Annotated in this window: 53 protein-coding genes (2 of these 53 only partly in view); 32 read left to right on the plus strand and 21 right to left on the minus strand. The window is 57.3% G+C overall.

From position 1 onward, the window contains the following. Positions 1-403: the 5' portion of a tetratricopeptide repeat protein gene (locus tag AC3DKS_RS09220; protein ID WP_015755531.1), read on the minus strand. The gene continues 365 nt to the left of window position 1, outside the view; the window shows 403 of its 768 coding nt (coding positions 1-403); the start codon lies at positions 401-403; its stop codon lies off the left edge, out of view. Between the two features lie 117 nt (positions 404-520). Between AC3DKS_RS09220 and recF the strand changes: the two genes are divergently transcribed. Genes recF through AC3DKS_RS09235 form a run of 3 tightly spaced genes read left to right on the plus strand, consistent with a single transcriptional unit; the run spans position 521 to position 2,394 of the window. Continuing rightward, entirely contained in the window at positions 521-1,600 is a 1,080-nt protein-coding gene (gene recF / locus AC3DKS_RS09225) for a DNA replication/repair protein RecF (protein ID WP_272607722.1), read from the plus strand. Next, positions 1,581-2,114 carry a hypothetical protein gene (locus AC3DKS_RS09230; protein WP_272607721.1) on the plus strand — a complete coding sequence of 178 codons (534 nt, stop codon included), beginning with the start codon at positions 1,581-1,583 and terminating at the stop codon, positions 2,112-2,114. Before recF ends, AC3DKS_RS09230 begins: the two co-directional genes overlap by 20 nt. After that, the gene (locus AC3DKS_RS09235; RefSeq protein ID WP_015755535.1) at positions 2,101-2,394 is read left to right on the plus strand and encodes a DciA family protein; all 294 of its coding nucleotides are present in this window, start codon (positions 2,101-2,103) and stop codon (positions 2,392-2,394) included. Before AC3DKS_RS09230 ends, AC3DKS_RS09235 begins: the two co-directional genes overlap by 14 nt. Before the next feature lie 359 nt (positions 2,395-2,753). On the opposite strand, the gene AC3DKS_RS09240 is transcribed toward AC3DKS_RS09235, so the two are convergent. Next, complete coding sequence (locus tag AC3DKS_RS09240; protein ID WP_041327298.1) at positions 2,754-3,176, minus strand: nucleoside-diphosphate kinase; 423 nt, start codon at positions 3,174-3,176, stop codon at positions 2,754-2,756. Between the two features lie 103 nt (positions 3,177-3,279). Between AC3DKS_RS09240 and AC3DKS_RS09245 the strand changes: the two genes are divergently transcribed. The 3 genes from AC3DKS_RS09245 to AC3DKS_RS09255 are packed head-to-tail and all read left to right on the plus strand — an operon-like array spanning position 3,280 to position 5,982. Further along, a complete protein-coding gene (locus AC3DKS_RS09245) occupies positions 3,280-4,299 on the plus strand; it encodes a DHH family phosphoesterase (protein WP_015755538.1) in 1,020 nt (339 codons plus the stop codon). Next, positions 4,296-4,856, plus strand: coding sequence for a gliding motility-associated peptidyl-prolyl isomerase GldI (gene gldI, locus AC3DKS_RS09250; RefSeq protein ID WP_272607720.1), 561 nt, complete (start codon positions 4,296-4,298; stop codon positions 4,854-4,856). The genes AC3DKS_RS09245 and gldI overlap by 4 nt, the downstream gene beginning before the upstream one ends. 4 nt (positions 4,857-4,860) lie before the next feature. Continuing rightward, entirely contained in the window at positions 4,861-5,982 is a 1,122-nt protein-coding gene (locus AC3DKS_RS09255; protein ID WP_272607719.1) for a peptidylprolyl isomerase, read from the plus strand. Positions 5,983-6,030: 48 nt separating this feature from the next. On the opposite strand, the gene AC3DKS_RS09260 is transcribed toward AC3DKS_RS09255, so the two are convergent. Then, complete coding sequence (locus AC3DKS_RS09260; protein WP_272607718.1) at positions 6,031-7,494, minus strand: aminoacyl-histidine dipeptidase; 1,464 nt, start codon at positions 7,492-7,494, stop codon at positions 6,031-6,033. A 32-nt stretch (positions 7,495-7,526) separates the two neighbouring features. On the opposite strand from AC3DKS_RS09260, the gene AC3DKS_RS09265 reads away from it, so the two are divergent. The 10 genes from AC3DKS_RS09265 to AC3DKS_RS09310 all read left to right on the plus strand — a co-directional run bounded on the left by AC3DKS_RS09265 (position 7,527) and on the right by AC3DKS_RS09310 (position 21,764). Next, positions 7,527-8,678, plus strand: a complete 1,152-nt coding sequence (locus tag AC3DKS_RS09265; RefSeq protein WP_272607717.1) for a DUF3810 domain-containing protein — start codon at positions 7,527-7,529, stop codon at positions 8,676-8,678. 140 nt (positions 8,679-8,818) lie between these two features. Next, positions 8,819-11,767, plus strand: a complete 2,949-nt coding sequence (locus AC3DKS_RS09270; RefSeq protein WP_272607716.1) for an amidohydrolase family protein — start codon at positions 8,819-8,821, stop codon at positions 11,765-11,767. A gap of 25 nt (positions 11,768-11,792) precedes the next feature. Further along, positions 11,793-13,079 (plus strand): amidohydrolase family protein, encoded by a 1,287-nt coding sequence (locus tag AC3DKS_RS09275; protein ID WP_272607715.1) that lies wholly within the window; start codon positions 11,793-11,795, stop codon positions 13,077-13,079. A 140-nt stretch (positions 13,080-13,219) separates the two neighbouring features. Continuing rightward, positions 13,220-14,041: a TrmH family RNA methyltransferase gene (locus tag AC3DKS_RS09280; protein WP_272607714.1), complete on the plus strand. Its 822-nt coding sequence runs from the start codon at positions 13,220-13,222 to the stop codon at positions 14,039-14,041. A 23-nt stretch (positions 14,042-14,064) separates the two neighbouring features. Then, positions 14,065-15,312 (plus strand): M48 family metallopeptidase, encoded by a 1,248-nt coding sequence (locus AC3DKS_RS09285; protein ID WP_272607713.1) that lies wholly within the window; start codon positions 14,065-14,067, stop codon positions 15,310-15,312. 255 nt (positions 15,313-15,567) lie between these two features. Further along, a complete protein-coding gene (locus AC3DKS_RS09290; protein ID WP_272607712.1) occupies positions 15,568-17,118 on the plus strand; it encodes a bifunctional GNAT family N-acetyltransferase/carbon-nitrogen hydrolase family protein in 1,551 nt (516 codons plus the stop codon). Positions 17,119-17,184: 66 nt separating this feature from the next. Beyond that, positions 17,185-17,667, plus strand: coding sequence for a (2Fe-2S)-binding protein (locus AC3DKS_RS09295; RefSeq protein WP_272607711.1), 483 nt, complete (start codon positions 17,185-17,187; stop codon positions 17,665-17,667). Then, a complete protein-coding gene (locus AC3DKS_RS09300) occupies positions 17,664-19,853 on the plus strand; it encodes a xanthine dehydrogenase family protein molybdopterin-binding subunit (protein WP_272607710.1) in 2,190 nt (729 codons plus the stop codon). Before AC3DKS_RS09295 ends, AC3DKS_RS09300 begins: the two co-directional genes overlap by 4 nt. A gap of 22 nt (positions 19,854-19,875) precedes the next feature. After that, positions 19,876-21,231, plus strand: coding sequence for an ADP-ribosylglycohydrolase family protein (locus AC3DKS_RS09305; protein ID WP_420593379.1), 1,356 nt, complete (start codon positions 19,876-19,878; stop codon positions 21,229-21,231). Then, positions 21,228-21,764 (plus strand): GyrI-like domain-containing protein, encoded by a 537-nt coding sequence (locus AC3DKS_RS09310; RefSeq protein ID WP_272607708.1) that lies wholly within the window; start codon positions 21,228-21,230, stop codon positions 21,762-21,764. Before AC3DKS_RS09305 ends, AC3DKS_RS09310 begins: the two co-directional genes overlap by 4 nt. Before the next feature lie 34 nt (positions 21,765-21,798). Here the strand turns inward: AC3DKS_RS09310 and AC3DKS_RS09315 are convergent, their stop codons facing one another. Genes AC3DKS_RS09315 through AC3DKS_RS09325 form a run of 3 tightly spaced genes read right to left on the minus strand, consistent with a single transcriptional unit; the run spans position 21,799 to position 24,746 of the window. Further along, complete coding sequence (locus AC3DKS_RS09315) at positions 21,799-22,098, minus strand: AtuA-related protein (RefSeq protein ID WP_272607707.1); 300 nt, start codon at positions 22,096-22,098, stop codon at positions 21,799-21,801. 4 nt (positions 22,099-22,102) lie between these two features. Beyond that, positions 22,103-23,449: an acyclic terpene utilization AtuA family protein gene (locus AC3DKS_RS09320; protein WP_272607706.1), complete on the minus strand. Its 1,347-nt coding sequence runs from the start codon at positions 23,447-23,449 to the stop codon at positions 22,103-22,105. 1 nt (position 23,450) lies between these two features. Beyond that, the gene (locus AC3DKS_RS09325; protein WP_272607705.1) at positions 23,451-24,746 is read right to left on the minus strand and encodes a CitMHS family transporter; all 1,296 of its coding nucleotides are present in this window, start codon (positions 24,744-24,746) and stop codon (positions 23,451-23,453) included. Positions 24,747-24,858: 112 nt separating this feature from the next. Between AC3DKS_RS09325 and AC3DKS_RS09330 the strand changes: the two genes are divergently transcribed. From AC3DKS_RS09330 to AC3DKS_RS09390, 13 genes are all read left to right on the plus strand, one after another. Then, positions 24,859-25,899: an alpha/beta hydrolase gene (locus AC3DKS_RS09330; protein WP_272607704.1), complete on the plus strand. Its 1,041-nt coding sequence runs from the start codon at positions 24,859-24,861 to the stop codon at positions 25,897-25,899. Positions 25,900-25,906: 7 nt separating this feature from the next. Next, a complete protein-coding gene (locus tag AC3DKS_RS09335) occupies positions 25,907-26,311 on the plus strand; it encodes a PH domain-containing protein (RefSeq protein WP_272607703.1) in 405 nt (134 codons plus the stop codon). A gap of 27 nt (positions 26,312-26,338) precedes the next feature. After that, positions 26,339-26,773: a hypothetical protein gene (locus tag AC3DKS_RS09340; protein WP_272607702.1), complete on the plus strand. Its 435-nt coding sequence runs from the start codon at positions 26,339-26,341 to the stop codon at positions 26,771-26,773. Between the two features lie 93 nt (positions 26,774-26,866). Beyond that, positions 26,867-29,074 carry a RelA/SpoT family protein gene (locus tag AC3DKS_RS09345; protein WP_272607701.1) on the plus strand — a complete coding sequence of 736 codons (2,208 nt, stop codon included), beginning with the start codon at positions 26,867-26,869 and terminating at the stop codon, positions 29,072-29,074. Between the two features lie 86 nt (positions 29,075-29,160). Next, on the plus strand, positions 29,161-29,619 hold the full coding sequence (locus AC3DKS_RS09350; RefSeq protein ID WP_015755552.1) for a Fur family transcriptional regulator: 459 nt from the start codon (positions 29,161-29,163) through the stop codon (positions 29,617-29,619). Between the two features lie 7 nt (positions 29,620-29,626). After that, complete coding sequence (locus AC3DKS_RS09355; protein WP_015755553.1) at positions 29,627-30,898, plus strand: adenylosuccinate synthase; 1,272 nt, start codon at positions 29,627-29,629, stop codon at positions 30,896-30,898. A 40-nt stretch (positions 30,899-30,938) separates the two neighbouring features. After that, the gene (locus AC3DKS_RS09360) at positions 30,939-32,630 is read left to right on the plus strand and encodes an OstA-like protein (protein ID WP_272607700.1); all 1,692 of its coding nucleotides are present in this window, start codon (positions 30,939-30,941) and stop codon (positions 32,628-32,630) included. A gap of 3 nt (positions 32,631-32,633) precedes the next feature. Further along, entirely contained in the window at positions 32,634-33,827 is a 1,194-nt protein-coding gene (locus AC3DKS_RS09365; RefSeq protein ID WP_272607699.1) for an aspartate aminotransferase family protein, read from the plus strand. 86 nt (positions 33,828-33,913) lie between these two features. Further along, positions 33,914-35,314 (plus strand): tetratricopeptide repeat protein, encoded by a 1,401-nt coding sequence (locus AC3DKS_RS09370; RefSeq protein ID WP_272607698.1) that lies wholly within the window; start codon positions 33,914-33,916, stop codon positions 35,312-35,314. A 27-nt stretch (positions 35,315-35,341) separates the two neighbouring features. Next, positions 35,342-36,271: a DUF368 domain-containing protein gene (locus tag AC3DKS_RS09375; protein ID WP_272607697.1), complete on the plus strand. Its 930-nt coding sequence runs from the start codon at positions 35,342-35,344 to the stop codon at positions 36,269-36,271. Next, positions 36,271-37,290: a DUF368 domain-containing protein gene (locus tag AC3DKS_RS09380; RefSeq protein ID WP_015755558.1), complete on the plus strand. Its 1,020-nt coding sequence runs from the start codon at positions 36,271-36,273 to the stop codon at positions 37,288-37,290. Before AC3DKS_RS09375 ends, AC3DKS_RS09380 begins: the two co-directional genes overlap by 1 nt. After that, positions 37,283-38,035 (plus strand): shikimate dehydrogenase family protein, encoded by a 753-nt coding sequence (locus AC3DKS_RS09385; protein ID WP_272607696.1) that lies wholly within the window; start codon positions 37,283-37,285, stop codon positions 38,033-38,035. The genes AC3DKS_RS09380 and AC3DKS_RS09385 overlap by 8 nt, the downstream gene beginning before the upstream one ends. Positions 38,036-38,123: 88 nt before the next feature. Further along, the gene (locus tag AC3DKS_RS09390; protein WP_272607695.1) at positions 38,124-40,280 is read left to right on the plus strand and encodes a DUF349 domain-containing protein; all 2,157 of its coding nucleotides are present in this window, start codon (positions 38,124-38,126) and stop codon (positions 40,278-40,280) included. Between the two features lie 20 nt (positions 40,281-40,300). Here the strand turns inward: AC3DKS_RS09390 and rimO are convergent, their stop codons facing one another. Beyond that, a complete protein-coding gene (gene rimO / locus AC3DKS_RS09395; protein WP_272607694.1) occupies positions 40,301-41,605 on the minus strand; it encodes a 30S ribosomal protein S12 methylthiotransferase RimO in 1,305 nt (434 codons plus the stop codon). Positions 41,606-41,697: 92 nt separating this feature from the next. Between rimO and AC3DKS_RS09400 the strand changes: the two genes are divergently transcribed. After that, entirely contained in the window at positions 41,698-42,813 is a 1,116-nt protein-coding gene (locus AC3DKS_RS09400; protein ID WP_272607693.1) for a serine hydrolase domain-containing protein, read from the plus strand. A 3-nt stretch (positions 42,814-42,816) separates the two neighbouring features. Here AC3DKS_RS09400 and AC3DKS_RS09405 read toward each other — a convergent pair whose 3' ends face one another. From AC3DKS_RS09405 to recR, 12 genes are all read right to left on the minus strand, one after another. Next, the gene (locus tag AC3DKS_RS09405; protein ID WP_272607692.1) at positions 42,817-44,550 is read right to left on the minus strand and encodes an amidase family protein; all 1,734 of its coding nucleotides are present in this window, start codon (positions 44,548-44,550) and stop codon (positions 42,817-42,819) included. Next, entirely contained in the window at positions 44,517-45,380 is an 864-nt protein-coding gene (locus AC3DKS_RS09410; RefSeq protein ID WP_272607691.1) for a DUF2911 domain-containing protein, read from the minus strand. The genes AC3DKS_RS09405 and AC3DKS_RS09410 overlap by 34 nt, the downstream gene beginning before the upstream one ends. Continuing rightward, positions 45,377-46,339, minus strand: coding sequence for a signal recognition particle-docking protein FtsY (ftsY, locus tag AC3DKS_RS09415; RefSeq protein WP_272607690.1), 963 nt, complete (start codon positions 46,337-46,339; stop codon positions 45,377-45,379). The genes AC3DKS_RS09410 and ftsY overlap by 4 nt, the downstream gene beginning before the upstream one ends. Positions 46,340-46,526: 187 nt before the next feature. Further along, entirely contained in the window at positions 46,527-46,679 is a 153-nt protein-coding gene (locus AC3DKS_RS09420; protein WP_083760737.1) for a DUF4295 domain-containing protein, read from the minus strand. 6 nt (positions 46,680-46,685) lie between these two features. Beyond that, positions 46,686-46,868, minus strand: a complete 183-nt coding sequence (gene rpmG / locus AC3DKS_RS09425) for a 50S ribosomal protein L33 (protein WP_015755566.1) — start codon at positions 46,866-46,868, stop codon at positions 46,686-46,688. A 27-nt stretch (positions 46,869-46,895) separates the two neighbouring features. Beyond that, positions 46,896-47,132 (minus strand): 50S ribosomal protein L28, encoded by a 237-nt coding sequence (rpmB, locus tag AC3DKS_RS09430; protein ID WP_015755567.1) that lies wholly within the window; start codon positions 47,130-47,132, stop codon positions 46,896-46,898. Between the two features lie 72 nt (positions 47,133-47,204). Continuing rightward, positions 47,205-48,452 carry a competence/damage-inducible protein A gene (locus tag AC3DKS_RS09435; RefSeq protein WP_272607689.1) on the minus strand — a complete coding sequence of 416 codons (1,248 nt, stop codon included), beginning with the start codon at positions 48,450-48,452 and terminating at the stop codon, positions 47,205-47,207. Continuing rightward, entirely contained in the window at positions 48,452-48,790 is a 339-nt protein-coding gene (locus tag AC3DKS_RS09440) for an Hpt domain-containing protein (RefSeq protein ID WP_015755569.1), read from the minus strand. The genes AC3DKS_RS09435 and AC3DKS_RS09440 overlap by 1 nt, the downstream gene beginning before the upstream one ends. Further along, a complete protein-coding gene (locus AC3DKS_RS09445) occupies positions 48,790-49,401 on the minus strand; it encodes a fumarylacetoacetate hydrolase family protein (protein WP_015755570.1) in 612 nt (203 codons plus the stop codon). Before AC3DKS_RS09445 ends, AC3DKS_RS09440 begins: the two co-directional genes overlap by 1 nt. Positions 49,402-49,461: 60 nt before the next feature. Further along, positions 49,462-50,238 (minus strand): 3'-5' exonuclease, encoded by a 777-nt coding sequence (locus AC3DKS_RS09450; RefSeq protein ID WP_272607688.1) that lies wholly within the window; start codon positions 50,236-50,238, stop codon positions 49,462-49,464. A gap of 122 nt (positions 50,239-50,360) precedes the next feature. Beyond that, positions 50,361-51,794, minus strand: a complete 1,434-nt coding sequence (locus AC3DKS_RS09455; protein WP_272607687.1) for a dihydrolipoamide acetyltransferase family protein — start codon at positions 51,792-51,794, stop codon at positions 50,361-50,363. Positions 51,795-51,868: 74 nt separating this feature from the next. Then, positions 51,869-52,495 (minus strand): recombination mediator RecR, encoded by a 627-nt coding sequence (recR, locus tag AC3DKS_RS09460; RefSeq protein ID WP_272607686.1) that lies wholly within the window; start codon positions 52,493-52,495, stop codon positions 51,869-51,871. Between the two features lie 139 nt (positions 52,496-52,634). Between recR and AC3DKS_RS09465 the strand changes: the two genes are divergently transcribed. Further along, a complete protein-coding gene (locus tag AC3DKS_RS09465; protein ID WP_272607685.1) occupies positions 52,635-54,101 on the plus strand; it encodes a sodium:solute symporter in 1,467 nt (488 codons plus the stop codon). 52 nt (positions 54,102-54,153) lie between these two features. Here AC3DKS_RS09465 and AC3DKS_RS09470 read toward each other — a convergent pair whose 3' ends face one another. Continuing rightward, the gene (locus AC3DKS_RS09470) at positions 54,154-54,513 is read right to left on the minus strand and encodes a CoA-binding protein (protein WP_272607684.1); all 360 of its coding nucleotides are present in this window, start codon (positions 54,511-54,513) and stop codon (positions 54,154-54,156) included. Between the two features lie 502 nt (positions 54,514-55,015). Beyond that, positions 55,016-56,023 carry a 3-oxoacyl-ACP synthase III family protein gene (locus AC3DKS_RS09475; RefSeq protein WP_272607683.1) on the minus strand — a complete coding sequence of 336 codons (1,008 nt, stop codon included), beginning with the start codon at positions 56,021-56,023 and terminating at the stop codon, positions 55,016-55,018. Positions 56,024-56,216: 193 nt separating this feature from the next. Here AC3DKS_RS09475 and AC3DKS_RS09480 point away from each other — a divergent pair, with 193 nt between their 5' ends. After that, a protein-coding gene (locus AC3DKS_RS09480) for a S9 family peptidase (RefSeq protein WP_272607682.1) crosses the window boundary here: on the plus strand, positions 56,217-57,671 show its 5' portion. It continues 981 nt past the right edge of the window; only the first 1,455 of its 2,436 coding nucleotides appear in the window; it begins with the start codon at positions 56,217-56,219; its stop codon lies beyond the right edge, outside the window.

The following is a 57,671-nucleotide window of genomic DNA, read 5'->3' on the forward strand; positions in this document are numbered from 1 at the left end:
CCAGGTTGGCGGCTTCCGTCCCGGAATATTCATCGATAATATCCACGAGCCCGTATTTGCCGTCGGCTCCGTTGAGAGCCAGCGTATACAGGGAATCCGCAGCCGTATCGGTTTGCTGAGCCTGGCGGAAATACTGCAGGGGGTAGAACAATTCATTGCTGGCGGCTTCTTCGCGCGGTTGCTGGATAAATTGCTGGTACCCGAGATACCCCAGCACACCCACGGCAATTACCCCGATAACCCCCAGGATATAATTCTGGTTCCGGGCCACCCATTGCTCGGTTCTCGAAGCGCTGCTGTCCAGCGTACTGAATACCTCAGCGGTGGTACTGTCGTGATGCTCCTGCCCGGCTTCCTCGCCCTTGTTTTTGGGCTTGTATCCGCGCTTTTTGTATGTCGCCATTTTTTGTATTATTGGTCGCGCAAAAATACGAGTTTTATCCAAAACCGAAAGGCAAATTATTCCTTATTTTTGAATAATTTCCCCTGAACCTCCCACCCGGGTACCGAGCCGAATACCATGCATTTAAACCGCTTGTCCTTATTGAATTACAAGAATTTCGAGTCCCGGGATTTCAGCTTCGACTCCAAGATCAACTGCCTGGTCGGGCCCAATGGCATCGGCAAGACCAATGTTCTGGATGCCATTTACCACCTGGCATTCGGCAAGAGCTACTTCAACCCGGTTACCACCCAGAACATCCGCCACGGGGAGGATTTTTTTGTGATCGACGGGGTATTCGACAAGGAAGGGGAAGCGGAGCACATCGTCTGCAGTTTTAAAAAAGGGGTTCGAAAAGTACTCAAGCGGAACGACAAGGCCTATGACCGGATTTCCGACCATATCGGGACTGTGCCCCTGGTCATCGTCTCCCCGGCCGACCGGGACCTGATCCTCGAGGGGAGCGAAACCCGCAGGAAGTTCCTGGACGGGGTGATTTCCCAATCGGACCGCGGCTACCTGCAGGATGTGCTGGATTACCAGAAGGTACTTTCCCAGCGAAACGCGCTGCTCAAATATTTTGCAGCCAACCACCGTTTCGACAGCGAAACCCTGGAAGTGTACAACATGCAAATGGCAGCCCTCGGTAGCAGGATCCATGGGAAACGCGCAAATTTTATGGAGGAATTCCAGCCGATATTCAGCGAGCAATACCAGGCGATTTCCGGGGGGGACGAAACCGTGGGCCTGGCCTATGAAAGCCAGTTGGCAGATGCTCCCCTGGAGGAACTGCTGAGGCGGAGCCTGGAAAAGGACCGCGTGCTCCAGTACACCACACAGGGCATCCACAAGGACGACCTCAGCATGACCATCGAAGGGCACCCGATCAAGAAGTTCGGCAGCCAGGGACAACAGAAATCCTTTCTGATCGGGCTGAAATTTGCCCAGTTCCAGTTTATGAAAGCCCGGCGCCCGGGCACCCCCATCCTGTTGCTGGACGATATCTTTGACAAGCTGGATGAAAACCGCGTGGCCCACATCATCAGCCTGGTGAACCGGGATCTTTTCGGTCAGATATTCATCAGCGACACCCATGCCGACCGCACCGAAGCGGTGGTTAAAAAAATCCACCAGAGCTATGCGTTTATCGAATTATAGAAAAATTGAGGCAACCCGCTCCGGGCCGGGGATGGCCTTCTCCGGGGAATGGTCGTTTCCAGGGAGACTCCCGGGGGGGACGGTACGCGCCCTGCTCGGGATAGGGTTACTACTTCTGGCATTTTCCTGTTCCGGCGTCTCAAAGGCAGACCTGCACCACCTGGAAGGTTATTGGGAAATCCGGGAGGTTGAATTTCCGGACGGCAACAACAAGGAGTTCCCGGCGAGTCCCATGGTGGATTACTTCTCGATGCAGGGACGCAGCGGGTACCGCAAAAAACTGCAACCCCGGATTGACGGCACCTTTGAAACCTCGGACGACGCCCTGCCCCTGGAAGTCCTGGAAAGGGAAGGGCTTTGGCTGCTGCGGTATACCGGGGAGGAAGGCGACTGGGAAGAAACCCTCGTCGATCTCGGCCCCCAAAACCTGGCGTTGCGCGATCCGGCAGGGGTGGTGTACCGGTATGTGAGATATCAACCCATAACAAACACCATTCCCGATGGCACGCAATGACGACAAACAGTCCCTGGGGGACGCCCTCCGGGATTTCCTCAAACAACGCGGCCTGCAAAAAGGCATCGACCAGGTAAACATCGCCGAGGCGTGGAACGAGGTCCTGGGGCCGGGAGTGGCCGGGTATACGCTCCGGGTACAACTGCGGGGCTCCACCCTGTATGTCTCCCTCGGTTCTTCCGTCCTCCGGGAAGAACTCAGCCTGGGAAGTTCCCGGATTATCGGTATGTTGAACGAGCGGATGGGCCGGGAGGTGGTTGAAAAACTCGTGCTCCGCTAATTTTTTCCTGCCGCCTCAGTTTCTCCTTATGCGGCAGCCATTTTTAACTGCTGCAATTCCGCTCTCCGTGGCGACTTGTTGTCCCTGCTGCCTGCGCGCGCAGCACCTGCCCCCATCCGGCATCACACTCCATAGAAGTGACAGCATGGAAAATTGAGTTGGCGGTGGGAAATATACAGGTCGCGGATGGGAAAATAGAGGTCGCGGAAGGGAAAATAGAGGTCGCGGAAGGGAAAATAGAGGTCGCGGAAGGGAAAATAGAGGTCGCGGAAGGGAAATAAAAAACCCCGGTCAGGGCCGGGGTTTTAGGCAAGGGCTATAGCCCCTCCCAATAGGGTTGTGCTGTTAGGGTTGTGCTGTCAGGAATAGATTTCCCTTCCTGAGAAGTGGAAAGCCCCTTCGATCTCCGCGTTGGCATCACTGTCCGAACCGTGGATGGCGTTCTCGGCTATATCGGAGGCAAAGAGTTTGCGGATGGTTCCCTCGGCAGCCTCGGCGGGGTTTGTGGCCCCGATCAGCGCCCGGAAGTCCTCTACGGCATTGTCCTTCTCCAGGATGGCCGAAACGATCGGTCCCCGGGTCATAAAATCCACGAGCTCGCCAAAAAATGGCCGCTCCTTATGGATGGCGTAGAACTCCTCGGCATCCCGGCGGCTCAGCTGCGTGTACTTCATGGCGACGATACGGAATCCCGCGGCGGTTATCTTTTCCAGGATCGGGCCAATATGCCCGTTTTCCACCGCATCCGGCTTAATCATCGTGAATGTTCTGTTTCCGGTCATTTTTAGAAATTTTGGGCAAAAGTACATTTTCTTGTTGCAACCACCAACATAAAAGCAACCGACCCGCCCGGTCTTCTCTTTATTTAATTATATCTTTGCACGCATGAATACCGAAGATGCCCGAACGCTGCGGCACTGGTTGTCTACCCCCCAGCGCATCCTGCTGATACCCCATAAAAACCCGGATGGCGACGCCATGGGCGCATGCCTCGGTTTGCAGCAATTTCTATTGGGATTCCAGGATGACGTGGTGGTTGCCTGCCCGAACGAATTCCCGGCATTCCTGAAATGGATGCCCGGTGCAGCGGACGTAATCCTGCATACCAAAGACCCCGAAGGCGTGGCGCGTCAAATCCGCGAAGCCGACCTGATATTCACCCTCGATTTCAACTCCCTGGACCGGACGGGTGCCATGGCGGAGGCGCTGGAAACCACCCGGGCCCGGCTGGTCATGATTGACCACCACCAGAGCCCGGGAGACTATGCACACCTGACGTATTCGGATCCAAAAATGAGCTCCACCTGCGAGATGGTGTACCGCACCATCCAGGCGCTGGAGGGTGAAGGGAAGCTGTCTGCGGACGGGGCATCCTGCCTCTATGCAGGGATCCTTACGGATACCGGGTCGTTTAAGTTTGCATCCACCACCCCGGAAACCCTCCGGGTGGCTGCCAGACTCATGGACTGCGGGGCAGACCATGTGGAGATCCACCGCCAGATCTTCGACACAAACCGTCCCGAGCGACTCCGCCTCCTGGGCATTGCCCTGAATAACCTGAAAATCCTCCCTTCCTTCCGTACGGCCTATATCACGCTGTCCCAGGAAGAGCTGGACCAATGCGATTTCCGAAAGGGGGATACCGAAGGCTTTGTCAATTACGGGCTGTCCGTAGACGGGGTTGTACTGGCGGCGATATTTATCGAGAACCGGGAGGAAGGGATCGTTAAGATATCCCTGCGCTCCCGGGGTGCATTCTCCGTCAATAAGATGGCGCGGGCCCATTTTGAAGGCGGGGGCCACATCAATGCCGCAGGGGGACGAAGCGCGGAAAGCCTGGAGGAAACCGCAGCCCGGTTTGAGTCCCTCCTGCCCGATTACAAACCCGAACTACTCGCTGTATGAAGACGCGGTTTGCCGTTATCGCCTTGCTGCTACTCGCCCTCGGTTGCGGAGAACCCGAAGTCCGTTGGCCCGTGTCCCGTCAGGGCGGCTCCTTCCTGAAGCTTTCGGCCGAGCGGAACAAACGGCTCCTGGAACAGGAGCAGGCACTCCTGGACCGGATCATCGAAGCGGACAGCCAGCATACCTACCTCACCAGCCAAAGCGGATCCCGGTACTACTACCTGCAACAGGCCCCGGGGGATGGGTACACCCCACAACCCGACGACCTGGTGACCCTTACCTACGATATCCGGACATGGGACAACGATACCATCTACCCGGAAACCGAAATCGGGTTGGTCCGGTATAAAGTGGACAAACAGGAATTGTTCCCGGGGCTGCGCAACAGCGTAAAACTTTTACAGGAAGGAGAAAGCGCCGTGTTCTTCTTTCCTTCCTCCCTGGCCTTCGGGTACCACGGGGACCAGGAACGAATCGGGCCGAACCTGCCCGTCCAGAGTACCCTAACAATTGTAAAAATCGAAAAACAATCGGATTCCGAATCATCCAATCCCTAATTCTATGAAACAGACATTCTCATTACTCCTGCTGATCGGCCTGCTGGCCACGGGCTGTAAATCCAATCAATATGCCGATCTGGGCGACGGGCTCTACGCCGAAATGCAGACCAACCAGGGGGAAATTATCCTCCGGCTGGAATACGAGCAGACTCCGGTTACCGTAGCGAACTTCGTGACCCTGGCCGAAGGGACCAGCCCGTTTGTCAGCGAGGAATTCAAGGGAAAGCCCTATTACGATGGGGTTACGTTTCACCGCGTGATGAAGGATTTTATGATCCAGGGGGGAGACCCCACGGGCACCGGCCGGGGTACGCCCGGGTACCGGTTTTCCAATGAAATCGTGGATTCCCTGGTCCACGACCGAAAAGGCATCCTCTCCATGGCCAATTCCGGGGGAACCAAAACAAACGGCAGCCAGTTTTTCATCACACATGCCCCGACGCCCTGGCTGGACGGCATCCACACGGTATTCGGGGAGGTGGTCCAGGGGATCGAAGTAGTGGATTCCATTGCAGCCGTCCCTGTAGACCCCGCCAGCAACAAACCCCTGGATTCCGTGGTGATGGAGACCGTTGAAATTGTACGCAAAGGCCGGGACGCGAAGGACTTCGACGCAGTGGAGGTGATGCGCAACTACTTTGCCCAGGAGGAGGCTGCCGAAGCGGCCCGCCGGGAAAGATTACAGGACTATGTAGCGGAATTCGCAGACCAGAAAGCCCGGGCCGAATCCCTGCCCTCCGGGCTGCAATACCTGGTCCTGAACGAAGGGGAAGGTCCCAAACCGTCCATCGGGCAACGGGTACTTGTCAATTATTCCGGCTGGCTCGAAGACGGGACGCTGATCGACAGTTCGGATGAATCGGTGGCACGGGAATTCGGGGAACTCGACCGTCTGATGCAGATGCACCGGGGCTCGCTGACCCCCTACCCGATGCCCTACAGCCCGGATACGCAACTGATCGCGGGCTTTAAGGAAGCCCTGCTGCTGATGGAAGTGGGCGACAAATGGCGGGTGTTTATCCCCTCCCACCTGGCGTATGGGGACCAGGGCAACGGCCCCGTGCCTCCTGGGGCCGACATGATTTTTGACCTGGAAATAATCGAAATCGAGGGTAGCGAATAACCGCAGAACGGACTGGGCTTTAATCCCTATCAGGGAGCGGACAGGGCGTTAGTTCCTTTCAGGAATATGCGCCAGTACGTCCGTGAGCAGCTTCCAGAATTTGGAGGTTGAAGGGATGCTGGCCCGCTCATCCGGGCTGTGGGCTCCCCGGATGGTCGGCCCAAAGCTGATCATGTCCAGGTCGGGATACTTGTCTTTGATAATTCCGCATTCCAGGCCGCCGTGCCCCGCCAGAATCCGAGGGGGTTCCCCGAAAAGATCCCGGTATCGCTTTGTCACGAGTTCCAGGATGGCTGAATCCGGAGCGGGTTCCCACCCGGGATATTCCCCGCTGGTTTCCGTCCGGAAACCCGCCAGAGTAAATACGGCCTCCAGCTGCCGCACCAGCGCCTCCTTGGCGCCTTCCCGGGAAGACCTGGCCAGGCAACCTATTTGGATTTCGCCCGATCCGGCGGCCACCCGGGCCACATTGTTGGACGTTTCCGTCTGACCGGGGAATTCCGCACTCATCGCGACCACCCCGTTGTGCAATCCCAACAGGCAGCGCAACAGGCGGCCGGCATCGTCTTCGGGCAGCAGGCCCCCGGTTACATCTGCCGGGGACATGGTAATCTCCAGCCCGGGTTCCAACTGCCGGTTTTCCTCCAACAGGGCGGTCCGTTCCCTCTCAAAAGCTTCGCGGAATGCACTTTCCCGGTCCGGGTTCAGGGAAAGGACTGCACGGGCTTCTCGGGGGATGGCGTTGCGCAGGGTCCCCCCGGTAAGGAAGTGCAGCCCGCAGGCCCCGGCATCATAGCAGGCGTACAAAAGCCGGGCCAGCAATTTGTTGGCGTTTCCAGGACCCTTGTGGATGTCCATGCCGCTGTGCCCGCCCTGCAGGCCCAGGAGTTGAATTTCATATCCCCTCCAACCTGCGGGAACCGCTGCTGCCTCATATCGGGAGGTCCCGGTGACGTCCACGCCCCCGGCACAGCCCACACTGAGCTCGTCGTCCTCCTCGGTATCCAGGTTCAGAAGGATTTTTCCCTTGAGCCATCCGGGTTGAAGGCCTTTGGCCCCGGTCATCCCGGTTTCCTCATCGATGGTGAACAGGGCTTCCAGGGGCGGGTGGGCCAGGTCGTCGGACTCCAGGACCGCCATGATGGCGGCAACCCCCAGGCCGTTGTCTGCCCCCAGGGTTGTTCCGCGTGCACGCACCCAGTCGCCATCCCGATACATCCGGATACCTTCATTATCAAAATCGAATTCCGTGGCGTCGTTCTTCTGGTGCACCATATCCAGGTGGGCCTGCAAGACCACGGGCATACGGCCTTCCATGCCCTTGCTGGCCGGTTTGCGGATCACCACGTTGCCCACGGCATCCCGCCGGGTCTCCAGCTCCAGGTTCGCCCCGAAATCGAGGATAAACCGGATCACCCGGTCTTCCTTCTTGGACGGGCGCGGGACGGCGCTCAGGGATTCAAAGTGTTTCCAAACCGTTCGGGGCTCCGCCCGAATAACCAACTCTTCCATAGGGTATCGTTTCAATCCGCCAAAAATACGGAATGCCCCACAGCCTCACGAGCGAATTGGCTATTTTTGCGGGCATGCGCAACCGGATCAAAAATATCCTGGCCCTATCCCTCCTCCTGCAATGGGTGCTGGTGCGCTGGGCAGCCAGCTCCCCCCAATGGGTGGAAAAGTGGTACAGCCGGGGGCTCTACCCCTACCTCTCCGGGTTCTTCCGCCGAATCTACGGGTGGATTCCCTTCTCCGTGGGCGACCTGGTCTACCTCGGATTACTGGCGTTCCTGCTCTGGTGGCTCTTTCGCAAGCTGAAAACTGTCCGCAGGCGTATCCCCGGATTTCTGCGGGACCTCCTTGCGGGGTTTGCCATCCTGCACGGCACTTTCTACCTGCTTTGGGGGCTGAATTATTTCCGGGAGCCCCTGGGGGCGGCCCTGGGGATGTCCGAGGAATACTCCCGGGAGGAACTCCTGCAGACAGCCGAGTGGCTTGCCGCCCGGTCGAATGCCCTGCAGGAGACGCTTGCCGGGGATACCCTCACCCCGGTACGCCTGCCCTATTCGCAAGGGGAAATACGGGAAATGACCGTGGCGGCTTACCAAAACATCTCCGGGGATTTCCCGGAATTTACCTACCGCCATCCCAGCCTGAAAAACTCCCTGATCAGCACCGCACTTACCTATATGGGATACGGGGGGTACCTGAACCCTTTTACCGGGGAGGCACAGGTCAACGGGCGCCTGCCGCTGTTTCGCTACCCGGTGGTCTGCGGGCATGAAGTGGGCCACCAACTGGGCTATTCAGCAGAAAACGAAACCAATTTTATCGGATACCTGGTCACCCAGAAGAATCCGGACCCGTACTTCCAGTATGCGGCGTCCGCCTACGGACTGGGGTACTGCCTGGCGGAAATCAACCGCGTGGACAGCCTGGAGCGCAAACGGATTACCCGCGGGCTCCATCCCGGGGTCCGCTCCAACTACGCCGAAATGCAGGAATTTTGGGGGGCGTACGAAAATCCGTTGGAGCCGGTCTTTAAAGCCGTGTTCAGCAAATACCTGGAGGCAAACCGTCAGGCCGACGGGATCGCCAGCTACAACCGCGTGGTTTCCCTGCTGGTGGCTTACCACAGGCGGGAGCTGGAGGTATTGCCGGGGCCGCCGCCATCGGCCCCGGCTCCTGAAGATTAAAGCCCGCTCTGCCTCGCACGGGCAGGCATTCCTTAACCCGGGCGGGTATTCCTTAAATAATTGTTAAAGTCCCGCGGGCATCCGGGGGGGCCGGCCGATTGTCCTATTTTTAGTCCGCTAATTCAAAACTACCGCACCACATGAAATGGAAATTAACCCTCCTGGCCTTTCTGGGGCTGGGGATGTTCGCTTTTGCCCAGGAATACTTCCCAAAAAACGACGGCGTTAAAGCGACCAATGACAACTACACGGCCCTGACCAATGCCCGGATTTATACGGCACCCGGTCAGGTAATCGAAAACGGCACCCTTTTGGTCCAAAACGGCAAGGTGGTCCAGGCCGGCACTTCCGTGCAAATTCCGGACAACAGCGTGGTAATCGACCTGAAAGGACATTCAATCTACCCCTCCTTTATAGACGTTTTTTCGGGCTTTGGGATGGAAAAGCCCAAACGGGCCCAGGGGTCCGGCCGGACCGCCCAGTACGACGCCAGCCGGGACGGCTTCTATTGGAACGACCATATCCGTCCGGAACAACAGGCCATTGCAGCCTATTCCTTTGACAAGGGCAAGGCCGCTTCCCTGCGCAAAGCCGGGTTCGGGGTGGTGAACAGCCATGTGCAGGACGGTATCGCCCGGGGTACGGGGGTACTGCTCACACTGAGCGAATCGGACGACGATGCACGCCGGGTCCTGGACGACGAATCGGGCCAGTATTTCTCCTTTGAGAAAAGCGTGACCTCCCGCCAGTCCTACCCGACGTCCCTGATGGGCGCCATGGCACTGCTGCGGCAGATGTACCACGATGCCGACTGGTATGCCCGGGGGAATACCTCGAATACAGACCGGTCTTTGGAAGCGTTAATAGCCAACAAAGGGCTTGTACAGTTCTTTGCGGCGGGCGACAAGGACAACGTCCTCAGGGCGGATGGGATCGGCGACGCCTTCGGGGTCTCCTATGTGCTGCTCGCCGGCGGACAGGAATACGAGAATATCGAACAGATCAAGGCCACCGGGGCTTCCCTGGTCGTGCCACTGGATTTCCCGGAAGCCTTTGACGTCTCCAACCCGTACGAAGCCCAACTGGTGAGCCTGGAAGATATGAAGCACTGGAACCAGGCCCCGACCAACCCGAGGGTACTCGCGGAGAACGGGGTTTCCTTTGCCTTCACCCTGCACGGGTTAAAAAACGAATCGGACATTTTCAAAAAAATCCGCAAGGCCATGGCCCACGGCCTTACCGAACAACAGGCCCTGGAAGCACTCACTACCGTGCCGGCGCGCCTGTTGGGTAAATCCGCCGAAATCGGGTCGCTGCAGCCGGGCAGGCTGGCAAATTTCCTGGTTACCTCCGGACCCGTTTTTGACGAAAATACTACCCTGTACGAAAACTGGGTGCGCGGGAAGCGCGAGGTGCTGGAGGATATGAGCCGGAAAGATATCCGGGGTACCTATTCCCTGGCCGCCGGGGGCAAAACGTATTCCCTTGAGATCTCCGGGAAGGCGGCTGCCCCGAAACTCAAAGTGATGCGGGACACGGCCCAACTCAAATCCAGCCTGAGCTACTCGGGCGACTGGGTGGACCTCAGTTTCAACGACTCGGGCGAACGCTACCGGATGACGGCCCGGGTGGCAGCAGGCTCCGACCATCTTCAGGGGAAAGGCGTTCTGCCCAACGGGAATTCCACCCGAATGACCGCCCGGATGACCCAGGCCTTTGAGCCGGAGGTAGCCGAAAAGTCCTCCGCAGAGGAGGATGCCCCGGAGGTACTTCCCCTGACCTATCCGAATGTCGGATATGGCTTCACCAGCCTCCCGACACAGGAAGATGTCCTCTTCCGGAATGCCACGGTATGGACGAGCGAGGATGCAGGCGTATTGGAAAATACGGACGTACTGATCCGCAAAGGGAAGATTGCCCGTATCGGCCAGGGCCTCAATGCCGGAAGCGCCCGCGTAATCGACGCCACCGGCAAACACCTGACAGCCGGGATCATTGACGAACACAGCCATATTGCCGGCGTGTCCATCAACGAAGCGGGCCACAATTCCTCGGCAGAAGTCCGTATGGCCGACGTTCTGGACCCGGAAGATGTGGATATCTACCGGAACCTGGCCGGAGGGGTTACCTCCATCCAACTCCTGCACGGATCGGCCAACCCCATCGGGGGCCAGTCGGCCATTTTCAAACTGAAGTGGGGCCGGCCTGCCGATGAGATGCTCTACGAGGACATGCCGAAATTTATCAAATTCGCCCTGGGTGAAAATGTCAAACAGAGCAACTGGCAGAGTTTTGACCGGTTCCCGCAAACGCGGATGGGCGTGGAGCAGGTCTTCCTGAATTACTTCCAGCGGGCCAAAGAATACCAGGCCAAAAAGGATTCCGGGGAGCCCTACCGGCACGATGAGGAAATGGAGACCCTGGCGGAAATCCTCCGGGGGGAGCGATTTATTTCCTGCCACTCCTACGTTCAGAGCGAAATCAACATGCTGATGAAGGTAGCCGAAAAAATGGGCTTCCGGGTCAATACCTTCACGCACATTCTGGAAGGATACAAGGTGGCCGACAAGATGGCCGAACACGGCGTGGGCGGTTCCACTTTCAGCGACTGGTGGGCCTATAAGTTCGAAGTAAACGACGCGATTCCCTACAACGCCGCCATCATGACCCGTGCCGGCGTAACCACCGCCATCAACAGCGACGATGCCGAGATGTCCCGCCGACTGAACCAGGAGGCCGCCAAGACGGTCAAATACGGTGGGATGAGCGAGGAGGAAGCCTGGAAGATGGTGACCATCAACCCGGCCAAACTGCTGCACCTGGACCACCGGACAGGCAGTATTGCCGAAGGCAAGGACGCCGATGTGGTCCTGTGGTCGGGACACCCGCTTTCGGTCTATTCCCGCGCGGAAAAGACCTACATCGAAGGGATCCCGTACTTTGACCTGGAACGGGACAAGCAAATCCGGCAACGCATCGACCGGGAGCGGAATACGCTCATCAACATGATGCTGCAGGAAAAGGACGGGGGTACCAAGCGGCCCCCCCGTCAAAACCGCAGGGAACGCTTCCACTGCGACAGCCTGTAATCCTCCAACTCAAAAAATGACACGTATGCAACGTATTCAATTCATAGTAAGTTTACTGCTACTGGCCACAGGGAGCCTGGTTGCCCAGCAAACCCCGGCCCCTGCCCAGAGCGAGACCATCAGTATTACCGGGGCTACCCTGCACCTGGGCGACGGCACCACCGTTGAAAATGGCACCGTCGTTTTCGAAGCGGGCGTTATCACAGCCATCGGGGCTGGAGTAACCCCCACGGGCCGGGTCATCGACGCCGCCGGGAAACACGTCTATCCCGGCATCATCGCCCCGGTGAAATCCCTGGGCCTCGTGGAAATCGACGCAGTGCGCCCCTCGGATGACGAGGATGAAATAGGGGGAATGATTCCCCATGTACGCAGCCTGATTGCCTACAACGCCGAATCCAAGGTGGTGGAGAGCATGCGGCCCAACGGGGTGCTGCTCGGCCAGGCGACGCCTCAGGGGGGGACCATCTCCGGCACCTCCTCCATTGTACAGTTCGATGCATGGAACTGGGAGGACGCCGTGGTACAGGCCGATGACGGTATTCATATGCACTGGCCGCGTTCCTTCCGCAGGGGCCGTTGGTGGCTCGGGGAACCCCGTGGCCTCCGACCGAACAAGGATTACGAAAGCGACCAGCAGGAAATCCTTGAATTTATCCGGAATGCCCACGCGTATGGCAAAGGGGGCTCCGCCCCGCTCAACCCGGCATTCGAGGCGATGCAAGGCCTTTTTGACGGTACCCAGCGCCTGTATGTCTACGCCAACGGGGAACGCGAAATCATTGACGGCGTGAGCGCCCTGAAGGAGGCCGGGGTGGCCAAAATAGTCCTGGTAGGGGGCTACCAGGCACACCAGGTAACCGAATTCCTCAAAGAGCACGACATCCCGGTCCTGGTCAACCAGCCCCACATGCTCCCGGAACTGGACGACGACGATTACGATTTGCCCTACAAACTCCCGAAGATCCTGGCCGATGCGGGGATACTGGTGGGCCTGCAAAATGAAGACATGGCCAATTTCCAAACCCGGAACCTGCCCTTTTACGCAGGACATGTGGCCGGATTTGGCCTGGACCGGGAAAAGGCCCTCCAGCTCATTACCGGGAATACCGCCAAAATCCTCGGGATCGACGACCGGTACGGGACCCTGGCAGAGGGCAAGAGTGCTACCCTGTTTATTTCCGAAGGGGATGCCCTGGACATGCGGACCAACCAGCTGACCCACGCCTTTATCGACGGGCGGGAAATCTCCCTGGAAACCCACCAGACGGAACTCTGGAAGCGGTATGCCGGGAAGTACGGGCAGCGGTAAGCTGGGCGGCCACCGTTACGGGACAACCTGAGGGACCCCGTCTCCGGCAGGAGCCCCGGCGACCCTCCGATGTCAGACGCCGAATTAACCCTATATTTGAAACGGAACACCCCAGGGTCGTTCCGTTTTTTTGTTCAGCTATGGACGCAATAAAACATATCAGCAGTATCCAGAACCCGGAAATCCGGCAACTGCAACACTGGAGCCAGAAGTCCAGGGACCGCCGTAAATCCGGGGTATTCGTCCTGGAAGGATACCGGGAACTCGGGCTGGCGCTGCAGGGCGGATACCGCATCCGGATGCTGTACTACTGCCCGGAAATCCTGGGCGATGAGCGGCGGCAGGCCCTGAGCGACCGGGCCGGCTGTTCGTGGGTGAGCCTGTCTCCGGAGGTATACAGCCACCTGGCCTACCGGGGCAAGACGGAAGGGGTAATCGGCCTGGTGGAAGCCCGGGAGCACCGTTTGCAGGACCTGGAACTCGAAGGGAAAAACCCGCTGATCCTGGTTGCCCAGGCCCCGGAAAAACCGGGTAACCTGGGGGCCCTGTTGCGGACGGCAGACGCTGCGTCCCTCGATGCCGTTATTGTGGCCGACCTGAAGGGGGACCTCTATAACCCGAATGTCATCCGGTCGAGCGTCGGTTGCCTGTTTACCGTCCCGGTGGCCCAGGCCTCCACAGAGGAAGCCCTGGCTTACCTGAAGGCCCGGGATATTGCCGTATACGCCGCCAGCCTCGGCGGTTCGGTGCGGTACGACCAGGCAGACTACCTGGGGGCGTCCGCTATCGCCGTAGGAACGGAAGCCACCGGCCTGACGGAGGCATGGACCCGGCAGGCGGAGGCCTGTGTGGAAATCCCGATGGCCGGGGCCATCGATTCCATGAATGTATCCGTGGCAGCCGCCGTTTTGCTGTTTGAGGCACGCCGGCAACGCGGATTTGAAAATATTACCAATCCCTGATTTCATTGCCAACCCCTGAATCTATGACCTCAGAAGCGCTGTATTACCTGATCATCGGCATACTCATCCTGGATTACCTGGCAGATACGCTCCTGGAGTATCTGAATGCCCGGCGGTTCGGGAACCCACCCCCGGAAGAAGTGGCCGACCTGTACAACCGGGAGGCCTATGAGAAAACCCAGTCTTACAACCGGGCGAATTACCGCTTCGGGTTCGCCGCTTCGACAGCTTCGCTCCTGGCTACCCTGGGATTCCTGGTATTTGGCGGTTTTGGCTGGCTGGATACCCTGGCGATATCCATAAGCCAGGACCCTATCGGACAGGCGCTCGTGTTTTTCGGGTTGCTGTTCCTGGGAGGGGAACTCATCGGGCTGCCTTTTTCCTGGTACCGGACCTTTGTCATCGAGGAGCGGTTTGGTTTCAACAAGCAAACGGTTGCCCTTTTCTGGGCGGACAAGCTCAAAGGCTGGGCGCTCGCGATGATACTGGGGGGCGGTTTGCTCGCCCTGGTCATGGTATTCTACCGGTGGGCCGGGCCGGGTTTCTGGATCTATGCCTGGCTGCTTATCGGGGTGTTCACGGTCCTGACAAACCTGTTGTACAGCCGGGTGTTCGTCCCGCTCTTCAACCGGCAGGAACCCCTGGAGGACGGGCCGCTGAAAGACCGGATTCACGAATATGCACGCCGGGTTGGGTTTGAACTGAAAAAGATCTTCGTCATCGACGGGTCGCGCCGCTCCACCAAGGCCAATGCCTATTTTTCGGGGTTCGGGACCCAAAAGCGGGTGACCCTGTACGATACGCTGATCGGGGACCTCGACGAAGAAGAGGTGGTGGCAGTCCTCGCACATGAGGTGGGGCACTACAAACGCAACCATATCCTGTTCAATCTGGCGGCCTCCCTCGCCCTGACGGGCCTTACCCTGTATATCCTGTCCCTCTTTATCAACCACCCGGGTCTGTCCCTGGCCATCGGGGTGGACCGGCCCAGTTTCCACGCCGCCTTGCTGAGTTTTGCTTTGCTGTACAGTCCGATATCTGAAATTACCGGCCTGGCGATGAATTTTATTTCCAGAAAATTCGAATTCCAGGCAGATGCCTTTGCCCGGGAAACCTACGCGGCAGAACCCCTGGTTACTTCCCTGAAAAAGCTCTCCGAAAACCACCTCAGCAACCTCACCCCCCACCCGGCCTATGTTTTTGTGCGCTATTCCCACCCACCCCTGGCCGAGCGGATCCGAAAGCTGCAGCAGGAGGATCGGAAGGAGTAACCGGACGCGACGAGCGGGACAGTATCGGGCGGGACGGTAAGGCGGGATGCGATGGGCTGGACGGTAAAGCGGAATGCGACGGGCCGGACAGTAAGGCGGGATTCGCCTGCAAGACCTGATCCTCGTGCGGGTGCGCCCTTCTTGTGCGGGTACGCCCTGTGAGATCCCTCTGCAAAGTCCGAACCAAGTATCCCGCGAACACCTTACCTTTGCGCAGGATTCCACGGCGAACGGCCCTAATAGATCCTCCCATATATGAAAACGAACATCGAGAACATCGAATTGCAATACCTGACCCTGAAGGACTATCAGGAGCTCAAAGAGGCGATGATCGAGGCCTACCCGAGCATGCAGGAAGATTACTGGCAAAAGGCCGACATCCGATCGCTCATCCGCAAATTCCCGGAAGGCCAGGTGGTGATCAAGATCAACAACTCCCTGGCGGGCTGCGCCCTGTCCATCATCGTCGACAGCGGCGTCCTCGACGGGGCCCACACTTACGAGGACATCACCGGCAACGATTCGTTCAACACGCATACGCCGGAAGGGGACGTGCTCTACGGCATCGATATCTTTATCAAACCCGAATTCCGGGGGCTGCGTCTGGGGCGACGCCTGTACGACTACCGGAAGGAACTCACGGAAAAGCTGAACCTCAAGGGAATTGCCTTCGGGGGCCGGATGCCCAACTACCACCTCCACAGCGGGGAACTTACCCCCAAGCAATACATCGACAAGGTCCGGAGGCGGGAACTCGACGACCCGGTGCTGAATTTCCAGATTGCCAACGACTTCCACCCGTCAAAAATCATGAAGGGGTACCTGAAAGGCGACAACGACAGCAACGGGTTTGCCGTGCTGATGGAGTGGGACAATATCTACTACGAAAAGCCCACCCGGAAGGCGGCGAGCAGGAAGAAAGTGGTCCGCCTCGGGCTGGTGCAGTGGCAGATGCGGCACTACAAGGATCTGGACGGGGTGATGCAGCAAGCCGAATACTTCCTGGATTCCGTATCGGAGTACCGGTCGGACTTTGCGCTTTTCCCGGAATTCTTCAACGCGCCACTAATGGCGGCCTACAACCACCTGCCGGAATCCGAGGCCATCCGGATGCTGGCCCAGCACACCCCGGAAGTGGTCCGTCGGTTTTCGGAGCTCGCCATCTCCTACAACATCAACGTGATTACCGGGAGCATGCCGGAAATCCGGGACGGGCTGCTCTTCAACGCCGGTTACCTGTGCCGTCGGGACGGTACCACAGAGCGCTACGACAAGCTGCACATGACCCCGGACGAAGCCCGTTTGTGGGGGATGCAGGGAGGCGATACGCTCCGGTCTTTTGACACGGACTGCGGAAAGGTGGGGGTATTGATCTGCTATGATGTGGAATTTCCCGAACTCAGCCGCCTGTTGGCGGACGAGGGCCTGGATATCCTGTTCGTCCCTTTCCTGACCGATACCCAGAACGGGTATTCCCGGGTGCGGAATTGCGCCCAGGCCCGTGCCATCGAGAACGAATGCTACGTGGCCATTGCCGGCAGCGTGGGGAACCTGCCCAAGGTCCACAACATGGACATCCAGTATGCCCAGTCTGCCGTGCTCACCCCGTGCGACTTTGCCTTTCCCTCAGACGGGGTTAAGGCCGAGGCGACACCGAATACGGAGATGATCCTCATTGCCGACCTGGACATGGACCTGCTGCTCGAACTCAACCAATTGGGAAGCGTCCGCAACCTGAAGGACCGGCGCCTGGACCTTTTTGAACTGAAAAGGAAACGGTCGCGCCGCCGGGAATCGGGCGAATAACTGCCCAATCAGGCAGATTCACATTCCGGGAACTTTTCCGTACCTTTTTGCTTCATTCTTGCAGGTATGGCAAAACTTACTTTCAATATCAATCGGGAACGACTGGAAACGGATGTCCCTGAGGGTTCAACCCTGCTCTGGGTCCTGAGGGAACACCTGGGGCTCACCGGCACCAAATACGGTTGCGGGATTGCCCAATGCGGGGCCTGTACGGTACATGTCGACAACCAACCGATGCGTGCCTGTATCCTCCGGGCCACGGATGTAGCCAGGGGACAGCAAATCACGACCATCGAAGGCCTGTCAGTCAGCGGCGACCATCCCCTCCAGCAGGCCTGGATCCGTGCACAGGTACCCCAGTGCGGTTACTGCCAGTCCGGTCAGATCATGCAGGCAGCTGCCCTGCTGGAGCAGAACCCGAATCCGACCCGCGATGAAATACGGAGCCATATGAACCCGATCCTTTGCCGGTGCGGTACCTACCTCCGCATTGAGGCAGCCATCGGGCTCGCTTCCGGGATGCGCAAACCCCTGGATCAAGAACCATGAAACAATATTCATCCATACAGGGCGCCCATGAGGGCCGTCGCAATTTCCTGAAAGTATCCGGTGGGTTTACGCTGTATATCGGCGTGTCCGGCATCCTCCCCGGGTTGATTTCCTGCGAAGACCGGAAGACCATTGAGAGGACCCTGGAAGAAAACCCGCTGACCGCCTGGGTCCGGCTCTCTCCCGAGGGTGACCTGACAATCCTGAACCCGGCGGCCGAAATGGGCCAGGGTTCCATGACGTCGCTTCCCCTGATATTTGCCGAGGAAATGGATGCCGACTGGAGCCGCGTGCGGGTGGCATTCTCCCCCCAGGAAACCGAAATTTACGGGTCCCCGGGCTGGGCCCCGGACACCAAGCTCATGTTTACCGTAGGCAGCCGCACCACCAACAGCTATTTTGACGTGATGCGACGAGCTGGCGCCGAAGCCCGGTATATCCTGATGTACACAGCAGCGTTGCATTGGGAGGTGCCTCTGGAGGAGTTAACCACGGAACCCGGTTACGTTTTGCACCCTGCATCGAACCGGCAGATGGCCTATGGCGAGGTGGTTGACAAACTGGAAATACCGGAATCCATTCCGGCAAACCTGGAACTCAAATCACCTGAATTCTACCGGTTAATCGGCCGGGACCTGCAGCGGAAGGAAATCCCTGAGAAAGTGGATGGCAGCGCCGTATTCGCAATCGATGTGCGCCTGCCTGACATGGTCTACGGGGTACTGGAACGCGGAAACCTGCATGGTGCGGCCCCAACACTGAAAAACGAAACGGACATAGCTGCCATGGACGGGGTCCTTAAAATTGTACATCTGGACTATGCCGTTGGCCTGGTTGCCACTACCCTGGAGACTGCCCTGGAAGCCAAAAAACGCCTGCAGATCGATTGGGGGGATGCCCAGGCAAGCGGTTTTGATTCCTCAGCTGCCTTCGGGGATTACGAGCAAATCGTCTCAGCCCCGGAAACCGGTGAGGTTATCGTGGAAACGGGGGACGTCAGCCAGGCATGGGAATCGGCCAACCGTCAGCTACAGGCCGATTTCAGGAACGACTTTATCTATCATGCGCAGCTGGAGCCACTCAATGCGGTGGTCCGTGTGGGGGCTGATGGCCAGGAGGCTGAAGCCTGGGTCGGCAGCCAGCAAGGACCGGACGCCAAACTGGGCCTCCCGGAATTGCTGGGGATCGCGCCTGAAAAAGTCCGGATCAACCTTCAGTACCTCGGCGGGGGTTTTGGTCGTCGCAGTATGAACGATTTTATCACAGAATGCGCCCTGCTGGCGAAGGAAGTCGCGCCGTCCCCCGTCAAGCTTATCTGGACGCGGGAAGACGACGTGCGGTACGGTGCCTTCCGCCCGATGAGCTTGCAGCGCCTTCGCATCTGTGCAGATCCCCGCGGGAGCATCACGGGGTTGTCCCATTGCGTGGTCGGCGACGGCGGTAACCTGGTTGCCAGCGGGATTCACAACGACCACTACAACATCCCGAACCAATTTGCCGAATGGCGGGAAACGCGGCATGGGGTGCGTATCAAACACTGGCGGTCCGTAGGCCATGGGCCGAACAAGTTCGCCATCGAAAGCACCCTGGATTTGATGGCTCGCGAACTGGGGCGGGACCCGCTGGAACTGAGGCGGGAATTGATGGCCGAATCCCCGCGTGCGCTGGCCACACTTGAAAAAGCAGCCGAAATGGCGGATTGGGAAGCCCCTTCACCAGAGGGACGGGCAAAGGGAGTGGCATTTGTAGAGCACGGTTCTCTCGGGACGGGTATATGTGAGATCTCCCTTAACCGGGATTCCGGGAAGATTACCGTCCATCGGTTCTGGTGCGCCGTGGATCCCGGTATTGCCATCCATCCGGACAACATTGTGGCCCAGATGGAGGGCGGGATCCTGATGGGCATGAGCAGTGTGCTCCACGAGCGAATTTCCATCCGGGACGGCCGCGTGGAACAGTCGAATTTCAACGATTACCAGCTATTGCGCATGGAGGATGCCCCGGAGCACATCGATACGGTCATCATCCCGGCACATGCGCATCCGGAAGGCGTAGGTGAAACCGGCACACCCCTGGTGGCGGGCGCCATTGCGAATGCATTTTTGAAGCTCACCGGGAAATCCCTGCGGCACTTACCGTTCACCCCGGAACGCGTGCTGCAGGTACTCAACAACAATAATGCTTAACTGGGTGAAACCACTTCGTAATATGTTATCATTAAAGCATTTATGCGTCCTGCTTCTGGTCCTGGCAATCGGCCTGGCCGGAAACGCCCAGCAGTGGGCTGCATCTTCCGCAACGGATACGCTGGTCATCAACCGGGCTGCCTATGCCGACCGCCTCGAGGGCTTCTGGCTCGGGGCCTGCATCGCCAATTGGACGGGGTTGGTCACCGAAATGGACAAAATCGGGAACATCGGGGAGATCCGAACCGGGGATTTTTATACGCGGGCGGATTGGGGCCAACCGGACCATCCCAGTATATTTAACCCCGACAGCCCGAGTGACCTTTCCCCAACCATCGACTTTGTATTCCGGGGTCCGGACAGTATTTGGGGGGCGGACGACGACACGGACATCGAGTATATGTACCAGTACCTGTTGGCGGAGAGCCCAACCCCGTTGCTCACCCCGGAACAAATCCGCAAAGGCTGGCTCCGTCATATTCGCACCGGGGAAGAGAATTACCTGTGGGTTTCCAACCAAAAGGCGCTGGACCTCATGCAGGAAGGCGTATTGCCGCCGCAAACAAGCGCCCCGAATCTCAACGAGCACTGGGAAATGATCGATGCGCAGTTAACAACCGAAATTTTCGGGTTGTTTGCCCCGGGACGCCCGGATGTGGCACTGCGACTGGCGCATTTACCTATCCGGACCACGGCCAGATCCCAGGCCGCACACATCGCTGAATTCTATGTGGTGATGCATGCACTTGCACCCCTGGCGGATACGAGTAGGCCGAAGGGGGAGGTGGTCTTCGGGATGGCGGAAGCCGCCAGGAGTCATTTGACGGATTCCGGCTATGCCGGGAAAATGTATGATTTTGTGAAGTCCAAATTTGACTCGGGCATTCCCTGGGAACAGACCCGGGATTCCATTTACCAGCGGTATCAGGTTGACGAACTGGATGGCTACCATATCACCTCCCAAAACCTGTACTGCAACGGATGCTTTGCGGCCGGAATCAACTTTGCGGCAAGCCTGGTCAGTCTGTTTTATGGAAAGGGAGATTTTAAAGAAACTATTAAAATCGGAACGCTTTGTGGGTGGGACTCCGACAACCCGACAGCTACCTGGGGGGGGTTGCTGGGCTTCCTGTCCGGAAAAAAGCAAATCGAAGCCCTCTTTGGCCGCAAATTTTCAGATCGTTTCAATATCCACCGCACCCGGCAAAATTTTCCCAGGGATGGCATCGACACATTCCCAAACATGGCGCAAACAGGTCTGGGTATCATCGACAGGGTGGTCCCGGAGTTGATGCAGGGTCACCAGGACGCTGGCGGCAACAACTGGCACATCCCATTGGGTGAATTTCCGGGGATGCCAAAACGAAAAACCGATTGACAATCAGAAAAAAGAACCATAGCGAAGCTATATTCCCGAGGATAGAAAAACTGCCGGAAACCCGCCTGGCAGGTCTCAATTGTAAAATGTCCCTGGTCGAAAACCGGACGCGGGAACTCTGGCAATCCTTTATGCCCCAATTGGGGCAGGTACCCAACCGGATGTCCGCCGAACTTTACGCCGTTGACATCTATCCCGACCTGGCATATTTCCGGGCTTTCGACCCGAACAGGAGGTTTATAAAATGGGCAGCGGTCCCTGTACAATCCTGGGAGGACATGCCCGGGAAATTCGACAAGCTGGTCTTGCCGGAAGGATTGTACGCCGTATTCAGATATAGGGGAACCCCCGCGGACGTGGCCCCATTCTACCGAAGGATCCTGGAGGAAAGGCTGATTTCGTCCACCTACCAGCTGGACAACCGGCCCCACCTGGCTGTGATGGGGGCGGCCTATAAAGGCAACCACCCGGAATCCGAGGAGGATCTCTGGATCCCCGTCCGCCCACATGGCGAGCAGGGTACGATTTCTTGAGGAATGAAATCCCGGTTTCTCATGTTGCCGGCTCCTATATTTCCATCTGCAGCAGATAGGAACTCAGCGTTTTGCCATGCTTATCCAGGGTAGTTGCGGAAGTGACGCCCCCGCTGAGGGCATCATAGAGCACAAAATTCAGGGCGCCGAGCTGGGGCAATTCATAGCGCAGCACGCGGGTGACGCCCCGGGAGGCGAAATGGGCAGCCACCCGGTCGGCTGTCAGTCGCTCCCGGAGCAGGTCATAATTTTCCAGGCGATAGGCTACCACGGAAATATTGGAAATATTTCCTTTATCGCCTGTCCGTGAATGTGCCAGTTCATGTAGTTTCATCATTTCAGATTTCGCGATAGGTTGCCTGGGTGCGGACTGCTGATTTCGGCAGGAGCACCGATGCCACCGACACGAGTTCTTCCACCCGTTTACTCGCGCCCCCTCCGGCAGCCGGTCCGTTGGTATACAATGCCTCAACCTCATTGGCAATCAATTGGGCTAACTGCCGGTCCGGGGTCCTTCCCGCCACCCGCAGCCGGATTTCCCGGGGTGCAGCCCCCTGTGCCGAATCGCCCGCAGGGCCCAGGGAATCCAACCCGATCAGATCGACCCGCAAATCTTCTATCTCCCCCGAATAGGGCCTGAGCCAGCGCCTTACCAGGTCCCCGGCCTGCCGGGCCCGCTCAAGGCAATTGGCTCCGCCGTAACTCATCTGCCCCTCGCCGAGGTATCCGTTGCGGTAGCCTACACTGACCTTGTAGGTATCCGTGGGAGGCATCCCTCCGGCATCGGAAAAAGCAACCCGGTCCTTCCCTGTCGCTTTGAGGCGGACCCTGGAAAAATCGGCGATACAGTCCGGGGTAAGGTAGGCGGAGGGGTCGTGGATTTCATAGAGCATCTGTTCTGTAACCGTTGCCGTACTCACCCGACCGCCGCTGCCGTCGAGCTTTCCGATAAAGCCATTGCCATCAGGGGTTACCTCGGCAAATGGGAAGCCCAGGTCCCAGAGGTTCGGGACGTCCTTTTTACCGGGATCGGCAAAATACCCGCCGCTTATCTGACCGGCACATTCCAGCAGGTGCCCGACCAGGGTCCCCCGGCCCAGCAAACCGTAATCCCGGGTATCCCAGCCGAATGCGTGCACCATGGGTGCCAGGAAAAGGGCCGGGTCGGCCACGCGCCCGGTAAGTATGACCTGCGCCCCGTTCCGAAGGGCTTCCAGGATCGGGCCAATGCCCAGGTAAGCGTTGGCCGATACGATCCGGTCCGACAGGCTTCCCAACGGCTCGCCGGTCTCCAGGATTTCCAGTTCGGGCTGCCTGCGGATCTGATCCAGGACATCGTCCCCGGTTACGGCAGCCAGCCGCATGCCCCGGAGCCTATGTTGTCGGGCGATTGATGCCGCCACGTCCAGGGCCCCGGCCGGGTTGGCAGCCCCCATATTGCTTACCACCCCGATGCGATTTTGGTGGGCCAGGGGCAGCACATGCTCCATCCGGTAGGCAAGCATCGGGTTATAGCCTGCCGTTGGGTTCCGGTCCTTTTCCCGCTGCGCCAGGGCAATGGTACGCTCGGCAAGGCATTCGAAGCCTATGTAATCCAGGTTGCCGTGCCGCATAAGCTCCAGGGCAGGTCCGAGCCGGTCTCCCGCATAGCCTGCACCGCTGCCGATTCGTAGTTTGTCAGCCATATTACAGGGATATTGCGCCGATAAGGAGTGATACAATCAGGATAATCAGGGAGGTCAGGAAGGCGTACGGTATTGTTTTGCGCTGGTGATCACCCAGGTCCACGCCCGTAAGGCCAACCAGTAAATAGGTCGCCCCGGTCAACGGGCTTACGGGAAAACCGGTGGTCATTTGCCCGGTAATGGCAGCCCGGCCAACTTCCAGCGCATCCCCGCCAAAGTATTCCGCGGTCGACCCCAACAGGGGCAGGATACCAAAGTAAAAGGAGTCCGGGTCGAACAGCAGGCTGGCCGGCATGGACAGGACCCCTGTAATTACAGCCAGGTGGTTCCCGACCCATGTCGGCAGGATTGCCACCGATCCCTGGGCCATTGCATCGATCATTCCGGAACCCTGGAGGATCCCGGTAAAACAGCCGGCGGCAAAGAGTATGCCCGCCATGAGCAGGGCGGCTTCCGCGTGTGCATTGACACGTTTGGCCTGCATCTCCAGCTTCGGGTAATTCAGGGTGACTGCCAGGGCAAAAGCGATGATAAAAACCACATGTGGCGGGGCAAAACCGGAAATCAGGAAGCCAACAGCTGCAAGGATCATCAGGATATTGATCCAAAACATCCGCGGGCGCTCCAGGCCGGGTTCCGGCTCGGGTAACTCCAGGGTGCTTGTGTCCGGGAATTCGGCTGCCTCCCTGGTGGTTGCGCCCGCCCGGCGCCCAAAGCGATAGGCCAGCACCAAAACAAACAACAGGCCGGCGAGCACCGGTACCAGCATCGGGTTAAACAGTTCGGTTACAGGTACCTCCAGGGCGGAAGCCGCCCGGATGGTCGGGCCGCCCCAGGGAAGGATATTCATGGTTCCCGCCGCCAGGGCTACGATTGTCGCCAGGGTGGTCCGGGGGAGTTTCATCGTGTCGTATAGCGGCAGGAATGCGGGGACGGTCACCAGGAAGGTCACCGCCCCGGACCCGTCCAGGTGGACCAACATGGCCAACAGGGCAGTCGCCACCGTAATCCGGGCCGGGTTGTTTCCGGCAGCGCGGATCAGCCGTTCAATGATGGGCCGGAAGGTGCCGGCATCCGTGAGGATTCCGAAAAATAAAATGGCGAAGATGAACATGACGCCCGTGGGGGCGATCGAACGGATACCATTAGTCATAAAACCGAAAAGTTCCGTGCCAAACCCTCCCGCAAGCCCCGTGGCCAGGGGAACAAGGATCAGGGCGACAACCGCGGAGGTTTTTTTGCTCATGATCAGGTAAAGGAGGATGACGATCGTAAGGACGCCCAGGAGTGCTAACATGGCCGGTTTAAATTGGCCCCTAAAATAAAGCTTTCCGCGGGTAATGGTGAAACGGCCTGGATTTTTCGCGATATTCCGTACTTTTCAGGACAAACTACGCCATTCGATATCTATGAAGATAAAAATGACCCTCCTGACCCTGTTCCTTATCGCTGCCTGTGTGCCCCTGAGCGCCCAGCCGGACAAGGGAACCGTTGTTGTGGATTCCCTCTATTCCACCCGCCTGGAAAACCCCATGGGCGAGGCAACCACCCGCGCCGTTTCCGTGTATCTGCCGCCTGGCTACAAAACGAGCGGCAAACGTTACCCGGTTATCTATTTCCTTCATGGTTTCATGGGCGACCACACGCTCTATCCGCAGGTAGTGGAAGTGCTCGATCATGCCATCGCCAGAAAAAAGATCAGGCCGTTTATCCTGGTGATCAGCGACCAGAAAACCTCCTACGACGGTAGTTTTTACAGTAACTCCAGGTTGTTCGGAAACTGGGAGGATTTTACCGCTTTTGATTTGGTGAACTACATGGATTCCAACTACCGGACGCTACCGGACAAGGATAGCCGGGGGATAACCGGCCACAGTATGGGAGGATACGGGGCGCTGAAACTCGCCATGCACCACCCGGAAATTTTCAGCAGCGTATACGCCCTGAGCCCGGGGGCACTCGCCATTGTGCGCGAATACGGCCCCAACAGCAGCACCTTCAGGGAACTTGCCCAAATCCGGACGGCGGAGGAGCTGAAAAATTCCTACTTCCCGAAGGTTATGGTGGCCTTCGGGCGCTCCTGGTCACCCAATCCGGACAACCCGCCCTTCTACTGCGATGTCCCCTTTGTCTACGAGGGGGATTCCCTGGTTACCCGGCCGGAAATTCTGGCCAAATGGCAGGAAAACATGCCGGTCCATATGATCGAGGACAACCTGGAAAACCTGCAGCAACTCCGCGCTATCGCCCTGGACTGGGGGCGGAATGCGGGAGAACGGTTTACCCAGCAGTGCGACATGTTCAGCCAACGGCTGGAAAATGCCAATATTGACCATTCGGCCGAAGAATACATCGGCACCCACGTCAGCGGGATTTATACCAAAGACGGCCGGATCCCGAATGATATGCTCCCGTTTTTTGACGACCACCTGGATTTTGGGACCGATTAATACTATCATGGAGAAAAAATTCGCCTCCCGCATCAGTCCCGTACTCGTACTTATACTTGGGGCGGTATTTGTACCCACAACGTATCTGATGATTCGGGACGGCACTTATTTGGGGGTTGCCATCAACCTCTTCGCCGCAATTTTTATCGTCGTGGTCCTGGCAGGCACACGGTACGCGATTACCGGTGATTCCCTGCATATCCACGTCATTTTCCTGGTAAATATCCACATACCCGTAGTTGATATACACCGTATTGAACGCTCCTACAACCCGATAGCCTCCCCGGCCGGGTCACTAAAGCGGCTGGCTGTGCACTATGGGGAACGCAGCACGCTGATTTCGCCCAAAAATGAGGCCGATTTTATCCGGACGCTAAAATCGCTGAATCCCCAAATCCAGGTGACCCTTTAAAACAAAGTAATTTAAAGGCCGGACTGAATGAAATTTAAAGCCGCGAAAAAATTCCTGACCCGACTGGCACTCGGTTCCGGCATCCTGCTAATCCCGGCCAGATCGAATGCCCAGGCCGATCCGGAAATACGAACCGAACGCATTGAATGGGCCCCAGGATCCGGAAGCACTGTGGTTACCGACAGTATTTCAGGCTACCAGATTGCCGATTACCTGTTCCAAATTACAGCCGGGCAGTATATGAATATCAGCATGGCCACCCGGAATGGCGCCAACTACTTCAATATCATGGAGCCCGGGGAAGAATATGAGGCTGTGTTTGTCGGTTCCACTTCCGGTAACCTGTTCGAAGGAGTCGCGGATAAATCCGGGGAGTACCGCATCCGTGTCTACCTGATGCGGAGTGCTGCAAGAAGGGACGAAACAGTCTGGTACCGTCTGGAGGTGATCCGGGGCGAGTAATACTCTGCTGACTTTTCGGTGAACGGCCTTTTCCTGCGGTCTTCAGGCATAGTTTTTGTTGGTATACCAACAGATTTGCACTATTTTTAGTCTATGGCAACGCAGACCCTGATACAGAAAGAAAACAAGGAGATCGCCAAGCAGTACAAGGAACTGCTTCGCATCAGCTACCAGACGCTCTCCGATGAGGACAAGCGCCTGATCCGGCAGGCCTTTGACGTGGCTGTGGACGCCCATAAGGACCAGCGGCGCAAATCCGGGGAGGCCTATGTGTTCCACCCCATCGCCGTGGCCAAGATCGTCGCCTCGGAAATTGGGTTGGATGCCGTGAGCATCGCTTCGGCCCTGCTGCACGACGTGGTGGAGGACACCCCGTACACGCTGAACGACATCGAGCGGATGTTCGGGGAAACCGTGGCGCGAATCGTAGACGGGCTCACCAAGATCGCCCACCTGAAAAAGGATACGAATATTTCCCAGCAGGCGGAGAATTTCCGCAAAATGTTGCTGACCCTGCACGACGACGTGCGCGTGATCATTATCAAGATTGCCGACCGCTACCACAACCTGCTGACCATGGATGCCATGCCGGAGCACAAGCAGGTCAAGATCGCCTCGGAAACCCTCTATATCTACGCCCCCCTGGCCCACCGTATCGGGCTGTACAACATCAAGACGGAACTCGAGGACCTCAGCCTGAAATACACCGAACCGGAGGTCTACAACGACATCCTCAGCAAGATTGAAGACACCAAGGAAGAACAGGGCAAGTACATTGAGGACTTTACCGCCATTATCCAGGATTCCCTGGACCGTGAGGGGTTGAATTACCATATCAAGGGACGGATGAAGTCCATCTATTCCATCCGGCGGAAAATGCAGGCCCAAAATGTGGGCTTCGACCAGATCTACGACAAGTTCGCCATCCGGATTATCTATAAATCGGACCGGAAGAACGAGAAATTCCTCGCCTGGAAGATCTACTCAATTGTCACGGACCACTTTACGCCCAATCCGGTGCGGCTGCGCGATTGGATTTCCTCCCCGAAAAGCACCGGGTACGAAGCGCTTCACATTACCGTGATGGGACCCAAGGGGCGCTGGGTGGAGGTGCAGATCCGTTCGGAGCGGATGCATGAGATTGCCGAAAAGGGCTACGCGGCTCACTTTAAATACAAGCACGGCGACCAGAAGGAACAGGGTATCGAAATCTGGCTGAACCGGCTGCAGGAAGCCCTGGAAAGCTCCAACGGGAATGCAGTGGATTTTGTGGAGGAGTTCAAGCTCAACCTGTATTCCAAGGAAATTTTCGTCTTTACCCCTACCGGCGATCTGAAATCCCTGCCGAAAGGGGCCACGCCCCTGGATTTTGCCTTCCACATCCATACGGAGGTGGGGTTGAAAACGCGGGGGGCCAAGGTGAACGGCAAACTGGTCCCGCTAAACACGGTTTTGAAAAGCGGGGACCAGGTGGAGATTATTACCTCGGAAAGCGCCAAGCCCAACCAGAACTGGCTGGATTACGCCACAACCGGCAGGGCCCGCTCCAAGATTCGTTCCTCCCTGCGCGAAGAGAAGAAAGAGCTCGCAATGGAGGGCAAGGAAATGCTGCGCCGGAAATTGAAATCCCAGAAAGTCACGCTGAACGAGGACGTGGTCAATAAAATGGTCACCTACTTTAAGTTGCAGACCAGCCTGGACCTGTTCTACCGGGTCGGGAACGGCGCCATCGACAATCAGCAAATCCGGGATTTTGCCGCCTCCTACAACAACGCCTTCATCAGCTTTTTCAAAAACAAGATCCGACGGAAGGAACCGCCCAAGGACATCGACCGGGAAGAGATCACCTCCAAATACGACATGCTCGTTTTCGGCAAGGAGGAGGAGAAGCTGGAATACACGCTGTCCAAGTGCTGCAACCCGATCCCGGGAGACGACGTCTTTGGTTTTGTCAGCGTCAACGAGGGGATCAAGGTGCACAAAAAGAATTGCCCGAATGCCATTTCGCTGCAGTCCAATTACGCCTACCGGATCATCTCGGCCAAATGGGTGGATTCCACCCAGCAGGAGTTCACCGCGCAGATCCGCATGAGCGGGATCGACAACATGGGGCTGATCAACGACATCACCGACCTCATATCCGACGAGATGCACGTAAACATGCGCAACATCAATTTCAGTACGGACGGGGGTACTTTTGAAGGGAAAATCACCGTGGTGGTGAAAAACAAGGCCATCCTGAAGAAACTCGTGTCCAACCTCAAGGAAATCAACGGGATCGACAAGGTGGTGCGCACCTGACGCCCCCCGGCCCTAAAATCAGTTGCATCGTGCGGCTATTCCTAATTTTAAGCGTATTTTTGTAGGCGGATGTAGCACCACTGCCCATGGCCGACAAGAATCAGGAAATCGTCAAAAATGTCTTCACTACCTTCCTGGAAGAGAACGGACACCGCAAGACCCCCGAGCGGTATGCCATCCTCCAGGAAATCTACGACAGCGACGACCATTTTGATATCGAATCGCTCTATATCAAGATGAAAAACAAGAACTACCGGGTTAGCCGGGCTACGCTCTACAATACGATCGAGCTGCTCCTGGAGTGCAAACTCGTGAGGAAGCACCAGTTCGGCAAAAACCAGGCGCAGTACGAGAAATCCTATTTTGACCGGCAGCACGACCACGTCATCCTGACCGATACGGGGGAAGTCGTGGAGTTCTGCGACCCGCGCATCCAATCCATCAAGAAGACCATCGAAGAGGTCTTTGACATTAAAATCAACAATCACTCGCTCTACTTCTACGGAACCCGTAACCCAAGCGAGGAAACCGCCAAAGATTCATAAACGACCCATGCCTGTAGATCTGCTGCTCGGCCTCCAGTGGGGGGACGAGGGAAAAGGAAAAATCGTCGATGTACTCACCGCCGATTACGATATTATCGCGCGCTTCCAGGGAGGGCCCAATGCCGGGCACACGCTGGAATTCGACGGTATCAAGCACGTGCTCCATACCATCCCCTCCGGGATATTCCACCCCAAAGCCGTCAACGTGGTGGGCAACGGGGTGGTGATCGACCCGGTCATCTTCCGGGGCGAGTTGGAAAAACTTGCCGATTTCCCTGTAGACCCGGTAAAAAGCCTGCTGATTTCGCGCAAAGCCCATCTGATCCTGCCGACGCACCGCCTGTTGGACGCCGCTTCCGAAGCGGCCAAGGGCAAGGCAAAAATTGGCAGCACCCTCAAGGGGATCGGGCCGGCCTATATGGATAAGACCGGCCGGAACGGCTTGCGGGTGGGCGACCTGGAATTACCCGACTGGCGGGACAAATACCGGGCGCTTGCCGATAAGCACGAGGCGATGATCCATTTTTACGACGTGGACATCCAGTACAACCTGCAGGAGCTCGAAGCCGACTTCCTCCAGGCGGTGGAATCGCTCAGAAAACTAACATTCATCGACAGCGAAGAGTACCTTTTCCAGGCGCTGGATAGCGGGAAACGCATCCTGGCCGAAGGAGCCCAGGGCTCCCTGCTGGACATCGATTTCGGCACCTATCCGTACGTCACCTCCTCCAACACAACAGCTGCAGGGGCCTGTACCGGACTGGGGATAGCCCCCGGGACCATCGGGGATGTATTCGGGATTTTCAAAGCCTATACCACCCGCGTGGGCAGCGGCCCCTTCCCTACCGAACTCTTTGACCAGGACGGGGAAACCATGGGCCGGGTGGGCAACGAATTCGGCGCAACCACGGGCCGGGCCCGCCGGTGCGGCTGGCTGGACCTGGTGGCCCTGAAGTACGCTGTCCGGATTAACGGGGTTACCCAGTTGATGATGATGAAGGCCGATGTACTGAGCGGGTTTGAAACCATCAAGGTATGTACGGCTTACAAATACAAAGGGGAAACCATCGACCACCTCCCCTATACGCTCGAGGCCGAACACCTGACGCCCGTCTACACGGAAATGCCCGGCTGGAAGGAAGACCTGACCGCCATGGGATCGGCCTCCGAACTGCCCGAAGCCCTGAACGATTACATCGCTTTTTTGGAGGATGCCCTGCAAACCCCGATAAAAATCGTTTCCGTAGGCCCGGACCGCGTCCAGACCATTCGCCGCTGAGGCGGTTGAAATTGTGCTATTTTTGGACAAATTAACCCCGATGCGAATTCTTGTTCTCATATTGGCCTGCCTGTTGTCCATCCCTATAGCCCGGGCCCAGGCCGATAGTACCCAAAACCGGAAGATCAACATCGTCTACGGGGGGAACTTTACCAAGGACGAATCCCTGCGGCCGGGAGCCTCTATATTCAGCCGGGATACCCGGCAGGTCCAGTTCGAACACCAGGGGGCCGACCTCTGGTGCGACTACGCCTTCCTCTACCAGAAGGACAACCGCCTGGAAGCCATCGGGAATGTCCGCCTGGAGCAGGGCGACTCGGTGCTGATGACCAGCGGGCGGGTGGAATACAACGGGAACCTCCGCCTGGCGAAGGCATACGAATCCGTCCGCCTCGAGAATCAGTCGATGACGCTGACCACGGATACGCTCTATTTTGATCGGGAGCGCCAGGAAGCTTATTACAGGGACTTCGGACGGATAGTGGACTCCGTTAATACGCTTACCAGCGAGGTGGGACGTTACTTTATGGTTCCCAAGAAATACCAGTTCCAGGACTCCGTGCTGATCAAGAACCCGGACTACACCCTGGAGTCTACCCGCCTGGACTACTACACGAATTCCAAGAACGCATATATGTACGGGCCGTCCACGATTACCGGGGAGGATTATACGCTCTATTGCGAGCGGGGTTTCTACGACACGCGTGTGGAACAGGGCTACGGGATCCGCAATACGGAGATTCATTACAACGACCGCATCATCGAAGGGGACAGCGTGTATTTCGACAAGGCCTCCGAATTCGCCTCGGCCACCAACAACATCGTCATCACGGATACCATCAACAAGGGCGTTATCCGGGCGCACTACGCCGAGGTGCACCGGGCCAGGGACTCCGTCTTCGCCACGCGGCGGGCCGTCTCCATCAGCCTGGTGGAGCAGGATTCACTCTATATGCACGGGGATACCCTGATGGTCACCGGAGCGCCTGACGCCCGGATCCTGCGGGCCTACCGGAACGCAAAATTCTTTAAAACCGACCTGAGCGGCAAGTGCGATTCCATCCATTTCGAGGAACGGACCGGGATTACCCAACTCATCCGGGAGCCGGTAATCTGGAATCTGGAAAACCAGATGACCGGCGACAGCATCTACCTGCTCAGCGATCTGGAAACCCAGAAACCCGATTCCCTGAAAGTCCTCGGCAATGCCTTCCTTATTTCGGAAGACACCATCGGGCACCGGGGGTACAACCAGGCCAAGGGCAAGGATCTGTTCGGCAAATTCATCGAGGACCAGCTAAAGATCGTCGACCTGGTAGGCAATACTGAAGTGGTCTATTTCATGTATGACGACGACAACGAGCTGATCGGCATCGACAAGACGGTCTGCAGCCGCATCCGCCTGCTGATGGAAGCGAGCGAGATACAGGATATCACCTTCTTCATTGACCCGGACGGGGTGATCTATCCCGAGGCGGACCTGCCCGAGGAAAGCCGTATCCTGGAAGGTTTTATCTGGCGCGGGGACGAGCGGATGTACCGTTGGCAGGACGTATTCGACGAGGACGACAACAACCTGGAACTACCGGTGATCCGGGGCCTGAGCGAACCCATCGACCTGGAATCCAAACCCGTGCCCCCCGACCCGGACGGGCCCCGGTTCCCCAAAGACGACCAGGGCCGGCCGGCGCTCCGCCGCAGCGGGACCAAGACCGATTCCCAAAAATCCTGAGCCGTGGATGACGATTTCCTCAAATACCAGGCACAGACTACGCCGCACCCCCTGGGCCTCAATATCCTGCGCGCCTCCGGCAGTTATGTCTACGACGACCGGGAGAAGGAGTACCTGGACCTGATCGCCGGGGTGTCGGCCTGCACGCTCGGGCATTGCCATCCCGAAGTGGTCCGCGCCATACGCGAACAGGCCGGGAAATACCTGCACGTAATGGTTTACGGGGAGTTTGCCATGGAACCCGCCGTGGCTTTCTGCCGGGAACTGGCCGCGGCCCTGCCGGCCCCGCTCGAAACCACCTACCTGGTAAATTCCGGAACCGAAGCCATGGAGGGGGCCATCAAACTCGCCAGACGGGTAACCGGCCGGTCCGAAATCCTCGCCGCCCGGGACGCCTACCACGGGAATACCCTGGGCAGCCTGAGCCTGATGAGCCTGGAATCCCGCAAGGCCCCTTTCCGCCCGCTCCTACCGGATGTCCGGCACATCCGCTTCGGCCATGCCGGGGACCTGGACAAAATTACCGGGAAAACGGCAGCCGTGGTTCTGGAAACCATCCAGGGCGGTGCCGGATTCCTGCTACCCCCGGAAGGTTACCTGCAGCAGGTTCGGGAACGGTGCAGCCAAACCGGGACGCTGCTCATCCTGGATGAAATCCAACCGGGATTCGGGCGGACAGGCAAGCTCTTCGCATTTGAACACTATCGATGTATCCCGGATATTTTGGTCATGGGGAAAGGTATGGCTTCGGGATTGCCCGTGGGTGCCTTTACCGCTTCGAGAGAGCACATGACTGCCCTGAGTACCCGCCCCAAGCTCGGGCATATCACGACATTCGGGGGCAACCCCGTGGTGGCTGCGGCAGCCCTGGTTACCCTGCGGGTACTCCGGGAGGGAACGCTGATGGAAGCGATCACCCGCAAAGAAATGCTTTTCCGGGAATTGCTGAGACACCCGCGCATCCGGGAAATTCGCGGCCGGGGGCTGATGCTTGCGCTCATCCTCAGCGACCCGGCCGAAGCGGACCATGTCATCCTCCGGGGCATGGAACGGGGGCTGCTGCTTTTCTGGCTCCTTTTCGAGCCCCGGGCCGTCCGGATTACGCCCCCGCTGACCATCTCGGAGGAGGAAATCCGGAAGGGGTGCCAGATGCTGCTGGAGTTGCTCGACACCTGTCCCAAGGCGCCTGTTAACTAATTTGTTGATAACAAAGCCCGCCGTTACCCCATTACAAGCCCTCAAAAAAATATTTTTAAATCCATACGGAACCCAAACGGATATTTATGACGCTCGATCCGAATGAACAACCCAGCCACTCCATCTTGAAATTTGAATCCATGCTGAAGACCGACGAGGTCTACTTCTTTGATTCTGAAGATTTTGAGGAGATTATCCACCACTATCTGAACAACGGAAAAATCGCCCTGGCCAAGAAGGCGATCCGCATGGGGCTGGAGCAGCACCCGGACTCCCTGGAACTGCAATTGCTCCAGGTGGAGGTACTGGTATTCGAGAATAAGCTGGACCGGGCCGAACGCATCCTGGACCAGTTGCAACTCCTGGATTCCCGCAATGAGGAGATTTTTATCCAACGTGCCAATATCTGCTCCAAGAAAGACAACCACCGGGGTGCCATCGAGCTCCTCCGGCAGGCACTGGAGCTATCCGAGAATGATTTTGAGGTGTACTCCCTGCTGGGGATGGAATACCTCTTCCTGGATGAATACGGGAAAGCGCAATCCTGCTTTATGAAATGCCTGGAGGCAGACCCCGAAGACTACGCCTCCCTGTACAACGTGGTCTATTGTTTCGAGTTCCAGGAAGATTACGAAGGAGCCATCCGGTACCTGAACAATTACCTGGAATCCAGTCCGTATTGCCAGGTTGCCTGGCACCAGCTCGGGAAGCAGTACGACGCCATCGACCTCCTGGAGGAGTCCCTGGCGGCTTTCGACTTTGCAATCATATCCGACGACAGCTTTTTGGGGGCGTACTTTGAAAAAGGCAAGGTCCTGGAAAAACTCGGACGTTACCAGGAGGCAATCGAAAATTACCTGGTAACCACTCGGATGGACGACCCTACCTCCCACGCCTACCTGCGTATCGGCCGTTGCCACGAAAAGCTGGGGATGGAGGAACAAGCGCGGGATTACTACTACCTTACGGTGCACGAAGATCCGCTGCTCGACAAGGGGTGGTTGGCGATCACGGATTACTATTTCCGGAAGAAAAATTACACCAAGGCCCGCGAGTACATCAACAAGGCCATCAATATCGACGGGGAAAACGCCGCGTACTGGACGCGTTGCGGCCGGATCCATCAGGCCCTGGGCGAACTGGACCAGGCCGATTTCGCCTACAAGCAGGCCGTGGACCTGGGCAATTACGAACTGGGTACCTGGCTGCAGTGGGCCCGGGTACTGCTCGCCAACCAGGAAGTGGCCGCCGCCGCCGAAGTCCTTAAACAGGGGGCGGAATTCCACCCGGAAGCCGCCGAACTGAAATACCTGATGGCCGGGGTTTGCCGGATACTCGGCAAGGACCGTATGGCTTGCATCCACCTGCGTACCGCCATGGAGCAGGCCCCGGGAAAACTCAGGCAATTCCGCAAACAATACCCGGATTTATACGGGGCTTCATGGGCCCAGCGGATCATCGGCGAATGCCGGAAAGCTTCCAAATAAAAAAGCTACTTTTGCTTTTTTATTGCTATGGAAAACCGCAGTAGGCTTCATTATTTCTGGGTAATGCTCAAAGGCATGGCCATGGGCGCTGCCGACGTGGTTCCGGGGGTATCAGGCGGCACGATTGCCTTTATATCAGGCATCTACGAGGAACTGATCACCTCCATCGACAATATACGTCCGAACTTGCTGCGCGTCTGGTCGTCCAACGGGTTCGGCGCCTTCTGGAAAGCCCTGAACGGGAATTTCCTGCTCGCCCTTTTTGCCGGGATCGTCATCAGTGTCCTGTCGCTATCCCGCCTGCTCAGCTACCTGCTGGCAGAACACCCCGTATTGCTCTGGGCATTTTTTTTCGGCCTGGTACTGGCCAGCATCCTATACGTCGCCCGGCAAATCGACCGCTGGCGACTGGCCGTCTGGGTCATGCTCCTGGCGGGCATTGCCCTGGCCACCCTGGTGGTTTCCCTCCCGGCCGCCGATCCGGAATTCGGCCTCGCCTACCTCTTCCTCTGCGGGGCACTGGCCATCTGTGCGATGATTCTGCCGGGAATCTCCGGCGCCTTTATCCTGGTGCTCCTCGGGGGGTATAAAACCGCTCTCGACGCGATCCACCAGCGCGACCTGGCCGTTCTCCTGGCCCTGGGCCTGGGAGCCGTGTTCGGGTTGCTGAGTTTTGCCCGGCTGCTCAAATGGATGTTCGTGCGGTTCCGCAACGGGACGCTGGCCCTGCTGACTGGTTTTATCATCGGTTCCCTGCAGAAAATCTGGCCCTGGAAACAGGTGCTCGAAACCCGGATGTTTGACGATAAAGCCGTGGTTATCCGGGAGGCGAACGTAGCGCCCTGGAACTTCGAAGGCAACCCGATGCTCTGGCAGGCCGTCCTGCTGGCCATCCTGGGGTTCGCCCTGATCTTCCTGCTGGAACGGGTTGCCGACCGGAAAAACGATACCGCCTGATGCACCAGCCCAGAACCATATCGGATAAGTTCCTGCTTTTTATCAAAGGACTCGCCATGGGAGCCGCCAACAAGGTCCCCGGGGTTTCCGGGGGGATTGTCGCCTTCGTGGTCGGGTTCTACGAGGAGTTTATCTATTCCCTGCAAAAATTCAACGTAAAGGCAATTAAACTGATCATCGGCGGCAGGTTCCGCAGTTTTTACCGGTACGTAAACGGGCCGTTCCTCTCCCTGCTGATACTCGGGATGCTCTTTAGCTATTTCAGCGTTTCCCAGCTGCTCGATTACTTCCTTGAACGGAAAGAACTCTACGTCTGGTCTGCCTTTTTCGGGATGATCATTGGATCGATCTATTTTATTTCCAAGGACTACGAGCATTGGAATCGGCGCACCGTGCCGGCCGGGGTGCTCGGCTTGCTCATCGGGATATCCATCAGCTTCCTGAGCCCGGCCCGGGAAAACGACAATCTTTGGTTTATATTTTTCTGCGGCATCATCAGCGTATCCGGGATGACCCTTCCGGGGCTCTCCGGGTCGTTTATACTGATTCTCCTGGGGAATTACGTATTGTTGCTGGTGGACTCGGTCAATGCGCTTTACGACACGCTGATCGAAGTATTCCAGGGGGATTTCAGTTTTATCAGCAACAGCGACCGACTGAACACCTTGCGTATCCTGGCGGTTTTCACGGCCGGTTCGGCTGCCGGCCTGGTAACCCTGTCGCACCTGCTGGGCTATGTACTCAAGCATTACAAACACCTGACCACCGCCGTGATTATCGGCTTTATTACCGGTTCGCTCGGGGTGGTATGGCCGTGGAAGCGAACAATCTTCCTTACCGGACCTGACGGGCAGCCCCTGCTCGATTCCAACGGGGATAAAATCATCAGCAACTACGAGCGCTACCTGCCAGACACGGGGAATCCGGAAAACCTCTGGGCCCTGGTGTTTATCGGGGTCGGTATCGGCATCCTGGTCTTACTGGAGTGGTACGGCAAAAACCGCAAACGCAATGCATAGGTTCGGGCTTATCGGGAAGGACATCTCCTATTCGTTTTCGCCGGGATACTTTGGCGAGAAATTCCGCAAACTGGGGCTGGAGGATTATACCTACCAGATATTCGATTTGGCCGACATTTCTGAATTTCCGGCCTTATTCGGGGAATACCCGGATCTGAAGGGCCTGAATGTAACCATCCCCTATAAACAGGTTGTCATGCCCTTTCTGGACCATATTGCCCCGGAAGCGGCCCGGATCGGGGCGGTAAACACCATTTGCCTGCAGGGTTCAATCACCACCGGGCACAACACGGATGTCACCGGTTTCCGCGAGTCGCTCAGGCCCCTGCTGCTGCCCGCCGACCGGGAAGCATTGATCCTCGGTACCGGCGGGGCCTCCCGGGCGGTGGCCCATGCCCTGGAGCAACTCGGGATCCGTTTCCGCTATGTCTCCCGGAACCCCGGGCCCGGACAATTGAGCTATACCGGGCTCGACGCCCCGACCCTCCGGGAGGTGCAGATTGTAGTAAATACCACGCCCCTGGGTACGCATCCCAATACAGACGCCCGCCCGGAAATCCCCTATGAAGCCCTGGGGCCCGAACACTTGTTGTTCGACCTGATATACAACCCGGGGCAAACCGCTTTCCTCTCCGAAGGCCGCTCCCGGGGCAGCCGGATCAAAAACGGCCTGGAAATGCTGGAGATCCAGGCCGAACATGCCTGGAAGCTTTGGAATGCACCAGCAGCAACACCCGGCAACTAAGCCAAAAGAAGGCAGGAATACTTTTGTTTCTCGGCCGCTTGTTAGTATCTTAGAAAGGCATCCGAGCAGGCACTGAAAAATCTATCGCATGTCCGAAGAGGAAAACAAAGAACTGCACGAAGCTGCAGGGGGGGAAGAAACACCAGGTAAACCGGATCCGTCCGGAAGTCCGGCTACAGGCTCGTCGGGCGAAGCGGGTGAAGCGGGTGAAGTGGACAAAAAGGGTAAAACGGAGGAGGCCGAGAACCCCGTAACCGGGACCGGGGAAAAGGTTGAAGGGCCGGAAGCAGGGCCTGCCGACGCAGATGACTCGGAAAAGGAAATAGACGATTCCAACGCTGAGGACGCCGAGGATTCGGAAAACGAACGCCGCCACCAGATTCCCTTCCTGGATTACCACGCCCTTTCTATGGAAAACCTCGTGGGCGAACTCCAGCGATTGCTCAGGACAGAAAAGGTACAGGCCATCCGGCGCCATGTGGACGGGATCAAACAGGAGTTCGACCAGAAATTCCAGGAATTTATCGAGCAGAAAAAGGAGGAATTCGTAGATCGTGGCGGAAACGAAGCGGATTTTCGGTATAACTCGGTAACCAAAAGGCAATTCAACGAACTTTACGCGGAATACCGGGAAAAACGAAACCAGTACTACAAAGAACTGGAACAAAACCTCCGGAAAAACCTGACCATCCGCCAGGAAATTATCGAAGAGCTCAAAGGCCTGGTGAATATGGAGGAGGACATGAACACCACCTACCAGCACTTCAAGGACCTGCAGGAGCGCTGGAGGCAGGCAGGCCCGGTACCCCGCACCCAGTACAACGACGTCTGGCGGACCTATCATCACCATGTGGAAATCTTCTACGACTTCCTCCACCTGAATCGGGAATTGCGGGACCTGGACTTCAAACACAACCTGGAGGAAAAGCTAAAATTGATTGAACGGGCCGAAGCACTTGCCGGGGAACCGGACCTCAACAAGGCATTCAGGGAATTACAGACACTGCACAAAATCTGGAAAGAAGAGGTGGGGCCGGTAGCCAAGGATCAACGGGAAGCAATCTGGGATCGTTTCAGCGCCGCAACCAAGACCATCCACCAACGCCGGCAGGACCATTTCCGGGAACTGGAGAAACGGCACGAAGCGAATCTCGAGACCAAAAAGCAACTCATTGCCGAAATCGCCGAAATTGCGGATAACGTCGCTTCCAGCCATCGGGCCATCCAAAAACAGATCCGCCAGGTGGAGGCCCTGCGCGAGAAATTTTTCCAGGCGGGGAAAGTCCCCCAGCAAGACAATGAGGCTACCTGGTCGGCATTCAAGGGGGCTGTGCGGAAATTCAACCGCACCAAGAATGCCTATTACAAGAACCTGAAAAAAGAGCAACAGGAGAACCTGGAGAAAAAGCGCGCCCTGCTCGCCCGCGCGGTGGAGCTCAAGGACAGCGAGGACTGGGATGCGGCTACCCCGGAAATGAAACGAATCCAGCAGGAGTGGAAGCAGATTGGGCATGTCCCCCGCAAATATTCGGACAAAATCTGGAAGGAGTTCAAAACAGCCTGTAACCACTACTTCGACCGGCTCCACGCCCGGAGGAATTCATCCAATGCATCGGAACGTCAAAACCTGGAGCAGAAAGAAAAAATTCTCGACGAGCTGAAAGGCTTCAACCTGAGCGGAAAGCGGGAAGCGGACCTGAAAAACATCCAGGAATTCCTGAGCCGATGGAAGGGTGTCGGCCGGATACCGGGCAACAAGAAACACCTGAATGCCAAATTCTACAAGATCCTGGATGCGCTCTTCCGGAAATTGGGAGTCAGCAAGGCGGAAGCGGATATCCTGAAATACGGCAACAAGATCCAGAAGCTGTCCGACGAAGAAGATTCCCGCGCCATTGAGCAGGAACGCCAATTTGTCCGAAAGAAAATCGAGGAAAACAAAAGCGCCATCCGCCAGCTGGAGAATAACCTGGAATTCTTCTCGGATCCCTCCGAGGACAACCCGCTGGTGAAGGATGTGATCGCCAACATCGACCGGCAAAAGAAAACGCTGGCCAACTGGAAGGCCAAGTTGAAAAAGCTGAACATCCTGCGCAACGAGCGCAACCGGGCCGAAGAGGCCGGGGATTCGGAGGATACGGAAGGGGAAACGGATACCGACGGACAGGATTCAGAAAACCAGGATTCAGAAAACCAGGATTCCGGCAACTCGGAGAAAGCCGAAGCTTCTCAGCAATCCGGGTAACCCGGCGCCACGGGAATACGCTAGGCCACCGGTTCGCCGATCAGGTCAAAATCTCCCGCCTCGGTCACCCGGATTTCGGCAAAATCCCCAACCCTCAGGTAATGTTTTGCGGCATCCACGCGCACTTCGTTGTCCACATCCGGGGAATCAAATTCCGTACGCCCTATAAAATACCCGCCTTCCTGCCGGTCGATCATACAGCGAAAGGTCTTCCCCACCTTTTCCTGGTTCAGCTCCCAGGAAATCTGGGCCTGCAACTCCATAATCTCAGATGCGCGGGCTTGTTTGGTCGCTTCGGGAACATCGTCTTCGAGGTTGAACGCATGGGTATTTTCCTCGTGGGAATACGTAAAACAGCCCAGGCGCTCAAACCGCGTCTCCCGCACCCATTCTTTCAGGATTTCAAAATCTGCATCGGTCTCCCCGGGATATCCCACTATCAGCGTTGTGCGAATAGCCATCCCGGGAACCTTTTCCCGAAAAGCCTCCAGGAGCCGGGTTGTTTTTGCCCGGGTGGTTCCGCGCCGCATACTCTTGAGGATGGGGTCGGAAATGTGCTGCAACGGGATATCGATATAGTTGCAGACCTTCGGTTCAGCCCGCATGACCTCCAGAACATCCATCGGAAAACCGGTGGGGAAAGCGTAGTGCAGGCGGATCCACTCGATGCCTTCAACCTTCGCCAGGGCGCGTAATAAATCGGCCAGGGCCCGCTTCTTATACAGGTCCAGCCCGTAATAGGTAAGGTCCTGGGCTATCAGGATGAGCTCTTTGACCCCTTTGGCTGCCAGGGACTCCGCCTCCCGGACCAGGTCTTCGACCGGCTGGCTGCGATGCCCGCCCCGCATCAGCGGGATAGCGCAAAATGAACACGGTCGGTCGCACCCTTCGGCGATTTTCAGGTAGGCATAGTTGGCCGGGGTTGTGGTGAGCCGCTCCCCTACCAGTTCGTGCCGGTAATCCGCCCCGAGGGCTTTCAGGAGCCGGGGAAGATCGCGCGTGCCGAAGTAGGCGTCCACATCCGGGATTTCCTTTTCCAGGTCCGGTTTGTAGCGTTCGCTCAGGCAGCCCGTCACGAAGACCTGGTCTACCCGGCCGTCTTCCTTCTGTCGGACGTATTCCAGGATGGTATTGACGCTTTCTTCCTTGGCATTGGCGATAAACCCGCAGGTATTGATCACAACGATATTCCCCTCCCCTTCGTGCACCACGTCTTTCTCAGAGGCCTTCAGCTGCCCCATGAGCACCTCGGAATCGTAGAGGTTTTTGGAGCAACCCAGGGTCACCACGTTTATCCGGTTCTTTTTGGAAGATTTTGTCCGCATGCCAAATCGTTGATTGGGGCGCAAAAGTACGAACTACGGCAGGAAGTTCGGCTCCCGGGAGACGAAAATGGCGCGGAATTCGTTATTTGTATATGTATTGGCCCGGTAAAAAGATATCAATTGCAGCTGCCGCAACCCTGTTGGTCCTGTTGGCAGCGGGCGTCTCGTGCACCTCGGATACGGAACCGGCCGATACCACGCCTCCCGCGGAAACCGGACGCTACTTTCCGGATCCGGTCAGCTTTGCCGAATGGGAAACCACCGACCCCTCCGACCTGGGCTGGGACAGCGCAGCCGAGTCGGATCTCGATACATTCCTGGCTTCCAGCGGTACCCGTGCACTGATTATCCTGAAATCCGGACGCATAGCCAAAGAGACGTATTTCGGGACGTTTACCCGGGACAGCCTTTGGTACTGGGCCTCAGCGGGAAAAACACTTACGGCCTTCTCTGTAGGCCTGGCCGTGCAGGAAGGGTTTATCGACACGGGGGACGCCACTTCCGACTACCTCGGCGCGGGATGGACTTCGGCCCCGGCCGAAAAGGAAGCCCTGATCACCGTGGGGGACCAGCTCCGGATGACCACGGGCCTGAACGACCTGGCATTTGATTGCGTCAGTCCGGGTTGCCTGCAGTACCTGGCCGATGCCGGGGAGCGATGGGCCTATCACAATGGCCCGTATACTTTGCTGCAATCCGTGGTGGCGGCAGGGACCTCGGAAAGCTTCACCGCCTTTTTCAACTCCCGCCTGCGCAACCGAATTGGCATGGACGGCCTATGGTTCAGCACCAATGGCAGCAACAATGTGTATTTCAGCACGGCCCGCAGCATGGCGCGGTTCGGGCTCCTGGTTCTCGGACGCGGCAGCTGGGGGGATACTGAAATCCTGGTGGACGGGGATTTCCTGGAGGACATGCTGACGCCGTCCCAGTCGTTGAACGCCTCATACGGCTACCTGTGGTGGCTCAATGGGAAAAGCAGCTATATGTTACCCGCGTCCCAGGTGGTCTTCCCCGGGGAGCTGATGCCGCAGGCTCCTTCCGACCTCCTTGCCGGGCTGGGCAAGAACGACCAGAAACTCTATATTGTGCCTTCTCAGGAACTCGTCATTATCCGGATGGGGGACGATGCGGGGGAGAGCCTGGCAGGACCCTCCAGTTTTGACAATACGCTCTGGCAGCACCTCAGTGCCTATATGAACCTCTGATTTTTAATCGGCATACCCCTCCGGCATCCTTCGGACCGGTAAACGCATTTCAAATGCCCGGCCCAATTCGAGCAATTGCTTCTCCTGGAAGGGACGGGCAATAAAGGTGAGCCCGGCTGGTTCCCCGCTTTCGCGATACCCCATGGGCACGCACAGGGCGGGGTGGCGCCCCAGGGCGGCATAGGCCGCATGCCGGTTGTTCACCGATAGCACGGCGTCCAGTTGATGGGCATTCCAGGGTACCGTGAAATAATCCATACCGGCTGCCAAAAGGCGTGCTTTGAGAGCCTCGAGGTCTTCCGGGCCGGTAGTATCCCCGAGGATTCCCTCCAGCCTTCCCTGCCCGTAGGGAGCACGGACCAGGCTGTCCTCCCTGTTGAAGGCCACCAGGTCGGCCACGTCGGAAATTCGCACGGCATCCCGGTTGCGAACGCGTTTTTGGAGGTAGGCGGGCAGGTCTTTTCGCATATCCCCATTAAGCAGTTTCGAAAAGCCATCCAGGTCTGTTTCCGGCGGGGTAATCGGGATGATTTCCGCACCGGCCTCCCGCAATACCCGGATGGCGCGGCGGTATAGGGAATCCGACTCGGAAATGGCCTCAAAAATACCAAAGCGGCGGCCCGCAAGGGCAACAGGTTCCACCCGGTGTCCGTTTATCAGGGTTGGGGTTTCCAGTGCAACGGGGTCTTCGGAATCATAGCCCCGCATGGCGTCGAGCAGGATGGCGGCATCGGTAACCGTACGGGCCATCGGGCCCGGGGTATCCAGGGTGGATGAAATCGGCACGATTCCCGTTCGGCTCAGCAGGCTCACGGTAGGCTTGAGGCCCACTACGGAGTTTTGGCCGGAAGGAGACAGGATGGAGCCGGAAGTCTCGGTTCCCACGGCCCCCATGGCATATCCTGCAGCCACGGCCGTGCCACTTCCCGAACTGGAGCCTCCCGTTTCGAATTGGCGGCGCCCGTAAGGATTGAGGGTTTGGCCGCCCAGAGCGCTGTAACCCACCGGACATCCGTCGCAAAAGTAGTAGGCCCATTCACTCAGGTTCACCTTCCCCAGAATCACAGCCCCGTTCATCTGCAGCTGGTTCACGATAAATGCATCTTCCGTGCGGTTCTCCTGCAGGGCCACTGCCCCGGCGGTAGTCGGCATGGATTCCGTGTCGATATTGTCCTTGAGTAAGACCGGCATGCCGAAGACCGGGTGCCGCTCAGCGTCCGGCACCAGGCGCAGGACTTCGTCCTTTTTACGGGCCTCCTCCAGCGCGTTCGGGTTGATGGCCAGGACCGTATTGAGCGTGGTGGCATGGGGCAATTCGTAGGTGTAGATCCGATAGAGGAAAAAGCGCGTCAATTCCTCATAGGTCAGGGTACCGCCAAGGATTTGCTCCTGGATTTCCGGTATGGAACGCCCCAGAATGAGGCCTCGTACCTCCCGGTAGCGGGCGGGGTCCAGGGAAAGCGCCTCCGCGTATAAGGGCCGGAAGATATCGTTCTTGTCGGTAACCCGGGACTGAATCAGCTTATAGCGCATCCTCCGGTTGGGGTGATCGGCATTGGCCGCTACCTCGGAGGCGTCGTCATAGGGCTCCCAAATGCGCTCGGGAACATCTTCCCGGGCGCGATCTGCAGAGGTGTTCCCATCCTTGCAGGAAAATTGAAGGGCGGCACATGCCATCAGGGACGAAATGCCCAATACAAATACTATCCGCCTTCGGATGCTAGCTGGTTTTTCCATAGTTCGATATTCCTTTTGCTTATGCGAACAAATTCATCCTTGCCCTCTGCCCTTGCGAGCTCCATGGACCGTGTGGCCGCCCGGATGGCTTCTTTCAGGGCACCTTTCCGGGCAAGGAGCAGGGATCGGACCCGGTGAAAATAATACGTGTCGCCCCCGAGTTCCAGGGCGCGGTCTACATAGTCCAGGGCGCGGTCGGTGTCCCTGCCTGATTCCTGCAGGTAGCGGGCAGCCTCGTAATAGGTCTGGGCCGTTGGATCCCGGGAGAGTGCCCGTTGGATTTCCGCCTCCATGGCACTTCGGGTATCCACCGCAATCGGGATGCGGATGCGGGTATGGTCCCAGTGCCAGACCATTTGGGCCCCGTCGTGCCGGATGCTGTCAAAGCTGATCTCGAAATTCTCTTTGCCTTCCGAAGCGACCTCCGGATATACCTCAAAGCGGAAGAGGTCCTCGGCGGGGTTGTAGGCATCCCGCCCGTCCCCCCAATGCGTGGTATCCCGGTGAAACGCCACCTCCCAGGCGGTTTCCTCCGGGAAGGCATACAGGGCGTAAGTGCCGGCAGGCACCGGGTTCCCGGCAACCAAAACGGGGCAACTCAGCCTGATTTTCGTCGATTCATTCGCTCCCACCCGCCAGATCCTGCCATAGGGCACCAGTTCCCCGAATATTTCCCGTCCGCGAACAGCCGGGCGCGAGTAGGAGACGCCGATACTGCACAGCCCAATCTCCTGGCGGATTTCCTGTGCCGGGCTCGCCTTTGGGTGACGTAACTGGGCATACGCGCCAGTCAGCATCAACATCAGTCCGATCCAGAGCAGGAGCTTCAAGACTGTCGTTTAAAGAAAGAATCCACGAATTCGTATTTGTTGAATACCTGCAGGTCCTCAACCCCTTCCCCGACACCGATATATTTCACCGGAATCCCAAACTGATCCGAAATGCCGATTACCACGCCCCCTTTGGCCGTGCCGTCGAGCTTGGTGACTGCCAGGGAATTGACCTCGGTGGCCCGCGTAAATTGCCGGGCCTGCTCAAAAGCATTTTGCCCGGTGGAACCGTCCAGCACCAACAGGACTTCATGGGGTGCACCCGGGATAACTTTCTGCATTACCCGGCGCACCTTGGTCAATTCGTTCATCAGGTTCACCTTGTTGTGCAGCCGCCCGGCCGTGTCGATCAGGACTATATCGGCCTGCTGGCCCACAGCGGAACTCAGCGTATCAAAAGCTACGGAGGCCGGGTCGCTTCCCATGCGCTGTTTGACAATGGGCACCCCCACGCGCTCTGCCCAGATTTCCAGTTGTTCGATGGCTGCCGCCCGGAAGGTATCTGCCGCGCCGAGGATTACCTTTTTGCCCTGCTGGTTGAATTGGTGCGCCAACTTGCCGATGGTGGTGGTCTTCCCGACCCCGTTCACGCCCACGACCATCACCACGTAGGGACCATCCACTTCGGGCAGGCTTACTTCGGCAGCCTCCCCCGAATGCGTTTCTTCGAGCAGCCCGGCAATTTCTTCCCGGAGGATCCGGTCCAGTTCGTCCGTGCCCACATACTTGTCGCGGGCCACGCGTTCTTCGATGCGCCCGATGATTTTCAGGGTGGTCTCAACCCCCACATCCGAGGTCACGAGTACTTCTTCCAGGTTGTCCAGGACTTCGTCGTCCACCTTGGACTTCCCTACCACGGCCTTGCCGAGTTTGGAAAAGAAACTGGTCTTGGATTTTTCGAGCCCCTTGTCCAGGGTCTCCTTTTTCTCTGAGGAAAAGATTTTCTTGAATAAACTCATGGGATGGCGTGCTGTTGGGCAAAGATAGCATTTTAACGATTCCCCTCCCCAACCCGCGGGAGACCCGGGACCGTCCAACATTTACCGCCCTGGGTTCCTGAATAATCTTCGTGACGGCGGCTGGCACAGGTAACAAAAAAAACCGCCCTCCCGAAGGAAGGCGGTTCACTCTATATATGCAATGCTCTTATTTACTGTTGAGCCAGTCATTCACCATTTCGGGCGGCATTACTGCCTCCACAAAAGTATACGCCCCTGTTTTCGGAGACTTGACCATTTTGATAGCCTTGGTCAGCCGCTTGGACGATGATTGTAACGTTGCTACTGTTTTCTTAGCCATGTTTCCTTATTTTATCTCTTTGTGAACAGTCATACGCTTGAGGATCGGGTTGAATTTCTTCAATTCGAGCCGGTCCGGCGTATTCTTTTTGTTCTTGGTCGTGATATAGCGGGAGGTCCCGGGCATGCCGGATTCCTTGTGCTCGGTGCACTCCAGGATCACCTGTACTCTGTTGCCTTTTTTAGCCATGGTGCAATCGCTTTAGTGTCTGATGACTTATTGGATGATACCTTTCTGTTTTGCCTCCTTGAGCACTGCCGAAATCCCCTTCCGGTTAATCGCCTTCAATGCCCGGGCCGATACCTTGAGGGTAATCCAGCGGTCCTCCTCCGGGATATAAAAACGCTTCTTTGAAAGATTTACATCGAATCTCCGACGCGTCTTGTTGATCGAAAACGAAACGTTATTGCCAAATTGGGCTCGTTTCCCGGTAAGTTCACAGACTTTAGACATTGCGCTACAATTTCTTGGTTCAAAACAGGGTGCAAATTTACGGCATTTTTCGCGTACACCCAAACTTCTTTTTTAGAATTTTAGGATTTCTTCCCGAAGCATCTCAAAGGCCTTGTGGACGGACTTCCGGACAATCCGCTCCCGGTGGTTGCCCATGGTGAACACTTCGGCACGCGTCCCCCCGGGGCCGCTGACCGCGATGGCCACTGTCCCGACGGCGGCATCCGATTCGCCTTTGGCAGGCCCGGCGTTACCCGTGGTGGCTACCGCGATATCCGCCCCCAGCAACTTCCGGGCTCCTTCCGCCATGGCCCCGGCAACTTCCGGGCTCACCACGGAATGGGCTTCTATCAGTCCCGGATCCACGCCCAGCAAGTCTTTCTTAACCCCGGTGGCATAACTCACCACACTGCCCAGGAAAAAATTCGAAGCCCCTGGGACAGCTGTCAACTGGGCGGCGATAGCCCCGCCGGTGCAACTCTCTGCCGTCGCCAGGGTAGCCCCGCGGGCGGTGAAAAGCTTGGCCAGGGTAGCCTCCAGGGCTTCCCCGTCCGATTCCCCGAAAAGAATATCTGCCAATTGGTCGCGCAGTTCCCCCACGTAGCGGTCCAAATCCTCCTGAACGGCCTCCGGGTCGGTACCCCGGGCGGACACGCGTAGCCGCACCTTGCCCAGGTTGGGCAGGTAGGCCAACCGGATGTGGCCGGGCAGGGCATCCTCCCAGGTTTCAATCCGGTCCGCAATCGCGCTTTCCCCCAGGCCGTATGTAATCAGGGTATGGTGCAGCAATACCGGTCGGTCGTAGCTGGCGATGATTCGCGGCACCACGTGTTCCGTGAACAGGGCCTTCATCTCAAACGGGACACCCGGCAGGGAAACCAGCACGCCCCGGCGGCCTTTCAACCACATGCCCGGGGCCGTGCCGTGTGCATTGTGCAGGACATCGGCCCGGGATGGTACCAGGGCCTGTTTGCGGTTCAGGTCGGAAATCGGGGTCGAAATATAGTTGCTGAACAGGTATTCAATATGGCGGAGTACCTCCTTGTCTTCCCGGAGGCGGTCTCCGGTGTACTCGCAAAGCGTATGTTTGGTAATGTCGTCCCTGGTAGGCCCGAGCCCCCCGGTAATTATAACGATGTCCGCCCGGGACTCTGCTTCCTTAAGGGCGGTCAGGATGTGTTCGCGATTGTCCTGCACCGAGGATATCTGGTACACGGACACCCCGATTTTATGAAGTTCGGCGGCGATAAATGCCGAATTGGTATCTACGATCTGCCCGATGAGGATTTCATCGCCAATCGTCAGTATCTCGGCGTACATCAGACGTCAAAATCGTTCCTGAGCTCCCCGATCACCTGTTCCACGTCCCGTTTCAATACCGGGAAACGTTCGCGAATAGTCTCCATATTCCCCTCGCTCTTCCCCAGGGTTTCTATTTCCAGGGCTATCGCCCGGGTCTGTTCCATTCCCAGCAGGTCCACGTTGGGCTTGATCTTATGAGCCAGTTTGTATACCTGCTCGTAATTCGATGCCGCGATAGCAGTTTCCAATTCCCTGAGATCGACCGGCACTTCTTCCAGGAACACCGAAACCACCGACAGTACGAAATCGGAATCCCCGTCGGCCATTTCATTGATTTTGTCGAGATTGTAAATCATCACTTTACATTTACGGAGAAAAGCTCCTTCCCTTCCAACTTGCCGGCAAGGTAATCATTTGGCTGTACCTGTCCAACACCGGCCGGGGTTCCGGTAAAAATTATATCCCCCTTTTTCAGGGTAAAGAAGGTGGAGATATAGGCGATGAGCTCATCCGTTTGCCAGAGCATATGCCGCGTATCCCCGCGTTGCACCACCCGTCCGTTGCACTCCAGGGTAAATTCCAGGTATTCTTTACCGGTGAACCGGGATTTGGGCACCCACTCCCCGATAACCGCCGACCCGTCAAAGCCTTTGGCCTTTTCCCAGGGCAGGCCCTTTTCCTTGAGCGATTGCTGTACGTCCCGGGCGGTCAGATCCAGGCCAACGCTCACCTGGCTGTAATAGCCGGGTGCAAACTCCGGGGCAATGTGTTTGCCCACCTTGTCGATGCGCACCAGCAATTCCACCTCGTAGTGCACCTCCCTTGTAAACTCCGGGATATAGAAATCCTGTTCCCGGGGCAGGATAGCCGAGTCCGGTTTGATAAAGAGCACGGGGGAATCCGGCCGTTGGTTTTTGAGTTCCTCGATGTGGGCGGCATAGTTGCGCCCCACGCAGATGAGTTTCATAATGCTGTCCGTATTTCAATATGAAGCCGGCTTAGGCGGCAGGGGCGGGAGCCCCGGGGGTTATCCGAGTTTGTTGTTGAGCTTGCTGAGCTTGATCTGGGTGAGTACTTTCTTGGTGTACAGCGGGAAGTCCGCATTGAGCATCCACCCGAAATACCCGGGTTCCTGCTCCAATACCTCGTGGACGCTCCTGCCCTTGTGCTTCCCGAACCCGAAAACCTCCTCCCCGTTTTCATCCCGACGGATGAACCCGGCAAAATCCACGGTGTCGTTGTGGGTGGAAAACGCCGCCAGCTCCTGCACGTTGTTGGTCAGTTCCGGGTAACGGTCCAGTTGGGAGAGCAATACTTCGTAAGTAGCCTGGGTATCCGCTGTGGCGCTGTGGGCATCGGTCAGCTCCTTGCCGCAATAAAACTGGTAGGCAGCAGCCAGGGTCCGCTTCTCCATTTTGTGGAAAATAGTCTGCACGTCCACGGAAACGGCATTTTTCATATCAAAGTCCACCCCGGCCCGCAGAAGCTCCTCCGCCAGGAGGGGGATATCGAAGCGGTTGGAATTGAAACCCGCCAGGTCACACCCCTGGATCATCTGGTAAACCTCCCGGGCCAGTTCGCGGAAGGTGGGCTCGCCAGCCACCTTTTCGTCCGTGATGCCGTGGATGGCGGACGCCTCCTCGGGGATGGGCACCCCGGGGTTGACCAGCCAGGTTTTGCTTTCCTTGTTCCCGTTGGGGAATACCTTCAGGATGGCGAGCTCCACAATCCGGTCGGTAGCGATATTGGTCCCCGTGGTCTCCAGGTCAAAAAAACAAATGGGCTTACTCAGGTTCAGTTTCATGCTAATGGATTAGGTCGGGCCTGTTTATGCCTGGAAAATACAGGGGGTTTACAGGTATTATAAAGTTCATTGTCCGCAAAGCGGTTAATTGTATGCGTCAGTGCCTAATGTGTGCTCCAGGGTCATACGTCCCGTTCCGTATCCCAGGCCTCCAGGTAATCGGCTACCGCCTTGACGAACAAACCTCCCAGGGCGCCGTTGACCACGCGGTGGTCGTAGCTGTGGGAAAGGAACATCTTGGAACGGATACCGATGAAATCCCCCGAAGGCGTCTCGATGACGGCAGGGACCTTCCGGATGGCCCCCAGGGCCAGGATGCCCACCTGGGGCTGGTTGATGATGGGCGTACCGAATACGCTGCCGAATGACCCGACATTGGTTACCGTATAGGTTCCGTCCCGGACCTCGTCGGGCTTCAGGGCGTTGTTCCGGGCGCGGGTGGCCAGGTCGTTGACCGCCCGGGCCATACCTACCAGGTTGAGTTGGTCCGCATTCCGGATTACCGGAACAATCAGGTTGCCGTCCGGCAGGGCGGCTGCCATGCCCAGGTTGATCTGTTTTTTCTTAATCACCCGGTCGCCGTCTACCGAGATATTCATCATGGGGAATTTTTTCAACGCCTTGGCAACGGCCTCCATGAAGATCGGGGTAAAGGTCAGCTTCTCCCCTTCCCGCTTTTCAAAATCCGCCTTGACGCGATCCCGCCATTCCACAATGCGGGTCACATCCACTTCCACAAAACTCTGGACGTGTGCCGAGGTCGATACGCTTTCGGCCATGTGTTTGGCGATCAGTTTCCCCATCCGGCTCATCGGGATGACCTCGTCCCCATCGGCAATCGAAACAGGGGAATCTGTAGCGGGGGTGGTTGCAGGCCTGGATGCCTGGGCTTTCTCGGAGGCAGCGGCCGGTGCCGGACCGGTTGAATCGGATGCCGCCGCCTCCCGGGAATCCCCTTCGGTACGGGCCGCCCCTTGCTGCCCGCGCGACTCGAGGTAGGCGAGCATGTCGCTTTTGGTTACCCGGCCTTCCTTGCCGGTGCCCGGGATGCGGTCGAGTTCATCCTGGTCAATACCCTCCTCCCGGGCCATATTCCGAACCAGGGGTGAATAGAACCGGTCTCCGTGCGAAACCGGCCCAGGGGCCGGACGGGCTGTTTTCTCACCCTGCTCCACAAAAGCCGCGGCCGCTTCCGCCTCCGCGGATGGTGCATTTACTGCCGACTGTTTCCCGGAAATGCCCTCCGTTTCGGCGGAGTCCTCCGTTTCGGTGGATCCGGCGGAATCATCCGGGGCATCCGGCTGGTCGGATTCGCCATTGAGTTCAATAACCGCCACCACCTGGCCAACTTTAACCACATCGTCCACCTCAAAACGCTTTTCCAGCAGGACGCCGTCTACTTCGCTGGGCACCTCCGAATCGACTTTGTCGGTGGCAATCTCAAAAACGGCCTCGTCCGCCTCAATGGGATCCCCAACTTCTTTCAGCCAGGAGGTCAGGGTTGCCTCGGCAACGCTTTCCCCCATCTGCGGCAATTTCAATTCAAATTTTGACATATTCTTATTTTGACACCTTGTATCCGGGTGATTTTTGCAAAAATAGCAAAAAAACAACCGGTTTAATGAACTTTCTACCCGTCCTGCCCCTTGAATGATCCTTCAAATGGGATCCGCTGCAGAATGGAGCGGCCCAGGGTCACCTCGTCCGCATACTCCAGGTCGTCACCTACGGGAATCCCCCTGGCAATGGTGGAGAGCACCACGTCCTCCCCTTCGAGTTGTTTGTAAAGGTAAAAATTCGTCGTATCCCCTTCCATGGTCGCACTGAGGGCCAGGATCAGCTCGCGCACTCCCCCTTCCCGAACCCGTGCCACCAGCGATCCGATGTGCAGGTCCTGGGGGCCGATGCCCTCCATGGGGGATATCTTTCCGCCGAGTACGTGGTAGAGCCCCCGGTAATGTCCGGTGCTCTCGATGGCCATAATATCCCGGATATCCTCGACCACGCAAATCAGCGACCGGTCGCGTTTGGGGCTGGCGCATATCTCGCAGCGTTCCGAATCGGAAATATTGTGGCAATCCCGGCAACGACATATCCCCGACCGGAGGCTGGTGAGCGCCTCTGCGAGCTTTTCAGTCCGGGCCTCCGGCTGCCGCAACAGGTGCAGTACGAGCCGGAGGGCTGTCCGTTTGCCGATACCCGGCAACTGGGACACCTCATCCACGGCCTTTCCGAGTAATTTCGACGTGATTTCCATATAGGGCAAAATTACGTATCTATTTTAAGTTTTGTACTTTGGTGGCCAAATTAAATGGAATGTCCAACCCGGGCAGGGTTCCGGCCTGCCGCCGTTTTGCAGGCAACGGGCACCCCCGGCGCGGCACCAGCCTCCTCCTATGAATGCAACCCATATCCTGCTCCTAATCGGGGGGTACTTTGCCCTGTTGCTCCTGATTTCCTATTTCACGGGGCGGAACGATTCCAACGACGACTTTTTTAAAGCAGGCAGGCAGTCGCCCTGGTACCTGGTGGCCTTTGGGATGATCGGGGCCTCCCTCTCCGGGGTGACGTTCATCTCCGTCCCGGGCTGGGTGGAATCTTCCCAATTCAGCTATATGCAGGTGGTATTCGGCTACCTGGCGGGGTACATTGTGATCGCCCTGGTACTGATGCCCCTCTATTACCGGCTGGGGGTAACCTCCATTTACGAATATCTCGAACAGCGGTTTGGCTGGGTCAGTTACAAGGTGGGGGCCCTGTCTTTCTTTGTCTCCCGCGTGCTCGGGGCGGCCTTTCGGTTATTCCTGGTCGCCATGGTGCTCCAGCAGTTCGTCTTCGACGCCTGGGGGGTCCCCTTCGAGGCAACCGTAGTGCTGTCCATCGCACTGATCTGGGTGTATACCTTTCGCGGGGGGATCAAAACAATCGTATGGACGGATACCCTGCAAACGCTTTTCATGTTGCTGGCCGTAGGGCTTTCCATCCACTTCATCAACGAGAGCCTGGGGTGGAGCCTGTCCGATTTCCTGGCATCCGAAGAGTTGGAGGCGTACAGCCAGACCTGGTTTACGGATTCGCTCACAGATAAAAACCACCTGGTAAAATCCTTCCTGGGGGGCATGTTTATCACTATCTGCATGACCGGCCTGGACCAGGACATGATGCAAAAAAACCTCACCTGCCGCAACCTGTGGGACGCACAGAAAAATATGCTCTCCTTTTCGGTGGTACTGATCGCTGTGAATTTTGTCTTCCTGCTGCTAGGCGCGCTGCTCTTTATCTATGCCGACCGGTTCGGCATTGCGCTCCCCCTGATGGACGGCAGCCCGAAATCCGATTTGCTATTCCCGGAAATCGCCCTGAACAGCGGCCTGGGACCCGTGGTGGCCACCACCTTCATGCTCGGGCTGATCGCCGCAGCCTACAGCAGTGCGGACAGCGCCCTGACTTCCCTGACTACTTCGTTCTGCGTGGACTTCCTGGGGATCGGCAAATTACCGGGCGGGCAACAGAAAAAACTGCGCAAGCGGGTGCACATCGGCATGAGCCTGTTGCTCATCGTGGTGGTAATCCTCTTCAAATACGTCCTGGACCGCAACGTCATCGACGGGTTGCTTACGGTGGCTACCTATACCTATGGCCCGCTATTGGGCCTGTTCGCCTTTGGCATCCTGACCCCCTACGCCCTGAAGGATTCCCGGGTTTGGGTGGTTGCCCTGACAGTCATCCTCCTGGTGGCCCTGATAGCCAACCTTCCCCCTGAATTGCTCGGGGGCTACGAAATCGGGTATGAACTCCTCCCGCTGAATGGGTTGCTCACATTCCTCGGACTGATGCTAATTCGGAAGAAACGCGCCACTTAACTGACTCCGAAGCAAAGCGCCACTCAAATGGCCGTCAGAAGAACGCGGCCGGTCAATAGGTCTTCGTCCCCAGCATGACCAGGGTGCACGCCTCCACTGCCTGAATCCCTTCTTTCCGGAGGCGGGAAGCGAACTCGGGGTTCTCCGTCCCGGGGTTGAAGATAACGCGCTCGGGGCCGAGGGCAATCAGTTGGTCGTAAAATGGTTCCTGCCTGCGGGGGTTCATATACAGGGTTATCGTATGGATCCCTTGGAATTCTTCAATATTCCGGGTAATTTCAATACCGTGCGCATTTCCGGCCACCATCCCGAATGCCACGGTTTCAATGCCTTTTTCGGCCAGGCGCCGCATGGCCAGGTTACTATAGCGGGACGGTTTCAGGGAAGCCCCGAAAACAAGCGTTTTCTTCATACTCCTGACGGTTAAATTTTATTCCGTAAGATGTAACGAATGCGAAGGTAACACGTCTTTATTACATAGTACCATACATCAACCATTGACCGGGCTGTATTTTTTATAGTTAATGGTTAGTGTTTAGTGCAGCCTGTCAATGTAAGAAACCCCGGCTTTCGACGAGTAGTCAGCCGGGGTTTCGCATGCAATGATCCGGGATACAAATTCGCTTTCGGTGTTAAATTCACCGATTCCCGTAACATTCGGGGATTTGAGGCGTCTATTAAACAACAACATCATCAATCATCAACGACATCATCAATCGTTTGAAATCAAAAACGAACAGTCATTTTAAAATATTCCAGGCTGTGGACCGGTAGTCTTATCGGCGGGCCCGAGGGGGAATTGGTTGGTTAACCTCCCTGGCTTGGCCGACGAGGACCCCGGCATCCGTGCCGGGGTTCTTTTTTTTGGCTGCCCGGTAAGTGCCCCTCCCAGGAGAGGTCGCCACAATGGCGCACTACCAGCGGATGATGACGCTCCCCCAGGTAAAGCCGCTGCCAAATGCGGCCAGGACCACCAAATCGCCCGATTTAATTTTGCCTTTTTCCCAGGCCTCGGTAAGAGCAATCGGGATACTCGCCGCCGTGGTGTTCCCGTAATGCATGATATTGTTGAAGACCTGATCGTCGGCAAGTCCGAATTTCTGCTGGATAAACTGCGAGATCCTCAGATTGGCCTGGTGCGGGATCAACATGTCGATATCGGCGGTATCCAGGCCGTTTGCCTTAAGCCCTTCGCGAATGACCTCGCTGAAGCGAACTACGGCGTTCTTAAAAACGAATTGCCCGTTCATTACCGGGTAAAACGAGGTGTCCTCCGGATCTGCATCCTCCAGGATGTCGGTGACCCAGCGCTGCCCCATCCCGGGGGCAGTTACGGCCAGTTCTTCGGCATGCTGCCCTTCGCTGTGCAGGTGGGTGGAAAGAATCCCTTTATTGGTGTCGGTTTCCCGACTGAGGATCGCCGCACCGGCACCATCCCCGAATATCACGGAAACCCCCCGGCCGCGGGTGGTCATATCGAGTCCTTTTGAATGGAGTTCCGAACCGATTACCAGGATGTTTCGGTACATCCCGGTTTTGATGTACTGGTCGGCTACCGATAGCGCATAGACAAAGCCGGAACACTGGTTGCGGACGTCCAGGGCTCCAACGGTGGGCAACTCCAGATCCCGCTGGACCAGTACCCCCGGTCCCGGGAAATAATAGTCCGGGCTAAGCGTTGCAAAGACGATAAAATCAATCTGATCCTTGTCGATCCCCGCCCGCTCAATGGCGATGCGGGCTGCCTTGACCCCCATGGTAGTGGTGGTATCCTCCCCAGGCACCACATGCCTTCGGGCTTCGATACCTGTGCGTTCGCGGATCCAGGCATCGCTGGTATCCATTTTCTTTGACAGGTCGTCGTTGGTGACAACGCGGTCGGGTACATAAAACCCAAGGCCGGTAATTTTTGAATGATACATGGGATGTGGTATTTAGTTTGGTTCCGGTACGGGCCGGGACAGTGGGTAAATGTACCGATTATTGTTTTTGTGTCCCACTTCTCGATTTAAATTTTGCCTCCCGTCCCCGCTTGCTTCCTTAAGCGGGAAGTTAGTATCTTCAGGGCGGTGCAGGCCGGAGCCGGCCTGTACATACACCCAAAATGAACCCGCTATGAGAACCCTGTTTGCCATTATCGCATTCCTTTGCCTGATCCCGGTGTCCGGACAGGACCAGCTGGAATACCAGCAGCCCCCCGAAGAAATCCTGGAACTTGCCACCGCACCCCTGGCGCCGTATGTCTGGATGACAGACAACGGGCAGTACATGCTAATGCTCTACCGCAGTGCCTACAAGAGTATCGGGGAATTATCCCAGCCGGAAATGCGGCTGGCCGGGCTCAGGATCAATCCGAAGACAAATACGGGAAGCCGCACCACGTTTTACAACAACCTGGAAATCCAGATTCCCGGGGAAGCCGGAACCCGGGCGGTGACCGGCCTTCCAGAGGAGCCGCGCCTGGCCGATTTCAGCCTGTCCCCGGACGAGGAAAAACTGGCCCTGACCCATACCACCGCTAACGGGGTAGAGCTCTGGGTGGTGGAACTTGCCTCGGCTACAGCCCGCCGCCTGACGGGCCCTGAACTGAACGCCAACCTGCGGGACGTGATCAACTGGTTCGGCGACAGCCGGGCGCTATTGGTGAAGACGCTCCCGGCTGACCGGGAACCGCTGATAGACCGGAGCGAAGTGGTCCCCTCGGGCCCGACCATTGCCACCAACGACGGAAAAAAAGCGCAGAACCGCACCTATCAGGACCTGATTAAGAACCCCGATGACGCCTTCAATTTTGAGCAACTGGCCCGTTCGGAACTCACGCGGGTTTCCCTGGAGGGAACCGCAGCGCAATGGATGGGCCCGGGGATGTACCGGAACATCAGCTTTTCCCCGGATGGGAATTACGTTATGGTAACCACAGTGGAGAAACCGTTTTCCTACCTGGTACCCTACTACCGATTCCCCTCACGGACCGCCGTCTATTCCAAAGACGGCGCGTTGGTACAAACCGTGCTGGAGGTCCCGCTTATCGAGGACCTGCCCAAGGGATTTATGGCAGAGCGCACCGGCATGCGGGACCTGAGCTGGCGCAATGACCGGCCGGCCACTCTGGTTTATGTGGAAGCGCTTGACGGGGGCGACCCGGCCGTGGAGGTGCCGTACCGGGACCAGGTCTTTACTCTGGAAGCTCCTTTTGAGGCTCCCGGGAAACCCCTGCTCAAGACCCGGAACCGCTTCCGCGGCATCACGTGGGGTACGGACCAGGTAGCCATCGCCCGGGATTACTGGTGGAACAACCGGAATACCAAGACCTATCGCTTCAACCCCTCGGACCCGGAGGAAGCCCCTGTAGTCCTCTCCGACCGCAATTACCAGGACCGCTACAGCGACCCGGGGAATTTTGTAACCCGCCGCAACGAATGGAATCGCGAGGTACTGGCCATGGACCGCCGGGGCCGGGCATTCCTGCTCGGGGACGGTTACTCCGAAGAAGGGCAATTCCCCTTCCTGGACCGTATGGACCTGGCCACGGCAGAAACCACCCGGCTGTACGAGTCGCGCCTGGAGGGA

It is taken from the genome of Robiginitalea sp. (assembly GCF_982776155.1).

Coding starts and splice junctions, on each gene's coding strand:
- rimO (WP_272607694.1), bottom strand. CDS start 41,605: ATGCGGACAAAATCTTCCAAAAAGAACCGGATAAACGTGGTGACCCTG.
- recR (WP_272607686.1), bottom strand. CDS start 52,495: ATGGAAATCACGTCGAAATTACTCGGAAAGGCCGTGGATGAGGTGTCC.
- AC3DKS_RS09335 (WP_272607703.1), top strand. CDS start 25,907: ATGGAGAAAAAATTCGCCTCCCGCATCAGTCCCGTACTCGTACTTATA.
- AC3DKS_RS09435 (WP_272607689.1), bottom strand. CDS start 48,452: ATGTACGCCGAGATACTGACGATTGGCGATGAAATCCTCATCGGGCAG.
- AC3DKS_RS09230 (WP_272607721.1), top strand. CDS start 1,581: ATGCGTTTATCGAATTATAGAAAAATTGAGGCAACCCGCTCCGGGCCG.
- AC3DKS_RS09260 (WP_272607718.1), bottom strand. CDS start 7,494: ATGGAAGAGTTGGTTATTCGGGCGGAGCCCCGAACGGTTTGGAAACAC.
- AC3DKS_RS09325 (WP_272607705.1), bottom strand. CDS start 24,746: ATGTTAGCACTCCTGGGCGTCCTTACGATCGTCATCCTCCTTTACCTG.
- ftsY (WP_272607690.1), bottom strand. CDS start 46,339: ATGAGTTTATTCAAGAAAATCTTTTCCTCAGAGAAAAAGGAGACCCTG.
- AC3DKS_RS09240 (WP_041327298.1), bottom strand. CDS start 3,176: ATGACCGGAAACAGAACATTCACGATGATTAAGCCGGATGCGGTGGAA.
- AC3DKS_RS09420 (WP_083760737.1), bottom strand. CDS start 46,679: ATGGCTAAGAAAACAGTAGCAACGTTACAATCATCGTCCAAGCGGCTG.
- AC3DKS_RS09320 (WP_272607706.1), bottom strand. CDS start 23,449: ATGGCTGACAAACTACGAATCGGCAGCGGTGCAGGCTATGCGGGAGAC.
- AC3DKS_RS09475 (WP_272607683.1), bottom strand. CDS start 56,023: ATGTATCATTCAAAAATTACCGGCCTTGGGTTTTATGTACCCGACCGC.
- AC3DKS_RS09385 (WP_272607696.1), top strand. CDS start 37,283: ATGCATAGGTTCGGGCTTATCGGGAAGGACATCTCCTATTCGTTTTCG.
- AC3DKS_RS09275 (WP_272607715.1), top strand. CDS start 11,793: ATGCAACGTATTCAATTCATAGTAAGTTTACTGCTACTGGCCACAGGG.
- AC3DKS_RS09330 (WP_272607704.1), top strand. CDS start 24,859: ATGAAGATAAAAATGACCCTCCTGACCCTGTTCCTTATCGCTGCCTGT.
- AC3DKS_RS09255 (WP_272607719.1), top strand. CDS start 4,861: ATGAAACAGACATTCTCATTACTCCTGCTGATCGGCCTGCTGGCCACG.
- AC3DKS_RS09235 (WP_015755535.1), top strand. CDS start 2,101: ATGGCACGCAATGACGACAAACAGTCCCTGGGGGACGCCCTCCGGGAT.
- AC3DKS_RS09290 (WP_272607712.1), top strand. CDS start 15,568: ATGAAAACGAACATCGAGAACATCGAATTGCAATACCTGACCCTGAAG.
- AC3DKS_RS09450 (WP_272607688.1), bottom strand. CDS start 50,238: ATGAAACTGAACCTGAGTAAGCCCATTTGTTTTTTTGACCTGGAGACC.
- AC3DKS_RS09445 (WP_015755570.1), bottom strand. CDS start 49,401: ATGAAACTCATCTGCGTGGGGCGCAACTATGCCGCCCACATCGAGGAA.
- AC3DKS_RS09340 (WP_272607702.1), top strand. CDS start 26,339: ATGAAATTTAAAGCCGCGAAAAAATTCCTGACCCGACTGGCACTCGGT.
- AC3DKS_RS09315 (WP_272607707.1), bottom strand. CDS start 22,098: ATGAAACTACATGAACTGGCACATTCACGGACAGGCGATAAAGGAAAT.
- AC3DKS_RS09400 (WP_272607693.1), top strand. CDS start 41,698: ATGTATTGGCCCGGTAAAAAGATATCAATTGCAGCTGCCGCAACCCTG.
- AC3DKS_RS09360 (WP_272607700.1), top strand. CDS start 30,939: ATGCGAATTCTTGTTCTCATATTGGCCTGCCTGTTGTCCATCCCTATA.
- rpmB (WP_015755567.1), bottom strand. CDS start 47,132: ATGTCTAAAGTCTGTGAACTTACCGGGAAACGAGCCCAATTTGGCAAT.
- AC3DKS_RS09245 (WP_015755538.1), top strand. CDS start 3,280: ATGAATACCGAAGATGCCCGAACGCTGCGGCACTGGTTGTCTACCCCC.
- AC3DKS_RS09380 (WP_015755558.1), top strand. CDS start 36,271: ATGCACCAGCCCAGAACCATATCGGATAAGTTCCTGCTTTTTATCAAA.
- AC3DKS_RS09280 (WP_272607714.1), top strand. CDS start 13,220: ATGGACGCAATAAAACATATCAGCAGTATCCAGAACCCGGAAATCCGG.
- AC3DKS_RS09350 (WP_015755552.1), top strand. CDS start 29,161: ATGGCCGACAAGAATCAGGAAATCGTCAAAAATGTCTTCACTACCTTC.
- AC3DKS_RS09455 (WP_272607687.1), bottom strand. CDS start 51,794: ATGTCAAAATTTGAATTGAAATTGCCGCAGATGGGGGAAAGCGTTGCC.
- gldI (WP_272607720.1), top strand. CDS start 4,296: ATGAAGACGCGGTTTGCCGTTATCGCCTTGCTGCTACTCGCCCTCGGT.
- AC3DKS_RS09305 (WP_420593379.1), top strand. CDS start 19,876: ATGTTATCATTAAAGCATTTATGCGTCCTGCTTCTGGTCCTGGCAATC.
- AC3DKS_RS09295 (WP_272607711.1), top strand. CDS start 17,185: ATGGCAAAACTTACTTTCAATATCAATCGGGAACGACTGGAAACGGAT.
- AC3DKS_RS09265 (WP_272607717.1), top strand. CDS start 7,527: ATGCCCCACAGCCTCACGAGCGAATTGGCTATTTTTGCGGGCATGCGC.
- AC3DKS_RS09405 (WP_272607692.1), bottom strand. CDS start 44,550: ATGGAAAAACCAGCTAGCATCCGAAGGCGGATAGTATTTGTATTGGGC.
- AC3DKS_RS09355 (WP_015755553.1), top strand. CDS start 29,627: ATGCCTGTAGATCTGCTGCTCGGCCTCCAGTGGGGGGACGAGGGAAAA.
- AC3DKS_RS09300 (WP_272607710.1), top strand. CDS start 17,664: ATGAAACAATATTCATCCATACAGGGCGCCCATGAGGGCCGTCGCAAT.
- AC3DKS_RS09390 (WP_272607695.1), top strand. CDS start 38,124: ATGTCCGAAGAGGAAAACAAAGAACTGCACGAAGCTGCAGGGGGGGAA.
- rpmG (WP_015755566.1), bottom strand. CDS start 46,868: ATGGCTAAAAAAGGCAACAGAGTACAGGTGATCCTGGAGTGCACCGAG.
- AC3DKS_RS09370 (WP_272607698.1), top strand. CDS start 33,914: ATGACGCTCGATCCGAATGAACAACCCAGCCACTCCATCTTGAAATTT.
- AC3DKS_RS09375 (WP_272607697.1), top strand. CDS start 35,342: ATGGAAAACCGCAGTAGGCTTCATTATTTCTGGGTAATGCTCAAAGGC.
- AC3DKS_RS09270 (WP_272607716.1), top strand. CDS start 8,819: ATGAAATGGAAATTAACCCTCCTGGCCTTTCTGGGGCTGGGGATGTTC.
- AC3DKS_RS09345 (WP_272607701.1), top strand. CDS start 26,867: ATGGCAACGCAGACCCTGATACAGAAAGAAAACAAGGAGATCGCCAAG.
- AC3DKS_RS09285 (WP_272607713.1), top strand. CDS start 14,065: ATGACCTCAGAAGCGCTGTATTACCTGATCATCGGCATACTCATCCTG.
- AC3DKS_RS09465 (WP_272607685.1), top strand. CDS start 52,635: ATGAATGCAACCCATATCCTGCTCCTAATCGGGGGGTACTTTGCCCTG.
- recF (WP_272607722.1), top strand. CDS start 521: ATGCATTTAAACCGCTTGTCCTTATTGAATTACAAGAATTTCGAGTCC.
- AC3DKS_RS09440 (WP_015755569.1), bottom strand. CDS start 48,790: ATGATTTACAATCTCGACAAAATCAATGAAATGGCCGACGGGGATTCC.
- AC3DKS_RS09470 (WP_272607684.1), bottom strand. CDS start 54,513: ATGAAGAAAACGCTTGTTTTCGGGGCTTCCCTGAAACCGTCCCGCTAT.